Source organism: Streptomyces sp. NBC_01237 (genome assembly GCF_035917275.1).
Lineage (GTDB): Bacteria > Actinomycetota > Actinomycetes > Streptomycetales > Streptomycetaceae > Streptomyces.
The window spans coordinates 2,471,819-2,528,725 of record NZ_CP108508.1 but is presented as its reverse complement, the minus strand read 5'-3'; the positions used below and the strand labels follow the sequence as shown (position 1 = coordinate 2,528,725).

The 56,907-nt window shown below is 72.6% G+C and carries 51 protein-coding genes and 1 other RNA gene (2 of these 52 only partly in view); 29 read left to right on the top strand and 23 right to left on the bottom strand.

Features of this window, described 5'->3' with window-relative positions; translation table 11 throughout:
- The 3 genes from OG251_RS11230 to OG251_RS11220 form a co-directional block, all read right to left on the bottom strand.
- Positions 1–202: the 5' end (the start) of an SCO2322 family protein gene (locus OG251_RS11230; protein WP_326681222.1), read on the bottom strand. The gene continues 446 nt to the left of window position 1, outside the view; 202 of the gene's 648 nt are visible here — the first part of the coding sequence; the start codon lies at positions 200–202; its stop codon lies off the left edge, out of view.
- 134 nt (positions 203–336) lie between these two features.
- Positions 337–1,593: a prenyltransferase/squalene oxidase repeat-containing protein gene (locus tag OG251_RS11225; RefSeq protein ID WP_326677025.1), complete on the bottom strand. Its 1,257-nt coding sequence runs from the start codon at positions 1,591–1,593 to the stop codon at positions 337–339.
- A 276-nt stretch (positions 1,594–1,869) separates the two neighbouring features.
- Positions 1,870–2,907, bottom strand: a complete 1,038-nt coding sequence (locus tag OG251_RS11220; RefSeq protein WP_326677024.1) for an MBL fold metallo-hydrolase — start codon at positions 2,905–2,907, stop codon at positions 1,870–1,872.
- A 213-nt stretch (positions 2,908–3,120) separates the two neighbouring features.
- Between OG251_RS11220 and OG251_RS11215 the strand changes: the two genes are divergently transcribed.
- The 5 genes from OG251_RS11215 to OG251_RS11195 all read left to right on the top strand — a co-directional run bounded on the left by OG251_RS11215 (position 3,121) and on the right by OG251_RS11195 (position 8,696).
- Positions 3,121–4,581 (top strand): aldehyde dehydrogenase, encoded by a 1,461-nt coding sequence (locus tag OG251_RS11215; protein WP_326677023.1) that lies wholly within the window; start codon positions 3,121–3,123, stop codon positions 4,579–4,581.
- Positions 4,581–4,814, top strand: coding sequence for a ferredoxin (locus tag OG251_RS11210; RefSeq protein ID WP_073724853.1), 234 nt, complete (start codon positions 4,581–4,583; stop codon positions 4,812–4,814). The genes OG251_RS11215 and OG251_RS11210 overlap by 1 nt, the downstream gene beginning before the upstream one ends.
- 214 nt (positions 4,815–5,028) lie before the next feature.
- Entirely contained in the window at positions 5,029–5,508 is a 480-nt protein-coding gene (locus OG251_RS11205) for a hypothetical protein (protein ID WP_326677022.1), read from the top strand.
- Between the two features lie 235 nt (positions 5,509–5,743).
- Complete coding sequence (locus tag OG251_RS11200) at positions 5,744–6,538, top strand: 3-hydroxybutyrate dehydrogenase (protein ID WP_326677021.1); 795 nt, start codon at positions 5,744–5,746, stop codon at positions 6,536–6,538.
- A gap of 184 nt (positions 6,539–6,722) precedes the next feature.
- Complete coding sequence (locus tag OG251_RS11195; RefSeq protein ID WP_326677020.1) at positions 6,723–8,696, top strand: helix-turn-helix domain-containing protein; 1,974 nt, start codon at positions 6,723–6,725, stop codon at positions 8,694–8,696.
- A 71-nt stretch (positions 8,697–8,767) separates the two neighbouring features.
- Here the strand turns inward: OG251_RS11195 and OG251_RS11190 are convergent, their stop codons facing one another.
- Complete coding sequence (locus OG251_RS11190) at positions 8,768–9,379, bottom strand: TetR family transcriptional regulator (protein WP_326677019.1); 612 nt, start codon at positions 9,377–9,379, stop codon at positions 8,768–8,770.
- 229 nt (positions 9,380–9,608) lie between these two features.
- Between OG251_RS11190 and OG251_RS11185 the strand changes: the two genes are divergently transcribed.
- The 3 genes from OG251_RS11185 to OG251_RS11175 all read left to right on the top strand — a co-directional run bounded on the left by OG251_RS11185 (position 9,609) and on the right by OG251_RS11175 (position 12,818).
- Positions 9,609–10,922, top strand: a complete 1,314-nt coding sequence (locus tag OG251_RS11185) for a glycosyltransferase family 4 protein (RefSeq protein WP_326677018.1) — start codon at positions 9,609–9,611, stop codon at positions 10,920–10,922.
- Positions 10,923–11,007: 85 nt separating this feature from the next.
- Entirely contained in the window at positions 11,008–11,748 is a 741-nt protein-coding gene (locus OG251_RS11180; RefSeq protein ID WP_073724865.1) for a class I SAM-dependent methyltransferase, read from the top strand.
- Positions 11,745–12,818, top strand: a complete 1,074-nt coding sequence (locus tag OG251_RS11175) for a prenyltransferase (RefSeq protein ID WP_326677017.1) — start codon at positions 11,745–11,747, stop codon at positions 12,816–12,818. The genes OG251_RS11180 and OG251_RS11175 overlap by 4 nt, the downstream gene beginning before the upstream one ends.
- A gap of 13 nt (positions 12,819–12,831) precedes the next feature.
- Here the strand turns inward: OG251_RS11175 and OG251_RS11170 are convergent, their stop codons facing one another.
- Complete coding sequence (locus tag OG251_RS11170; protein WP_326677016.1) at positions 12,832–13,125, bottom strand: hypothetical protein; 294 nt, start codon at positions 13,123–13,125, stop codon at positions 12,832–12,834.
- Positions 13,126–13,264: 139 nt separating this feature from the next.
- On the opposite strand from OG251_RS11170, the gene OG251_RS11165 reads away from it, so the two are divergent.
- The gene (locus OG251_RS11165) at positions 13,265–13,819 is read left to right on the top strand and encodes a hypothetical protein (RefSeq protein WP_326677015.1); all 555 of its coding nucleotides are present in this window, start codon (positions 13,265–13,267) and stop codon (positions 13,817–13,819) included.
- Positions 13,820–13,859: 40 nt separating this feature from the next.
- Positions 13,860–14,642, top strand: a complete 783-nt coding sequence (locus OG251_RS11160) for a maleylpyruvate isomerase family mycothiol-dependent enzyme (protein ID WP_326677014.1) — start codon at positions 13,860–13,862, stop codon at positions 14,640–14,642.
- Positions 14,643–14,657: 15 nt separating this feature from the next.
- Here OG251_RS11160 and OG251_RS11155 read toward each other — a convergent pair whose 3' ends face one another.
- The 7 genes from OG251_RS11155 to OG251_RS11125 all read right to left on the bottom strand — a co-directional run bounded on the left by OG251_RS11155 (position 14,658) and on the right by OG251_RS11125 (position 22,178).
- Positions 14,658–15,668 carry an LLM class F420-dependent oxidoreductase gene (locus OG251_RS11155; protein ID WP_326677013.1) on the bottom strand — a complete coding sequence of 337 codons (1,011 nt, stop codon included), beginning with the start codon at positions 15,666–15,668 and terminating at the stop codon, positions 14,658–14,660.
- Positions 15,669–15,781: 113 nt separating this feature from the next.
- Positions 15,782–16,594, bottom strand: a complete 813-nt coding sequence (locus OG251_RS11150; RefSeq protein ID WP_326677012.1) for a DUF5336 domain-containing protein — start codon at positions 16,592–16,594, stop codon at positions 15,782–15,784.
- A 176-nt stretch (positions 16,595–16,770) separates the two neighbouring features.
- Positions 16,771–17,709: an N-acetylmuramoyl-L-alanine amidase gene (locus OG251_RS11145; RefSeq protein WP_326677011.1), complete on the bottom strand. Its 939-nt coding sequence runs from the start codon at positions 17,707–17,709 to the stop codon at positions 16,771–16,773.
- A 23-nt stretch (positions 17,710–17,732) separates the two neighbouring features.
- Positions 17,733–18,389, bottom strand: coding sequence for a class I SAM-dependent methyltransferase (locus tag OG251_RS11140; protein ID WP_326677010.1), 657 nt, complete (start codon positions 18,387–18,389; stop codon positions 17,733–17,735).
- A 137-nt stretch (positions 18,390–18,526) separates the two neighbouring features.
- Positions 18,527–19,834 carry a M20/M25/M40 family metallo-hydrolase gene (locus OG251_RS11135; protein WP_326677009.1) on the bottom strand — a complete coding sequence of 436 codons (1,308 nt, stop codon included), beginning with the start codon at positions 19,832–19,834 and terminating at the stop codon, positions 18,527–18,529.
- Complete coding sequence (locus OG251_RS11130; RefSeq protein WP_326677008.1) at positions 19,831–21,225, bottom strand: cytosine permease; 1,395 nt, start codon at positions 21,223–21,225, stop codon at positions 19,831–19,833. The genes OG251_RS11135 and OG251_RS11130 overlap by 4 nt, the downstream gene beginning before the upstream one ends.
- Positions 21,225–22,178: a DUF1177 domain-containing protein gene (locus OG251_RS11125; RefSeq protein ID WP_326677007.1), complete on the bottom strand. Its 954-nt coding sequence runs from the start codon at positions 22,176–22,178 to the stop codon at positions 21,225–21,227. The genes OG251_RS11130 and OG251_RS11125 overlap by 1 nt, the downstream gene beginning before the upstream one ends.
- Positions 22,179–22,326: 148 nt before the next feature.
- On the opposite strand from OG251_RS11125, the gene OG251_RS11120 reads away from it, so the two are divergent.
- Together OG251_RS11120 and pepE are read left to right on the top strand one after the other, a co-directional pair.
- On the top strand, positions 22,327–23,154 hold the full coding sequence (locus tag OG251_RS11120) for an IclR family transcriptional regulator (protein ID WP_073724889.1): 828 nt from the start codon (positions 22,327–22,329) through the stop codon (positions 23,152–23,154).
- Positions 23,155–23,189: 35 nt separating this feature from the next.
- Positions 23,190–23,918 (top strand): dipeptidase PepE, encoded by a 729-nt coding sequence (pepE, locus tag OG251_RS11115; protein ID WP_326677006.1) that lies wholly within the window; start codon positions 23,190–23,192, stop codon positions 23,916–23,918.
- Here pepE and OG251_RS11110 read toward each other — a convergent pair.
- Entirely contained in the window at positions 23,881–25,722 is a 1,842-nt protein-coding gene (locus OG251_RS11110; RefSeq protein WP_326677005.1) for an MFS transporter, read from the bottom strand. The genes pepE and OG251_RS11110 overlap by 38 nt on opposite strands.
- A 203-nt stretch (positions 25,723–25,925) precedes the next feature.
- On the opposite strand from OG251_RS11110, the gene OG251_RS11105 reads away from it, so the two are divergent.
- The 3 genes from OG251_RS11105 to OG251_RS11095 all read left to right on the top strand — a co-directional run bounded on the left by OG251_RS11105 (position 25,926) and on the right by OG251_RS11095 (position 31,020).
- Positions 25,926–28,229, top strand: coding sequence for an acyl-CoA dehydrogenase (locus OG251_RS11105; protein ID WP_326677004.1), 2,304 nt, complete (start codon positions 25,926–25,928; stop codon positions 28,227–28,229).
- Between the two features lie 12 nt (positions 28,230–28,241).
- Complete coding sequence (locus tag OG251_RS11100) at positions 28,242–29,438, top strand: lipid-transfer protein (RefSeq protein WP_326681221.1); 1,197 nt, start codon at positions 28,242–28,244, stop codon at positions 29,436–29,438.
- A gap of 133 nt (positions 29,439–29,571) precedes the next feature.
- Entirely contained in the window at positions 29,572–31,020 is a 1,449-nt protein-coding gene (locus OG251_RS11095) for an MFS transporter (RefSeq protein WP_326677003.1), read from the top strand.
- A 76-nt stretch (positions 31,021–31,096) separates the two neighbouring features.
- On the opposite strand, the gene OG251_RS11090 is transcribed toward OG251_RS11095, so the two are convergent.
- The 3 genes from OG251_RS11090 to OG251_RS11080 are packed head-to-tail and all read right to left on the bottom strand — an operon-like array spanning position 31,097 to position 34,079.
- Positions 31,097–32,356: a sensor histidine kinase gene (locus OG251_RS11090; protein WP_326677002.1), complete on the bottom strand. Its 1,260-nt coding sequence runs from the start codon at positions 32,354–32,356 to the stop codon at positions 31,097–31,099.
- 11 nt (positions 32,357–32,367) lie between these two features.
- Positions 32,368–33,090, bottom strand: a complete 723-nt coding sequence (locus OG251_RS11085; RefSeq protein WP_326677001.1) for an ABC transporter permease — start codon at positions 33,088–33,090, stop codon at positions 32,368–32,370.
- Entirely contained in the window at positions 33,090–34,079 is a 990-nt protein-coding gene (locus tag OG251_RS11080; protein ID WP_326677000.1) for an ABC transporter ATP-binding protein, read from the bottom strand. The genes OG251_RS11085 and OG251_RS11080 overlap by 1 nt, the downstream gene beginning before the upstream one ends.
- A 284-nt stretch (positions 34,080–34,363) precedes the next feature.
- Between OG251_RS11080 and OG251_RS11075 the strand changes: the two genes are divergently transcribed.
- The 3 genes from OG251_RS11075 (at position 34,364) to OG251_RS11065 (ending at position 37,358) form a co-directional block, all read left to right on the top strand.
- A complete protein-coding gene (locus OG251_RS11075) occupies positions 34,364–35,218 on the top strand; it encodes a MaoC/PaaZ C-terminal domain-containing protein (protein ID WP_326676999.1) in 855 nt (284 codons plus the stop codon).
- 29 nt (positions 35,219–35,247) lie between these two features.
- Entirely contained in the window at positions 35,248–36,324 is a 1,077-nt protein-coding gene (locus tag OG251_RS11070) for a Zn-dependent alcohol dehydrogenase (protein ID WP_326676998.1), read from the top strand.
- Between the two features lie 92 nt (positions 36,325–36,416).
- Complete coding sequence (locus OG251_RS11065; RefSeq protein WP_326676997.1) at positions 36,417–37,358, top strand: 3-oxoacyl-ACP reductase; 942 nt, start codon at positions 36,417–36,419, stop codon at positions 37,356–37,358.
- Between the two features lie 384 nt (positions 37,359–37,742).
- Here the strand turns inward: OG251_RS11065 and OG251_RS11060 are convergent, their stop codons facing one another.
- Entirely contained in the window at positions 37,743–39,176 is a 1,434-nt protein-coding gene (locus OG251_RS11060; RefSeq protein WP_326676996.1) for a hypothetical protein, read from the bottom strand.
- A 197-nt stretch (positions 39,177–39,373) separates the two neighbouring features.
- Between OG251_RS11060 and OG251_RS11055 the strand changes: the two genes are divergently transcribed.
- The 4 genes from OG251_RS11055 (at position 39,374) to OG251_RS11040 (ending at position 43,449) form a co-directional block, all read left to right on the top strand.
- Positions 39,374–40,417 (top strand): ABC transporter substrate-binding protein, encoded by a 1,044-nt coding sequence (locus OG251_RS11055; protein ID WP_326676995.1) that lies wholly within the window; start codon positions 39,374–39,376, stop codon positions 40,415–40,417.
- Between the two features lie 109 nt (positions 40,418–40,526).
- A complete protein-coding gene (locus OG251_RS11050; protein WP_073724910.1) occupies positions 40,527–41,363 on the top strand; it encodes a Nif3-like dinuclear metal center hexameric protein in 837 nt (278 codons plus the stop codon).
- Positions 41,360–42,103, top strand: a complete 744-nt coding sequence (locus OG251_RS11045) for a zinc ribbon domain-containing protein (protein ID WP_326681220.1) — start codon at positions 41,360–41,362, stop codon at positions 42,101–42,103. The genes OG251_RS11050 and OG251_RS11045 overlap by 4 nt, the downstream gene beginning before the upstream one ends.
- The gene (locus OG251_RS11040) at positions 42,103–43,449 is read left to right on the top strand and encodes a bifunctional RNase H/acid phosphatase (RefSeq protein ID WP_326676994.1); all 1,347 of its coding nucleotides are present in this window, start codon (positions 42,103–42,105) and stop codon (positions 43,447–43,449) included. Before OG251_RS11045 ends, OG251_RS11040 begins: the two co-directional genes overlap by 1 nt.
- 16 nt (positions 43,450–43,465) lie before the next feature.
- On the opposite strand, the gene eda is transcribed toward OG251_RS11040, so the two are convergent.
- Both eda and yaaA read right to left on the bottom strand, forming a co-directional pair.
- On the bottom strand, positions 43,466–44,122 hold the full coding sequence (eda, locus tag OG251_RS11035; RefSeq protein WP_326676993.1) for a bifunctional 4-hydroxy-2-oxoglutarate aldolase/2-dehydro-3-deoxy-phosphogluconate aldolase: 657 nt from the start codon (positions 44,120–44,122) through the stop codon (positions 43,466–43,468).
- 76 nt (positions 44,123–44,198) lie between these two features.
- Complete coding sequence (gene yaaA / locus OG251_RS11030) at positions 44,199–44,999, bottom strand: peroxide stress protein YaaA (RefSeq protein ID WP_326676992.1); 801 nt, start codon at positions 44,997–44,999, stop codon at positions 44,199–44,201.
- Positions 45,000–45,207: 208 nt separating this feature from the next.
- Between yaaA and OG251_RS11025 the strand changes: the two genes are divergently transcribed.
- The 3 genes from OG251_RS11025 (at position 45,208) to rnpB (ending at position 47,885) form a co-directional block, all read left to right on the top strand.
- The gene (locus OG251_RS11025; RefSeq protein ID WP_326676991.1) at positions 45,208–46,650 is read left to right on the top strand and encodes an RNB domain-containing ribonuclease; all 1,443 of its coding nucleotides are present in this window, start codon (positions 45,208–45,210) and stop codon (positions 46,648–46,650) included.
- Positions 46,651–46,873: 223 nt separating this feature from the next.
- Positions 46,874–47,404 (top strand): TetR/AcrR family transcriptional regulator, encoded by a 531-nt coding sequence (locus tag OG251_RS11020; RefSeq protein WP_326676990.1) that lies wholly within the window; start codon positions 46,874–46,876, stop codon positions 47,402–47,404.
- An 80-nt stretch (positions 47,405–47,484) separates the two neighbouring features.
- An RNA gene (gene rnpB, locus OG251_RS11015) (RNase P RNA component class A) lies at positions 47,485–47,885 on the top strand.
- Positions 47,886–48,070: 185 nt separating this feature from the next.
- Here the strand turns inward: rnpB and OG251_RS11010 are convergent.
- On the bottom strand, positions 48,071–48,370 hold the full coding sequence (locus OG251_RS11010; protein ID WP_326676989.1) for a hypothetical protein: 300 nt from the start codon (positions 48,368–48,370) through the stop codon (positions 48,071–48,073).
- 439 nt (positions 48,371–48,809) lie between these two features.
- Here OG251_RS11010 and OG251_RS11005 point away from each other — a divergent pair, with 439 nt between their 5' ends.
- Both OG251_RS11005 and OG251_RS11000 read left to right on the top strand, forming a co-directional pair.
- Positions 48,810–49,268 carry a hypothetical protein gene (locus OG251_RS11005; RefSeq protein WP_326676988.1) on the top strand — a complete coding sequence of 153 codons (459 nt, stop codon included), beginning with the start codon at positions 48,810–48,812 and terminating at the stop codon, positions 49,266–49,268.
- Complete coding sequence (locus OG251_RS11000) at positions 49,265–51,451, top strand: NB-ARC domain-containing protein (RefSeq protein WP_326676987.1); 2,187 nt, start codon at positions 49,265–49,267, stop codon at positions 51,449–51,451. The genes OG251_RS11005 and OG251_RS11000 overlap by 4 nt, the downstream gene beginning before the upstream one ends.
- 25 nt (positions 51,452–51,476) lie before the next feature.
- Here OG251_RS11000 and OG251_RS10995 read toward each other — a convergent pair whose 3' ends face one another.
- Positions 51,477–53,189 carry a hypothetical protein gene (locus tag OG251_RS10995; RefSeq protein WP_326681219.1) on the bottom strand — a complete coding sequence of 571 codons (1,713 nt, stop codon included), beginning with the start codon at positions 53,187–53,189 and terminating at the stop codon, positions 51,477–51,479.
- 362 nt (positions 53,190–53,551) lie between these two features.
- Between OG251_RS10995 and OG251_RS10990 the strand changes: the two genes are divergently transcribed.
- Positions 53,552–54,055 carry a GNAT family N-acetyltransferase gene (locus OG251_RS10990; protein WP_442818321.1) on the top strand — a complete coding sequence of 168 codons (504 nt, stop codon included), beginning with the start codon at positions 53,552–53,554 and terminating at the stop codon, positions 54,053–54,055.
- Here OG251_RS10990 and OG251_RS10985 read toward each other — a convergent pair.
- Together OG251_RS10985 and OG251_RS10980 are read right to left on the bottom strand one after the other, a co-directional pair.
- On the bottom strand, positions 54,048–54,950 hold the full coding sequence (locus tag OG251_RS10985) for a glycosyltransferase family 2 protein (protein ID WP_326676985.1): 903 nt from the start codon (positions 54,948–54,950) through the stop codon (positions 54,048–54,050). The genes OG251_RS10990 and OG251_RS10985 overlap by 8 nt on opposite strands.
- 175 nt (positions 54,951–55,125) lie before the next feature.
- Positions 55,126–56,592 carry an MFS transporter gene (locus tag OG251_RS10980; RefSeq protein WP_326676984.1) on the bottom strand — a complete coding sequence of 489 codons (1,467 nt, stop codon included), beginning with the start codon at positions 56,590–56,592 and terminating at the stop codon, positions 55,126–55,128.
- A gap of 103 nt (positions 56,593–56,695) precedes the next feature.
- On the opposite strand from OG251_RS10980, the gene OG251_RS10975 reads away from it, so the two are divergent.
- Positions 56,696–56,907, top strand: partial view of a TetR/AcrR family transcriptional regulator gene (locus tag OG251_RS10975; RefSeq protein WP_326676983.1) — the 5' portion only. It continues 403 nt past the right edge of the window; the window shows 212 of its 615 coding nt (coding positions 1–212); its start codon is at positions 56,696–56,698; its stop codon lies off the right edge, out of view.

Here is a 56,907-nt window from a genome sequence, read left to right as displayed (position 1 = left end):
CCCCGAAGCCGGGGGCCCGGCGCGGCTGGGCCGCGTCCTGGGAGTCCTGGCTCACGGAGAACCGGAAGCCCTGCACCGTGCCGTCGTCCGGGCGGACCAGGGACGGCCCCTGGGTGGCGTACTCCCAGGACTTCCCGTTGCCCTCCCAGAACGACCAGTAGCGGTATCCGGCCGCGTGCGCCGTCCCGGCACCCAGCAGCATCGACACGGCCGCGGCGACGGCGAGCAGCAGCGCGGCGGTCAGCGCGCCGGTGCGCGTGACAGACGCCGCGCCGGTGCGGGCGACGGCCGGTGGGGTGCTTGGTGTCCGGTGCGGTGATCCGCCCCGCGCGCGCCTCACAGCCGCGGGTTCTTCCCACGCCGGCTGATCAGGAATCCGATGCCGACGCCGACGACGAGGCCGATGCCGACCAGCCACCAGACGCCGAGCGCGCCGTCGTCGCTGCTGGTGTCGCCCTTCGGCCGCTGGGCGCTCGCGGTCGGCGAGGGGACGGCGGTGGCGGCGGGAGCCGGGCCGGTCGCGTTGAGCTGCTTGACGAGGTCGACACCGCCGAAGTCACGGGCGTCCGTGCCGGTCGCGTGCGCGGCGAGGACCAGCTGCGCGGTCGCGGCGGGTCCGCCCTGCCGCGCCCAGCCCTTCGCGTTCTTCTCCAGCCACCGGACCGAGGCCGCCGCCTTGTCCTTGTGACCGGAGGCGGCCAGGGCGACGACCGCGTCCGCGGTGTTGCCGAAGTCGGGCTTCGGCGTGGTGTCGTCGGCGCCCGGCATCGGCGGCAGGTTCAGGTGGGGCGAGGCGCCGAGGGCGCCCGCGAGGTAGTGGGCCCCGTTCTGCGCGGTCTGCTCCGGGGTGAGGCCGGTGCCCTTCGTGCAGACGGGGTCCTTCACCGCGTTGGAGTTCCCGACGGCGAGGCCCTTGCCCATCGAACCGAGCACCCCGGCGGCCGTGGCGTCCGCGTTGGCGGTGAGCTTGCCGTCCTTGCCGGGCTGGTAGGCGAACGCGCCGCCGTCCTTGCCGCCGCACGGGAGGGCGAAGCTCTGGAGCGCGGCGTAGGGGGTGCGGCCGCCGTCGGTGGTGACGTCGCCGAGCAGGAGGCCCGCCCTGGCGAGGGCGCCGATCACGACGGCGGTGGAGTTGGCGTCGCTCGGGCTGCCCGCGTTGTAGCCCCACCCGCCGTCCTCGTTCTGGACCGACTTCAGCCAGCTGACGCCGTTGTCGACGGCCTCGCGGTGCACGGCGAGCTCGACGAGCGCCTGGACGGCGGCGGCGGTGGCGTTGGTGTCCATGACGGTCGACGCGTCGCACGGCCTGCCGGCGTCCCGGTACGCGGGGAAGGCGCCGCTGTCGCACTGCTGGCCCACCAGCCACTCCACCGACTGCGTGGCCGGCGTGACGTACTCGACCTTCTGCGCGAGGAAGGCCAGCGACTGCCGCCAGACCCCGTCGTACGTCGGGTCCCCGGTGCCGTACAGGCCCGGCGGGAGGTCGGCCTTCGCGGACGGCGAAGGGCTCGGTGCGGCGACCGCGGCGGGGGCGGCGGCGGCCAGGAGTACGGCGGTGGTCACGAGCGCGCTGACGCTGCGTCGTACGGTCATGGCTGGCTGGGCCTCTCCTGCGAGGGCCGGGCACGGGCACACCGAGGCACCGGGCTCCGGCCCCGTATACCTCGACGGTGCCGGCCACCGGGGTCCCGGTGGCACGAGCCGGTCACGCGCCGGCAGGGTGGTCCGGCTCACCACCGGTGCGGCGGTTCACGGTTGCGCGGTCAGCGCCGGATTCGCACCGGCTTCCCCCTGTACGGGCATGATGACGACCCGCTCACTCTACCGGGGCGCGCGGGACCTCCCCCGCGGCCGGGCCGGAGGACTCGGTCACACCGCGACGTACGTCACCGGGTCGCCGCCCACCACCGCCTCCGCGCGCCCCAGCTTCACCAGACGCCGCAGATGGGACTCGGCCTCGGAGACGGCGATGGACCGCGAGGTGTGCGGGATCTGCGCCCAGGGCCGGTTCCACTCCATCCGCTCGGCCAGCTGCCACGGGGTGAGCGGCACGGCGAGCAGCGCCAGCAGTCCGGTCAGCCGGTCCTCGTGGTGCTCCAGCAGCTCCCGTACGCGCCCGGCGGCGTCCGTGAACGCGTACTGGTGCGCGGGCAGCACCTCGGCGACCCCGAGCCGGCCGATCCGTTCCAGCGAGTCGAGGTAGTCGCCGAGCGGGTCGGTGACCGTGGTGTCGTCCGGGTCCTCGTACAGCCCGATGTGCGGGCTGATCCCGGGCAGCAGATGATCACCGGAGAACAGCCGCCCCCGGCCGGGCAGACCCGCCGGGTGGTCCTCCTCCAGATGCAGGCAGACATGGCCGGGGGTGTGCCCCGGGGTCCAGATCGCCCGTACCCGGCGCCCCGCGAGGTCCAGGAGCTCACCCGGCACGATCTCCCGGTCCGGCAGTGCGGCGCCCAGGCCGGGCAGTGTGCGCATCCGCCCCCGGTCGCGGGCGGCGCGCAGCGGGGCGAGGTGCTCCTCGGGGGCGCCGACCGCGGCGAGCTTCTCCGTGAGGTACGCCAGCCAGGTGGCGGGCTCCGTCGCACGGGTGCGGCGGACGATCTCGGTGTCCGCCGCGTGCATCGCGATCCAGGCCCCGGACGCCTCGCGGACCTGGCCGGACAGCCCGTGGTGGTCCGGGTGGTGGTGGGTGATGACGACGCCGTGGATGTCCGCGACGGCGACACCGAGCGCGGTGAGCCCCCCGACCAGGGTGTCCCAGGCCTCCGGGTCGTCCCAGCCGGTGTCGACCAGGACCGGGCCCCGGTCGGTGTCGACGAGGTGTACGAGGGTGTGGCCGAGGGGATTGTCCGGGATCGGGACCTTGATGCTGTGGACGCCTCCGCCGTGGTCGGTCACCTGCGTCATGGGCTCCGCCTCTCTGTCCCCGCCGTCCGTCCGGACGTCCGGGATGTCTCCGGACGACGGGGTGATCCCCCGGTGTGCGCCGGACTCACTGTAACGAGAACTTGTTGCAGCCGTGGACTCCTGGAACGGTAACTGGTATCAGTTCTGACACCTAGTCAGATGCGCTGGTCGGATGCGCAGTCAGGTACGTGCCGGTCGCGGGAGGCAGCAGCCATGACGGAGTTCGTGGAACACGGAAAACTGTTCATCGGCGGGGAGTTGACCGATCCGCTCGGCAGCGACGTCATCGAGGTGATCTCGCCGCACACGGAACAGGTCATCGGCCGCGTCCCGCACGCGTGCGAGGCCGATGTGGACCGCGCCGTCGCCGCCGCCCGCCGGGCCTTCGACGAGGGGCCCTGGCCGCGGATGACCGTCGACGGGCGGATCGAGGTGATCGCGCGGATCAAGGACGCCTTCGCCCTGCGCTACGAGGAGTTCGCCCGCGTCATCAGCTCGCAGAACGGCACCCCCTACAGCTCCAGCGTCATGGTGCAGGCGCTCGCCGCGATGATGGTCTGGGACTCGGCGCTCACGGTCGCCCGCTCCTTCCCGTACGAGGAACGGCGCGACGGGGCCCTCGGCCCGCTGCTCGTGCGCCGCGAACCCGTCGGGGTGGTCGCGGCCGTCGTGCCGTGGAACGTCCCCCAGTTCACCGCCGCCGCCAAACTCGCGCCCGCCCTGCTCGCGGGCTGCTCCGCCGTGCTCAAGGTCTCGCCCGAAACGCCGCTGGACGCCTACATCCTGGCCGAGATCGCCGCCGAGGCGGGGCTGCCGGAGGGCGTCCTGTCGATCCTGCCCGCCGACCGCGAGGTCAGCGAGTACCTGGTCGGGCACCCGGGCGTCGACAAGGTCTCCTTCACCGGCTCGGTCGCCGCCGGACGCCGGGTCATGGAGGTCGCCTCCCGCAACCTGACCCGCGTCACCCTGGAACTGGGCGGCAAGTCGGCCGCCGTGATCCTCCCGGACGCGGATCTGGACGCCGCCGTCGCGGGCATCGTCCCCTTCGCCTGGATGATCAACGGCCAGGCGTGCGTGGCCCAGACCCGCATCCTCGCCCCGCGCTCCCGCTACGAGGAGATCGCCGAGGCGTTCGCGGCGGCGGCCGGAGCGCTCAAGGTCGGCGATCCGCTCGACCCGGCGACCGAACTCGGCCCGCTGGTCGCGCGACGCCAGCAGCGGCGCTCCCTCGACTACATCCGCATCGGCCAGGAGGAGGGCGCCAAGATCCTGACCGGCGGCAGCCGCCCGGCCGCCCAGGAACGCGGCTGGTACGTCGAACCGACCCTGTTCGGCGACGTCGACAACTCCATGCGCATCGCCCGCGAGGAGATCTTCGGCCCGGTCATCTGCCTGCTCCCGTACGGGGACGAGGAGGAGGCGGTACGGATCGCCGACGACTCCGAGTACGGGCTGAGCGGCAGCGTATGGACCGCCGACACCGAGCGCGGCATCGACATCGCCCGCCGGATCAGGACCGGCACGTACAGCGTGAACACCTTCAGCCTGGACATGCTCGGCCCGTTCGGCGGCTACAAGAACTCCGGTCTGGGGCGGGAGTTCGGGCCCGAGGGGTACGGCGAGTACTTCGAGCACAAGATGATCCACCTGCCGGCCGGATACCAGGGGGCGTGATGGGAGACCGCTGGCACGTCGAGGTCGACCGGAGCGTCTGCATCGGCTCCGGCATGTGCGTCAACCACGCCCCGGACGGCTTCCGGCTGGACTCCGCCCGGCAGTCCCACCCCGCCGACGCGTCGAGCGACGCCAACGAGAAGGTCCTGGCGGCGGCGGAGGGCTGTCCCGTCGAGGCCATCACGCTGACGCTGCTCGGCTCGGGCGAGGTGGTGTTCCCGCCGGAGGACTGAGGGCGCTCCCGCCGTCCCCGGCGGGCGCCGCGGGGCGGCCCTTTGCCGTGCCGGCCCGGCGGGGACGGCAAGGTACGGGCGGGTAAGGGCTTCCCGCCAGGTCAGGCCGCGTGCGAAACTCCGGAAAAGATCGCACGGGCGCCCGCCCGGGAGCGAACGACCGGGCGGGGAAGCACCTGTGCGTAGGACAAGAGCGGCGGCACCTGCTGCCGTGATGAGCGCGATACTGATCGGCGTCGCGGGCTGCGGCCTCGGGGACCAGGACGCCCGGAGCGCGCCGGAGCCGCCCCCGTCGCCCACCGCGCCGTTCACCAAGGAAGCGGTGGCCAACGAGGTCGGCGCCGCGGCGGACGCCTCGGGGCTGCCGCCCGGCGACGACTCCACGGCCGGAATGCCCGAGGGGGACTGGCAGAAGTGCGTGGCGCCGTGGATGGCCGACGCCCCGGCGGCCGATGCGGCCGACGGCTTCGCCGCGACGGTCAGGACCCTGCGGAAGCAGGGCTGGAAGCTCACCACGAGCCACGCCGAGCGGGACGTCACCTTCCGTACCCTCACCAAGCGGGGGTGGAAGGTGTACGCGCGGCACTACGCGATGGACGGCTTCGGCACCGAACAGCCCGTGTCCCTCACCGCGGTGAAGGACGGCTGCGAGCTGCCCGAGGAGATCAAGGGCGACTTCCAGGACACCCTCTGACGCGCTCGGACGGCCCGGGTGCACCGGCCCGTGCGGTACGTCGGAGAGGCGGCGCTCAGGAGGTACGCGGCCGGCGCCCAGGTGTGTGAGCCCCAGCCCTTGTGCGCCCCCGGGCGTTCGCGCCGTCGCTTCCGCGGCCCGCCCCGCACCATGTGCGCCGCCACCATGTCCATGTACGGGGGTGTGGGTACCGGCCCCGTGTGATGCGCGCTGCGGCGTCCCTACCGTGACGGCCATGCAGACTTCCCCGAGTTCCGACCGGGCCCCCGCCCCGTCCCCCGCCGACCGGTTCCTGGCCGGGCGGACCGCCCTGGTGACCGGCGGGGCGAGCGGCATCGGACGGGCGTGCGCCGAGGCGCTGGCCGCCGCGGGCGCCCGGGTGCACGTGGTGGACAAGGACGCCGAGCCCGCGAGGGCCCTGGCCGAACGGATCGGGGGCACGGCCTGGGTGGTCGACCTCGCGGTGCCCGGGGTGGTGGACACCCTGCCCGCCGACCCGGACATCGTGGTCAACAACGCGGGCCTCCAGCATGTGGCACCGGTGCACGAGTTCCCGCCGGAGCGTTTCGCGCTGATCCACCGCGTGATGGTGGAAGCACCGTTCCGCATCTTGCGCCGCACCCTGCCCGGCATGTACGAACGCGGCTGGGGGCGCGTCGTGAACATCTCCTCCGTCCACGGGCTGCGCGCCAGCCCCTTCAAGTCGGCCTATGTGTCGGCCAAGCACGCACTGGAAGGACTCAGCAAGGTGGTCGCGCTCGAAGCGGCGGAGCACGGGGTGACGAGCAACTGCGTGAGCCCCGGCTACGTACGCACGCCCCTGGTCGAGAACCAGATCGCGTCGCAGGCCCGCACCCACGGCATCACCGAGGAGGAAGTGGTGGGCCGGGTGATGCTGGAGCGCAGCGCGATCAAGCGCCTGATCGAGCCCACCGAGGTCGCCGAGGCCGTGCTGTGGCTGTGCGGACCGCGTACCGGTCACATCACCGGCACCTCGCTCTCGATGGACGGTGGCTGGACCGCCAACTGACGCTCCCGGTATGGCTCGTGAGCCCGATCGCTGTGCCCGTCCCCTCCGCCCGTCCCCTCCGCCCGTCCCCTCCGCCCGTCCCCTCCGCCCGTCCCCTCCGCCCGTCCCCCTCCTGGCCGTCGGCTCCCGTCCGCCGGCCGTCCGCCCCCCACCCTCGCCCCGCCTCCCGAGAACGCTGGCGCCCATGTCTGCACCCTCCCCTTCCTCCTCCGCCGCGCCCTTCCTGCGCCGCCTGCTCGACCTGCTGGCCGACGACGCGCCCGCCGAGGCACTGGGCGCCGTCTCCTCGGAGGCGAGGGCGGCCGGGGTATCGGCGGGCGAACTGGCCGAGGTGGAGAAGGCGGCCTCCACCGCCCTGCGGATCAGGGGCGCCCTGCGTCAGCACCGGCGCCGGGAACTCCAGCTCACCGCCCTCTTCGACACCGCGGGCGACCTGGCCGCCTCCCGGGACCTGGACGAGGTGCTCAAGGCGATCGTGCGACGGGCCAGGATGCTGCTCGGCACCGACACCGCCTACCTCACGCTCCCCGACGAGGAGGCCGGGGACACCTACATGCGGGTGACCGACGGGTCCGTGTCCGTGGTCTTCCAGCGTCTGCGCCTCGAACTCGGCGAAGGGCTGGGTGGCCTGGTGGCCCAGACGGCGAGCCCGTACGCGACCCCCGACTACGGCACCGACGACCGCTTCCGCCACACCCGCGACATCAACGCCGGAGTGCTCGCGGAAGGGCTCGTCGCCATCCTGGGCGTGCCCCTGCTGCTCGGCTCCAGCCGGGGCGGTACGGGAAAGGTCATCGGCGTCCTCTTCGCCGCCGACCGCGCCCCCCGCGTCTTCAGCCCGGACGAGGTCGCCCTGCTGTGCTCGCTGGCCGCGCATGCCGCGATCGCCATCGACACCGCCCGCGCACTCGCCGACACCCGCTCCGCGCTCGACGAACTCGCCGGGGCCAACGCGGAGCTGGCCGCGGCGAACGCGGCGGTACGGGAGCACTCGGCGGCCATGCGGCGGGCCGAGGAGTCCCACGACAGGCTCACGGACCTGGTGCTGCGCGGCCGTGACGTCAAGGAGGTCGCGGCGGCCGTCGCCGGGCTGCTGGACAGCCCGCTGACCATCCACGACCCGGGCGGGCGGCCACTGGCCGCGGTCCGTCCCGACGGTGCGGATTTCGCCGTCGGCAGCATGGACGCCGGCTGGCTGGCCGAGACGGCCGAGGAGTCCCGTGCCGGGGCGCGCGCCGTCCACCGCGACGGGCGGGTGATCTGCGCGGTACTGGCCGGGCAGGAGCTGCTGGCCGGGCTCGTGCTGCACCGGCGGGACCGGCTCGACGACTCCGACCGGCGGCTCTTCGAACGGGCTTCGGTGGTCACGGGTCTGCTTCTGCTGATCAGACGCACCGTGGCCGAGACCGAGAACCGGATCAGGGGCGAGCTGATCGGCGATCTGCTGAGCGGCGCGGAGCGTGACCCGGCCGGTCTGGCCGAACGAGGCCGACGGCTCGGCATCGACCTGGACCGGCCCCATCTGGTGCTGGTCGCCGAGGCCGGGGCCCGCGAGCGGCTCGCCTCCGCCGCCATGCGGTACCTGTTCGGCGGCGACATCCACGGGGTGAGCGCCGAACACGCCGGAACGGTCGTCCTGCTGGTCGCGTACGAGGAGGACGGCACGGGCGCCCGGGAGGCGGCGCGGGCCGCGGCGGCGCAGCTCGGCCGGCTGGTCCAGGCCCCCGTCACCGTCGCCGCCACCGGGCCCGCCCGGGGTCCGCGCGAGCTGGCCGCCGCCTGTCTGGAGGCGGCGCGCTGTCTGCGGGCCATGCGGGCGCTGGGACGTACGGGCGAAGGGGCGTGTGTCGACGAACTCGGCTTCCTGGGCGTGGTGCTGGGTGACGCGCGGGACGTCGACGGCTTCGTCGCCGCCACGCTGGGGCCGCTGCTGCGCTACGACGAGCGGCGCGGGACCCATCTGGTGCGCACGCTCGCCGCGTACTTCGGCGCGGGCGGCAGTCTGATCCGGGCGAAGGACGAACTGCACGTGCACGTCAACACGGTGGTGCAGCGGCTCGACCGCATCCAGATCCTGCTGGGCCGTGACTGGAACGACCCGGACCGGGCGCTGGAGCTGCAACTCGCCCTGCGGCTCCATGCGTTGTCGGGCGGCTGACGGTACGGCGGGGACGCCCCGCGCCGTACGGTCACCGGCCGCCCGGCGCCGTACCGGGGCTGCCGCGCCCCCTACGGCGTAACGGGTTCCGCCGTCAGGTCGATGAGGCGGCAGACCGTCTCGATGTCTATCTTCACCTGGGCGATCGAGGCCCGGCCCGACAGCCAGGTGATCAGCGCCGAGTGCCAGGTGTGCTCGATGACCCGTACCGCGGAGAGCTGTTCCGGCGTCGGGTGCTCCAGCCCCATCGAGTCCAGGATGATCGCCGTCGTGAGCCGCGAGACGGTGTCCACCTCGGGGCTCACGCTGCGGTCCGCGAAGGTCAGCGCCCGTACCATCGCGTCCGCCAGATGGGGTTCGCGCTGGAGGGCGCGGAAGGCGCGCATCAGTGTCTCGGCGACCCGCTGGGCGGCGTCGTTCCCGGCGGGCGGGCGCTTGCGGAGCGTGGTGTGCATGTGCTGGAGCTGATCCTGCATGGTGGCGACCAGCAGATGGACCTTGGAGGGGAAGTAGCGGTAGAGCGTGCCCAGGGCGACCCCGGCGGCCTCGGCCACCTCACGCATCTGCACGGCCTCGAACCCGCCCCGGCTGGCGAGCTGGGCGCTGGCGTGCAGGATGCGGCGGCGGCGGGCCTCCTGGCGTTCGGTCAGCGGAGGCGCTGCCGGTCTGGCTTCCGCGGTCATGACTCCCCATCCATGGCTTTCGTCCGCATCCGAGAGCGGTCGAGCGAGCTTCCGGGCGCGCACAGCATGCCAGGGTGCCTGCCGTGGCGCGAATCACCTGATCCGGCCGTCACGCCATCGCTACCTGCCGGTAGATTCGGTCCTCATTGAACGATCCAGTCTGAAACTTGTTCTAGATTAGCGCGAGCGGTTACGCTCCGGCGAACACGCAGTGAGAAGGGGGCCGAGTGTGACCGCTGAGGCCATAGAGACGGGCCCCCGCACGGGCGTCGGCACGTCCGGCAGTACCGGCGACCGGCCGTTGCGCATCGCACTCCTCACCTACAAGGGCAACCCCTTCTGCGGCGGCCAGGGCGTCTATGTGCGCCACCTCGGCCGTGAGCTGGCACGCCTGGGTCACAGCGTCGAAGTCATAGGCGCCCAGCCCTACCCGGTGCTGGACGAGGGCGTCACGCTCACCGAGCTGCCGAGCCTGGACCTCTACCGGCAGCCCGACCCGTTCCGCACCCCGGCCCGCGGCGAGTACCGCGACTGGATCGACCTCGCCGAGGTCGCCACCATGTGGACCGGCGGCTTCCCCGAACCCCTCACCTTCAGCCTGCGGGCCCGGCGCCATCTCGCCGCCCGCCGGGGCGAGTTCGACGTCATCCACGACAACCAGACCCTCGGCTACGGTCTGCTCGCCGACCTCGGCGCCCCCCTGGTGACCACGATCCACCACCCCATCACCGTGGACCGGCAGCTCGATCTGGACGCCGCCGAGAACCGCCGCCGCCGCGCCTCCGTGCGCCGCTGGTACGGATTCACCCGCATGCAGAAGCGGGTCGCCCGACGGCTGCCCTCCGTGCTCACCGTCTCCGGTTCCTCCCAGCAGGAGATCGTCGACCAGCTGGGCGTACGCGAGGACCGCATCCGGGTGGTGCACATCGGCGCCGACACCGACCTCTGGTCGCCCGACCCCTCGGTCGCCGAGGTGCCCGGCCGGATCGTCACCACCTCCAGCGCCGACGTCCCGCTCAAGGGCCTGGTCCACCTCGTCGAGGCGCTCGCCAAGCTCCGCACCGGGAACCCGCACGCGCACCTCGTGGTCGTCGGCAAGCGGGCCGAGGACGGGCCGGTCGCACAGGCCATCGAGCGGCACGGGCTCCAGGACGCCGTCGAGTTCGTCAAGGGCATCAGCGACGCCGAGCTGGTCGACCTCGTGCGCAGCGCCGAGATCTCCTGTGTGCCCTCGCTGTACGAGGGTTTCTCGCTGCCCGCCGCCGAGGCCATGGCCACCGCCACGCCGCTGGTCGCCACCACGGGGGGCGCCATCCCCGAGGTCACCGGCCGGGACGGGGAGACCTGCCTCGCCGTGCCGCCCGGCGACGCGGACGCGCTGGCCGCGGCGCTGGCCCGGCTGCTGGGCGACCCGGAGCTGCGGGCCCGCCTCGGAGCGGCCGGCCGTGACCGGGTTCTGGCCAACTTCACCTGGGCCAGGGCGGCCGTCGGCACCGCCGAGCTGTACCGTCAGGCGATCGCGGCCAGCGGAGCCCGCAGGTGACCGCCCCCGGCGCCCCCTGACCCTGCGGCGCTCCCCGACCCACCCCCCCCGGAACCCGTACCTCCGACCTCGAAGGCAGGCCCTTGTGCTGACCGTCGACTTCACCCGCTTCCCGCTCGCCGCAGGCGACCGAGTGCTCGATCTGGGCTGCGGTGCCGGCCGGCACGCCTTCGAGTGTTACCGGCGCGGCGCCCAGGTGGTGGCCCTCGACCGCAACGGCGAGGAGATCCGCGAGGTCGCGAAGTGGTTCGCCGCGATGAAGGAGGCGGGGGAGGCCCCCCGGGGCGCCACCGCCACCGCGATGGAGGGCGACGCGCTCAATCTGCCGTTCCCCGACAACTCCTTCGACGTCGTGATCATCTCCGAGGTCATGGAGCACATCCCCGACGACAAGGGCGTGCTCGCCGAGATGGTCCGGGTCCTCAGGCCCGGCGGCCGGATCGCGATCACCGTGCCGCGCTACGGCCCCGAGAAGGTCTGCTGGACCCTCTCCGACGCGTACCACGAGGTCGAGGGCGGCCACATCCGCATCTACAAGGCCGACGAACTGCTCGGCCGCATCCGTGAGGCCGGGCTCAAGCCGTACGGCACCCACTACGCCCATGCGCTGCACAGCCCCTACTGGTGGCTGAAGTGCGCGTTCGGAGTGGGCCGCGACGGCAAGGACGCCGCCCTGCCGGTGCGCGCGTACCACAAGCTGCTGGTCTGGGACATCATGAAGAAGCCCCGGGCCACCCGGGTCGCCGAGCAGCTGCTCAACCCGGTCGTCGGCAAGAGCTTCGTCGCGTACGCCACCAAGCCGCACCTCACCAAGGCCGAGGCGTGAGCACCCCCGAGCAGACCGAACACCTCGTCCTGCCCGGCGTCCTCACCGCCGAGCAGGCCGCCGAGACGGTCGCCGCGCTGGTGGCGGCGCAGTGCGAGGACGGGGCGCTGCCCTGGTTCCGCGGCCACCACCTCGACCCGTGGGACCACACCGAGGCCGCCATGGCGCTGGACGCGTCCGGCGAGCACGCGGCGGCGGAGCGCGCCTACGACTGGCTCGCCCGCAACCAGAACGCCGACGGCTCCTGGTACGCGGCCTACCACGACGGTGATCCCCGGCAGCCGACCGACCGGAGCCGGGAGAGCAACTTCTGCGCCTACGCCGCCGTCGGGGTCTGGCACCACTACCTCGCCACGGGTGACGACGCGTTCGTCGACCGGATGTGGCCGACCGTCTACGCCGCGGTCGAATTCGTCCTGGGGCTCCAGCAGCCGGGCGGTCAGATCGGCTGGAAGCGCGAGGCCGACGGCACCCCGGTCACCGACGCCCTGCTGACCGGCTCCTCCTCCGTGCACCAGGCGCTGCGCTGTGCGCTGGCCCTCGCGGAACGGCGTGAAGAGCCGCAGCCCGACTGGGAGTTGGCGACCGGTGCGCTCGCCCACGCGATCCGCAGCCACCCGGAACGCTTCCTGGACAAGAGCCGTTACTCGATGGACTGGTACTACCCGGTCCTCGGCGGCGCGCTCACCGGAGCCGACGCCACCCGTCGTATCCAGGACGGCTGGGACCGTTTCGTGGTCCCCGGACTCGGGGTCCGCTGTGTGCTGCCCAACCCCTGGGTGACGGGCGGCGAGAGCTGCGAACTCGCCCTGGCGCTCTGGGTGACGGGGGAGTCCGACCGGGCCCTGGAGGTCCTCCAGTCCATCCAGCACCTGCGCGCCGAGGGCGGCCTGTACTGGACCGGATACGTCTTCGAGGGCAACCGGGCCTTCTGGCCCGAGGAGCTCACCACCTGGACCGCCGGGTCCCTGCTGCTCGCGGTGGCCGCGCTCGGTGGAGACGAGGCGACCACCGCGGTCTTCAGCGGTGAACGGCTGCCCTCCGGCCTGGAGCCGGACTGCTGCCGCTGAACGGCCGGGGCGGTCAGGAGCGGCCGACCCGGCCCGCGACGGCGTGGCCCACGGCGAGGTAGACGACGGCCGCCAGACCGTAGCCGGCGACGACCCGCGCCCACGCCTCGTCGAAGGTGAACAGGTCGTACGACCAGCCGGCCAGCCACCTGGCCGAGTCCTGGACGAACTGCACCAGATCGTTGCTCCGGTTGGCGTCGAGCAGATACATCAGGATCCACAGGCCGATGATGAAGGCCATGATGTCGGCCACGACGGCGATGACTCGTGCTGCGGTGACGCTTCCTTTACCGGTTCTGTGAGACATGGACTCCGGGTTGCCGCTCCGCGCCGGGTGAAACCCGGACGGGTGGCACAAGTGGCGGCCCGGGGCCCTGCGGGCCAGCCTGACCAGGAGTGCCGATCTCCGGCACTCGGTGCGAAAGTGCCCGGTCAGGGAGGCCGCCGTGCCCCGTTCCATGCCGCTTCGCCGTCTCCTGGTGGCGCTGCTGATGTCCTGTGCCGTGCTGGTGGGCGGCACCGCGTGCGGTGACAGCGACAGCGGCGACACCACGAGCAGCGCGGCGACGCCCAGCGGCTCGGCCTCCGCGGAGCGGCAGAAGCTCGCCAAGACCCGGTTCGTGGCCAACGCGGGCCTGGCGGCCGGAGCGACGTACCAGTGGATCGTGAAGCCCTATCGCGCGGGCACGTTCAAGAAGGGTGCCGACGGCCGGACCTTCGCCGTCGTCAAGGCGGGGCTGGCGGGCGCCTTCGCGTACAACCGGCTCAAGGCGGCGGCGGACAACGCCAAGGGCGACCCGCTGCTGGCGAAGGCCGTCGCCCCGCTGACGGCCGGTATCGAATCGCTCAGGGGGATGGCCACCAGGCTCCGCAAGGGCGAGGCGGGCGACGGTGACATCGGCGCCTTCGAGAACGTCATCAACGGCATCAAGGACGCCGGGAGGAGCGCGGGCGCCGAGGTGAAGGACAAGGTCCCCTCCACCGCACAGCTGAGCGGATAATGGAGTGGGGCGGTGCGGTGACAGCGCTTAGGGTGCGGCCATGACGCTTCTCCCGTACGACCGTTACTGCGACGAGATCCTCCACCAGACCGACGAACTGAGGGCGGTCCTCAAGGGCGCCGACCTGACGGCGACCGTTCCCAGCTGCCCGGACTGGAACCTTCGGGAACTCGCCGTCCATGTCGGCGGCGCACACCGCCGGGTCGGTGAGATCGTGCGGAGCCGGGCCGGTGAGGACATACCCGACGAAGGGATTCCGGGGTTCGCCGGGCCCGAGGGGGACGATCCGTCCGCCCTCGACACCTGGCTCGCCGTGGGCGCCGCGTCGGCGGTCGCGGCCCTGCGCGAGGCCGGGCCGGGTACGGAGGTCTGGACGTGGGCCTGGGAGCGCCGGACGGACTTCTGGGTGCGGCGCATGACGCACGAGACGGTCGTCCACCGCGCCGACGCCACCCTGGCGGCCGGGACCGGTTTCGAGGTGGCGCCCGAGGTGGCCGCCGACACCATCGACGAATGGCTCCGGATCGTCTCCTTCGTCCAGGACGGCGGTGAGGACCCGGAGGCGGCCGAACTGCGGGGCGCCGGGCGCTCGTTGCATCTGCACGCCACGGACGTGCCGGGCGCCGAGTGGCTGATCGAGTTCGGCGAGGACGGCTTCACCTGGCGGCGGGCCCACGAAAAGGCCACCGTCGCCCTGCGCGGACCGCTCACCGATCTGATGCTCGTCTTCAACCGCAGGCTGGACCCCGGCAGTGACCGGGTCGAGGTGCTCGGCGACGCGGAACTGCTGGACTTCTGGCTGGAGCGCTCGTCCTTCGGATGAGCCGTGCGGGGGCGCTCAGCTGTTGAGTTCGGCCAGCACCCGCAGGGTGGCCGGGTCCGGCGCCGTGACCAGGAGATCGGTGACCGGCCCCTGGCGCCACAACTCCAGCCGCTCCTTGATGCGTTGGCGTGGCCCGACGAGCGAGATCTCATCGGCGAAGGCGTCCGGCACCGCGGCGACCGCCTCCTGCCTGCGGCCCTGGAGGAACAGGCGCTGGATGTGCCGGGCCTCCTCCTCGAAGCCCATCCGGGCCATCAGATCGGCATGGAAGTTGCGCGCCGCGTGCCCCATCCCGCCGATGTAGAAACCGAGCATCGCCTTCACCGGCAGCAGCCCCTCCGCGACGTCGTCGCAGAGCCGCGCCCGCGCCATCGGCGCGATCATGAAGCCGTCGCGGAGCCCGGTCAGCGCGTCCGCGTACACCTCGGTGCGCAGCGGTGACCAGTACAGCGGCAGCCAGCCGTCCGCGATCCGGGTGCTCTGGGCGATGTTCTTCGGCCCCTCCGCGCCGAGCAGTACGGGCAGGGCGGCGCGCAGCGGATGGGTGATCGGCTTCAGCGGTCTGCCGAGTCCGGTGCCGTCCGGGCCGGTGTACGGGTGGGAGTGGAAGCGCCCGTCGAGCTCGACGGGCGCCTCCCGCGCCAGGACCTGGCGGATCACATCGACGTACTCGCGGGTGGCGGTCAGCGGGCTCTTCGGGAACGGGCGGCCGTACCACCCCTCCACCACCTGCGGCCCCGAGAGCCCGAGCCCGAGCATCATCCGGCCGCCCGAGAGATGGTCCAGGGTCAGCGCGTGCATGGCGGTCGCGGTGGGCGTGCGGGCCGCCATCTGCGCGATGGCCGTGCCCAGCCGGATGCGGGAGGTGTGGGCGGCGATCCAGGTCAGCGGGGTGAAGGCGTCCGAACCCCAGGCCTCCGCCGTCCACACCGAGTCGTAGCCGAGATCCTCCGCCTCCCGGGCCAGCGCGAGATGGCCGGGGTCCGGGCCGCGGCCCCAGTATCCGAGAGCGAGTCCGAGCCGCATTCCGGTCCCTCCGACGGTATATGACGATGCGTCAGGTCACTGCCGCGTGAGGGACTGTACGACAACGGCCCCCCGCCCGGAAGGGCGAGGGGCCGCGGGGCCGTGCGTGGACGTCAGCCGCGCTGGATGCCCGTGGTGTCCTGGAGGACGCCACGACGGCCGTCCTGCGTCTGGGCGATCAGGCCCGGACCGCGCTGCTCCACCGCGAGGTACCAGGTGCCCGGAGCCAGTTCGGCGATCGGGTTCGGCGAACCGTCCTCGCCGTACAGCGGACGGGCCACCGGAACGGCGAACCAGAACGGGGTGAAGTCGGCGGCCGGAGCGCCGCCGCCCTGCGGGGCCTGCTGCGCCTGCTGCGCCTGCGCGGCCTGCGGCTGGGCCGCGTCGGGCTGACCGGGCTGCGGCTGCGCACCGTACGGCGACTGCTGGGCGCCGGGGTAGCCGTAGCCCTGGCCGGGCTGGGCGCCGTAGGGCGACTGGACGGCCTGCGCGGGGCGGGGCGCACCGGCGAGCGGCGCCTTGAGCGCGGGGATGAGCGGACCGGCGACCGCACCGGCCGCCAGCACGATCGCCGCCAGCAGGCCGAGGATCATGCCCGCGCCCGCGTCATTGGCGTCGATGGTCGTCCAGAAGGCGGTCCACAGCGCGAAGACGCAGAACGCGGCACCGAACGGGGCCAGATCGAACCCCGCGACCTTGCGGCCGGGAGTGGCGCGACCGACGATCAGCAGCGCCGCACCGATGACACCGGCCAGGAAGATGCTCATCAGGAGCGAGAGCGAGTCCCAGGCGTTCGCGCTGAACTGGGAGCAGTCGACGCCCTGCGGGCAGTCGTAGCCGGAGAGGTCGAGGAAAGAGGCGATGAACAGCACGACCGCTGCTCCGATCACCACGCCGTCGCCTCGAGTGAGGGAGCGGATATTCACGTGAAGGTCCTTAGTCGGTCGTCTCGTCGGGGCGGTCGTCGCTGCCGCCTTTGCGGCGGGTACGGCACGAAGCTCGGGGGCGGCTCCCCATCGTACGGATGAATCTATCGTCTGCCCGGTCGGGTTGTGCCCCGGACCGGAGCCTGGTCGGCTATCCCCCCAAATTCCCCCCAGAACTACCCCTTGAGGTAGCCGGTGATGCCGTCGGCCAATCCCTGGGCGGCCTTCTGGCGCCAACTGCCGCTGGTGAGCAGGGCGGAGTCCTTCGGATCACGCATATTGCCGCATTCGATGAAGACTTTGGGCACGGTCGACAGATTCAGTCCGCCGAGATCCTTACGCGTGTCCAGACCGGTATTGCCGCCGATGTAATTGGAGGGCGCAGTTCCGGTCGCCCGGAGGAAGTTGCCCGCGATCCGGGCACCGAGATCGGCCGACTGTTCGACGATCTTCGAGGTGTCCGCCGCGCCGCTCCGGACAAGGGCCGGAAGAATCACATGGAAGCCGCGATTGCCCACCGCCGACCCGTCGGCGTGCACCGAGACCACCGCGTCGGCCGCGGCCTCGTTGCCGATCCGGGCCCGTTCGTCCACGCACGGGCCGAAGGGGCGGTCGTTGTCGTACGTGAGTTTCACCTTCGCCCCCTGCGCTTCGAGCAGGTCGCGCAGCCGGTGCGACACATCGAGGGTGAACAGGGCTTCCGCGTAACCCCCGTTGGTGGAGGTCCCGGTGGTGTCGCACTCCTTGGTGCCGGTGCCGATGTTCACCTGGCGGCCGATCTCCCGGGTGTGTTCGCGGTTGCGCGGATTGTGCCCCGGGTCGATCACCACGGTCCGGCCGGTGAGCGGCCCCTTCGGCAGGGGTTTCGTGGACGCGGAGGAGGTGGCCGGCTTCGGCTCGGGGCTCTTCGACGCGGACGGTGACACCGGGGCGGACGGGGAGGGCGGTGCGGACGTGCCGGCGCCGGAGCCCGGACGCGGCTGCACGGGGGCCGCCCCGCCGTCACCCCCGCCACCGCCTCCGCATCCGGTGACGGTCAGGCAGAGCGAGGCCAGCGCGGCGGCGAGCAGCGGCCGGGCGCGGCGAGTGGGGGGAACGCTGTTGTCGTGACGCACGCGGGCGATGCTATCGGGGCGGCTCAGATCCCCGTTCCGGTGCGCCGCAGGACACGGAGCGAGTCCGTCACCGACACCTCCGCGAACGCCCCGGAGGCCAGTGCCCGCTGATGGATCCGGTACGGGGCCTGTCCGCCGTCGGCCGGGTCGGGGAACACGTCGTGGATGACGAGCAGCCCACCCGGCGCCACGTGCGGGGCCCAGCCCTCGTAGTCGCCGCTCGCGTGCTCGTCGGTGTGCCCGCCGTCGATGAAGACGAGGCCGAGCTCTCCGCCCCAGACCGCCGCGACCTGCGGGGAGCGCCCCACGAGCGCCACCACGTGCTCCTCCAGACCGGCCCGGTGCAGGGTGCGCCGGAAGGCCGGCAGGGTGTCCATCCGCCCGACCTCCGGGTCCACCACGGTCGGGTCGTGGTACTCCCAGCCGGGCTGCTGCTCCTCGCTGCCGCGGTGGTGGTCGACGGTGAGCGCCGTCACGCCGGCCGCACGGGCGGCGTCGGCGAGCAGGATCGTGGAACGCCCGCAGTACGTCCCCACCTCCAGCAGCGGCAGCCCGAGCGCGGCGGCCTCGGCGGCGGCCGCGTACAGGGCGAGCCCCTCGTGTACCGGCATGAAGCCCTTGGCGGCCTCGAACGCGGCGAGAATCTCCGGCTTGGGCCCGGCTGCGGACTCGGCGGCCACGGGTTCCTCCTGGTGGGGCGGGGGCGGGTGCGGAACGGCGCCCCATCGTGCCGTACGCCCCCGCCGAAGGGATCGGCGGGGGCGTACGTGGGGTGAGCCCGGGTCCGGGCGGCCCCCGGCGGAGCTGTGCGCTCGGGTCAGCAGCTCTGCCAGAGTCGGGTCATGACGCGGACGCCGAAGCGCAGGCCCTCCAGCGGGACGCGCTCGTCCACGCCGTGGAAGAGGCGGCCGTAGTCCAGGTCGTGCGGGAGCTTCAGGCCCTTGAAGCCGAAGCAGCGGATGCCCAGGTGGGTGAACGCCTTGGCGTCGGTGCCACCCGGGTTGCAGTACGGGACGGGGTGGCCGTCCGGGTCCTCGGCGCGGACGGCGTCGCACATCGCGTCGACCAGCGGGCCGTCGAACGTCGTCTCCATCGCGATGTCGTGGTTGACCCACTCACGGCTGACGGAGGGGAGCAGGAGCCTGTCGATCGTGTCGATCAGTTCCTGCTCGTGACCGGGGAGGAAGCGGCCGTCGACGCGAGCGGTGGCCTTCCCGGGGATGACGTTGGTCTGGTAGCCCGCGTTGAACATGGTGGGGTTCGCCGAGTTGCGGAGCACCACCTGTATGAAGTCCGCGACCGGGCCCAGCCCGGCCAGGCTGGACTCGATGTCGTTCTCGTCGAACTCGACGCCGTAGAGCCTGGCGGCCTCCTCCAGCAGGGCGCGGACCGGTTCGATCAGCCGGATCGGGAAGGTCTCGCGGCCGATCCGGGTGAGGGACTCGGCGAGGTCGGTGACCGCGTTCTCGTCGTTGGGCGACGAGCCGTGGCCGGCCCGGCCGTTCGCGGTGAGCTCCATCCAGGCCATGCCGCGCTGGGCGTTCTCGATCGGGTACAGCCGGCGCGTGTCGTCGATGGCGAAGGAGAAGCCGCCGCCCTCGCCGATCGCCTCGGTGACCCCGGAGAAGAGGTCCGGGCGGTGCTCGACCAGCCAGTGGGCGCCGAACTTGCCGCCCGCCTCCTCGTCGGCGAGGAAGGCGAGCACCACGTCGCGGGCCGGCTTCGTGCCGGTGCGGGCGAAGTGCCGGGCGGTGGCGAGCATGACCGCCACCGTGTCCTTCATGTCGATCGCGCCCCGGCCCCAGAGGTAGCCGTCGCGGATCTCGCCCGAGAACGGCGGGACCTGCCACTCGGAGGCATCGGCGGGTACGACGTCCAGGTGGCCGTGGACCAGCAGGGCGCCGCGGGTGGGGTCGTCCCCGGCGATCCGGGCGATGACGCTGGCCCGGCCCGGGGCGGACTCGACCAGTTCGGACGCGATGCCCACCTCGGCGAGGCGGCCCACCACCCAGTCGGCGGCGGCGCGCTCGTCGCTGGTCGGGTTGGAGGTGTCGAACCGGATCAGTTCGGCGCAGAGGTCCACGACCTCGGTCTGGGCCTGCTCGGAGGCGGTGATGAGGGTCATGCTGCTCCTGCCGCGGTGGTCTCACGGGCGGCGGGGGCCGGGCTGCTGCCGTCCTCGTCGTCCAGGGTGGAGGTGCCGTACGGCTTGACCCAGCCCAGCAGGCCGAGGACGCAGTAGAGCAGGAAGGCGGTGGCCAGCGAGTTGAGGGCCGGGATGCCGCCGTCGTAGAACTTGCCGACACAGAAGGCCACGATCCAGATGACCAGGGACATCGGCACCCAGGTGGGCGAGGTGCGGGGCAGGGTCTCGGCCTCGCGGGTGTCGTCCAGCGGCTTGCGCATCCGCTTCACGACCCAGTACTCGGCGACGATGATGCCGCCGATCGGCGGGATCATCACGCCCAGCAGGGAGAGGAACTCCGTGAAGTGGGTCATGATGCCGACCGCGGACAGGAGCGTGCCGGCGACGCCGAGGACGATGGTGACGGCACCGCGGTGCAGCCGCTTGCGGAAGACGACCTGGAAGAAGTTGACGACGCCGAGCGAGGAGCCGTACAGGTTCCAGTCGTTGATCTTCGCGGTGGACATCAGGACCACGATCACACCGAAGGCGCCCGAGGTGGAGAGCACGATGTGCGACACGTCGCTGGACTTCACCAGATGGCCGAGCAGCACACCGACCATGCCCACGATGTACTCGGAGAGGATCATCGAGGAGGCGCTCTGCACGAAGACGTGCGAGCCCTTGCGGTTGTAGCGGGTCATCTCCGGGGAGACGATGGCGCCGGTCATGTAGCCGCCCGCGATGGCGGTGGCGGCGACGGCGAGAGGAATCGTTTCGCCGGGCGGCGGCGAGTTGATCAGGTCGCTGATCGAGTGGTCGTTGAGCGTCGTGATGATCGACCAGGCGACCATCCCGAAGAACAGCGGGGTGACGATCTTGGCGAACAGGGCCATGTACTTGAAGCCGAAGATCACCAGGGCCGTGATGGCGACGCCCGCGATCACGCACCACATCCAGGACGGTCCGCCGACCAGCGCCGAGACGCTGTTGCCGAAGATCGTGTTCTGGACGCCGAACCAGCCGACCAGGCTGACCGCGATGACGAAGCTGACCAGTGCCGAACCGTTGCGGCCGAAGCCCGCCCAACGGGTGAGCATCGGGGTCGCCAGACCCTCGCGCATGCCGGCCAGACCGATCGCGAAGATCACGATCTCCAGGATCACCGCGCCGAGCGTGAAGGCGAGGAAGGCGTCCCCGAAGGTCATGCCGACGCCGATGGTGGCGCCCAGCGTGAACTGGGAGATCGAGCCGGACTGGGCCAGCCACTGCAGAAGCATGGACCAGAAGCCGAAGCGCTTGTCGCGCGGGACCCGCGAGAGCGAGTAGTCGTCGCTGCCGATGCTCTTGGCCTCGGGGGCCGTGGCGCCGGCCAGGGGGGCGGATGCCATCAGGACTCCTGGGGGGTGCGGCCGAGGGTCTGCAGGTGAGCCAGCGACCCGTAGCGGTTGACGAGATTGTCGAACTCCACCGCGTCGTGGAAGTCCAGGTTCCCGGCGCCGAAGCCCTTGGCGACTTCCACGGCGTAGCGGGCGGCGGACGCGATGTCGCTCTCGTGACTCGCGCCCGTCTGGCAGCCCGGTACCGCGGCGGCCGAGGTGACCGCGAGACCGACGACCGGAGCGGCGGTCGCGGTGGCGGGCTGGAGAATCGAATTGATGTGGTGTGCACCGTTACCGTACGGCGTGATGTCCTGCGTGGTCACCGGGTATGTGACCAACGGCTCACCGGTCACCACGGCCAGCAGCTCGCCGAGCTGCTCGCTGACCCGGAGTACCCAGCCCTCCTTGACGGTGGGCGACAGGGCCAGGCCCTTGTGGTTGATGATCCGGTTGCCCTTGGTGGTGTCGATGGAGAGCACGGCCTCCATGTCGGCGGTCACCTCGTGCCGGTTCATCGTGGCGATGTCCACGGGCGAGCCCATGAACGGCACCGGGTCGTGCGGTTCGGTCGGCGCGTTCGGGCAGATGTGGGTGGCGACGATCACGTCACCGGGCAGCACATCGCCGCGACGGCGCATGTCGAGCAGCTTGGCCGCCGTGGCGATGGCGGCGGCCGCGCCGTCGGCGTCGGAGACCAGACCGGTCACCTCGGGCCGGGCGCCGATGCCGCCGAGCCGGCCCACCACACCGAGGGTGCGGGCGCTGCCGCCCGATGTCCGGCCGCGGGAGCCGGGGATGCGGACGAGCACGAAGTCCGTCGAGCCCTGGTCACCCGTGACGGTGGTGACCTGTGCGGACGAGCCCTCGGCCCCCGCTGCGGCGTCGAGGTATTCGACGACCGTCTTGCCATTGACCTGGGGATCGTCCAGAAGCTCGACGATGTCCAGTACGTACTTCAACATGGGGGGCCTTTCTCCTGATCCTGACACCCGCCCGGCGCTCGACGGGGGAGAGCGCGGGGCGGGGTGCTGAGGCAACATTCGGGATCGGATAGCGTTGAACGCAACTGTTTCCCGTTATTTGCAATTCCGGTCTGAATGGTGAGATGCGATGACCGACTACGATCTGGACCGGCGCAAACCCGCCGGGGCGCTGCAAACCGTCGACCGGGCACTCCTGGTGCTGCTCGCCTTCGAGCGCACCAGACCCGACTGGGGCGTCACCGAGGTCGCCGAGGAGTTCGGCTGGGACACCTCGGTCGCCCAGCGGCTGCTCGCCACCCTGGCGGGCCGGGGCTTCCTGGTCTCGGACCCGGTCACCCGCCGCTACCGCATCGGCCCCGCCGTACTGCGGCTCGGCAGACTCTGGGAGCGCTCGGGCTCACTGGAGCTGCTGGCCGGTCCCGTCCTGGAGGAGCTGCGCCGGACCACCGGTGACACCGTCCTGTTCTGCCTTCCGGACAGCTTCCACATGCGCTGCGTGGCCGCCGAGGAGGGCGAGACCGGACCGCTGCGCTACTACCCGCTGGTCGGCGAGCTCTACCCGGCGCACGCGGGGGCGACCAGTAAGTCGTACTACGCCTATCTGCCCGACGAGCAGCGCCACCGGCTCTTCCGGGGCCGTCCCATGGCACGCTTCACGGACCGCACCGTCACCGAACCGGACCTGCTGGAGCGGGAGTTCATGAAGGTCCGGGCCCAGGGCTACGCCTGGACGGTCGGCGAGTACGACACCGGGATCGCCACCGTCGCCGTACCGGTGTTCCTGGGGCGCGAGCCGTACGGGAGTCTCAGTCTCGGTGGCGGGGAGGACCGGTTCCAGGGGGCGCCCGAGGACCGGCTCGACGCGCTGCGCCACGCGGCCCAGCTGCTGGAGCAGCGCCTCACCCACCCGCCGCAGCGGCCGAAGTCCCGCGCCCGGCGGCCCCGCACCACCTGACCGACCCGATGTGCCCGACGTACCCGAGGAACCCCGTGAATCTGCTTCTGCTCTCCAACTCCACCCAGTACGGCTGCGGTTACCTGGAACACGCCCTGGACACCGTCACCGCGTTCCTCCCCGCGAACGCGCGTCTCGCCTTCGTCCCGTACGCGCTCGCCGACTACACCGCGTACACCGCGCGGGTCCGCGAGGCCCTGGAGCCGTCCGGCATCACCGTGCGCGGCGTCCACGAGAACGCCGACCCGGTCGCCGAACTGGCCGCGTCCGACGCCGTGTTCATCGGCGGCGGCAACTCCTTCCGGCTGCTCAGCGCCCTCTACCGCACCGGTCTGCGCGAGGCCGTGCGCGACGCGGTACGGGGCGGGCTGCCGTACATGGGGGCGAGCGCGGGCACCAACATGGCCGCCCCGACCCTGCGCACGTCCAACGACATGCCCATCGTGCAGCCGCCGTCCTTCGAGACGCTGGACCTGGTCCCGTTCCAGATCAACCCGCACTACCTGGACCCGGACCCGGCCAGCACCCACAAGGGCGAGACCCGCGAGGAGCGGCTCACCGAGTTCCTGGAGGAGAACGACGTACCCGTGCTCGGGCTGCGCGAGGGCTCCTGGCTCCGTGTCGACGGGCGTCGGGCCCACGTCCAGGGCGCCCGTCCCGCCCGGCTGTTCACCCGCGCGGCCGAGCCTCAGGAGCTCCTGCCGGGGTCCGACGTGTCCCGGCTGCTCACGACAGCGCCGCGGTTCGACGCTCCGGTGCGCTGACCGCGCTCAGCACGAGATCGGTCTCCGCGGGGCGGCCGGTCGCCGGGGACGCCGCCGGGCAGGCGCGCGGCGCGTACCCGGTGGCCGTGGCCGCCAGCACGTAGCGGCCACCGGGCTCGGCCGCCAGGGCGTACCTGCCCGCGTCGTCCGCGACGGTGAGCCCGGCCTGCCGGCCCCGGGTGTCGATCAGCGTCACATTGGCGCGCGCCACCGGCGCCCCGTCCGTGCTCAGCACCCGCCCGTGGAAGCCTCCCGAACCGGCGACGAGCACCGAGGCCGGGCCGGGGCCCGGAGCAGGTCCGGGGCCCGCGGCCGGTCCGGCTCCGGCCCGGGCGGCCCGCGCGTCGTCCGCACTGCTCGCCAGCAGCACCGGACGCGTCGCCGCCCGCTGCGAGGGCAGGAACGCGGCCAGCACCAGACCGATCAGCACAGCGCCCGTGGCGATCAGGAACGAGATCCGGAAGCCCTCCATGGAGGGGACCTCCGCCGGGCCCATCCGTACCGAGGTGTTCGCCAGCACCATGCCGATCACGGCACTCGACACCGAGGTGCCGATCGAGCGCATCAGGGTGTTCAGACCGTTGGCCGCGCCCGTCTCGGACGGGTCGACGGCCCCGATGATCAGCGCGGGCAGCGAGGAGTAGGCGAGCCCGATCCCGGCCCCGAGCATCACCGAGATCACCACGGTCTGCCAGGCGGCACTCATCAGGCCGAGCCCGGCACCGTAGCCGATCGCGATGATCAGCATGCCGAGCATCAGGGACACCTTGGGGCCGCGGCGGGCGGACAGCCGCGCGTACAGCGGGGCGACGAACATCATCGTCAGACCCAGTGGTGCCACGCACAGCCCGGCGACGACCATCGACTGCCCCAGGCCGTAGCCGGTCGACGCGGGCAGCTGGAGCAGCTGCGGCAGGACGAGCGAGACCGCGTAGAAGGCGACGCCGACCATGATCGAGGCCAGGTTGGTGAGCAGCACCTCGCGCCGTGCGGTGGTCCGCAGATCGACCAGCGGCGCGGGGCTGCGCAGCTCGAACAGGCCCCACAGCACCAGGATCACCAGGGACGCGGCGATCAGTCCGAGCGTGGTGCCCGAGGTCCAGCCCCAGTCGCTGCCCTTGGTGATGGGCAGCAGGAGGCAGACGAGTCCGAGCGAGAGTCCGAGCGCGCCGATGTGGTCGAAGCGCCCGGGGGCGCGCAGCGGGGGCTCGGGCACGAAGCGGACGGTGAGCGCCATGGCGAGCACCCCGAGTCCGGCCGCGCCGAGGAACAGGGCGTGCCAGTCGGCGTGCTGGGCGACGAGCGCGGAGGCCGGCAGCGCGAGTCCGCCGCCCACCCCGACCGAGGAGCTCATCAGCGCCATCGCCGAGCCGAGCCGTTCACGCGGCAGCTCGTCGCGCATGATGCCGATGCCGAGCGGGATGGCGCCCATCGCGAAGCCCTGGAGGGCGCGTCCGGCGATCATCACGACGAGGTCGTCGGTGGAGGCGCATATGAGGGAGCCGATCACCATGGCGGCGAGGCTGACCAGCAGCATCCGGCGCTTGCCGTAGAGGTCGCCGAGCCGGCCCATGATCGGGGTGGAGACGGCGCCCGCGAGGAGCGTCGCCGTCATCACCCAGGTGGCGTTGGACGGGTCGGTGTCCAGCAGGACGGGCAGGTCCTTGATGACCGGGACGAGCAGGGTCTGCATCACCGCGACGGTGATGCCCGCGAACGCGAGTACGGGGACGATGCCGCCCGCACGCTCCTTGACCGGATCGGGGAGTTCCCCGGCGTGCTGTTCGTTCGTCGTCCGTCGCATACGTGTGGCCTCCGGGCAGCATCGACCACCCGGGCTCCCCCCAAGTGTGTGCATGGTGAACGCTTTCGTATGCGCGCGGTATTCCGGTGAACGGGGCACGAACGGGACACGTCTCGAAACGGCCGGTGTTCTGACCTTCCGTCATATTGGAACGTGTTCTACTCTTGCGCCGTTCCAGTGGCTGCGACCGGCGAGGATCCGCAATGGGCATCGGAATCACCGAAGAACATCACGCCTTGGCTCAGGCCGTACGCGGGTGGCTGGCCCGTGCCGTGCCGCCCGGGGAGATCCGTAAGATCCTCGACACGCAAGCCCCTCCGGTCCCCGGCGCACGCCCCGCACACTGGGCGCGTCTCGTCGAACAGGGCCTCCCCGGCGTCCATCTGCCCGAGGAGTACGGGGGCGGGGGAGGCGGGCTCCTCGACCTCGCCGTCGTCCTCGAAGAGGCCGCCCACGGCTCCCTGCCGGGGCCGTACCTGGCGAGCGCGCTGACCTCCGCGGTGCTGTTCGCGGCCGTGCGCGAGCCGGTGCCCGGGTCCAAGGAGCGGACGGGGGAGCGGGTGATGCCCGCAGCGGTGCCCGAGGCGCGGGACGGGGCGGAAGAACGGGCGGGCGAGGAGACCAGCGGTCCGGCGGGGCCGGGACCGGTGCGGGAACTCGTGCGCGCCCTCGCCGCCGGCGACCGCGTCGGCGCGCTCGCCCTCGCCCCCGGCACCCTCACCGCCGTCGCGGACGGGGACGGCCACCTCCTCGACGGCACGGCACCGCCGGTACTCTCCGGCGCCGAGGCCGATCTGCTGCTGCTCCCCGCCACCACCGCCGACGGCATCCGCTGGTTCGCCGTCGACGCCGCCACGGAGGGGCTGACCGTACGCCCGCACCGGGGCGTCGACCCGACCCGCACCACCGCCGGGATCAGGGCCGAGGCCGTACGCGTCCCGGCGCACCGCTCCGTGTCCGCCGACTCCGCGCTCGTCCGCGACCTCGCCGCCGTCCTGTTCGCCGCCGACGCCTGCGGAAGCGCCGCCCGGTCCGTGGCGACGGCCGCCGAACACGCCAAGGTCCGCGAGCAGTTCGGCCGCCCCATCGGGCAGTTCCAGGGGGTCAAGCACCTCTGCGCCGACATGCTCGTCCGCCTCGAACAGGCCCGCGCCCTGACCTGGGACGCCGCCCGCGCCACCGAGGAGAGCCCCGGCGTACGGGGACTGGCCGCCGCCCTCGCCGCGGCCACCGCGCTCGACGCCGCGTACGGCTGCGCCAAGGACTGCATCCAGATCCTCGGCGGCATCGGCTTCACCTGGGAGCACGACGCCCACCTCCAGCTGCGCCGCGCGGTGGTCGCCCGGCAGCTGCTCGGGGCCGGGGACACCCACCGGCTGCGGGCCGTCCGGCTCGCCGAAGGCGGTGCCCGCCGCGAACTCGCCCTGGAACTGCCCCCCGTGGCCGCCCGCCACCGAGCCGAGGCGCGCCCGCACCTCGCAGCCGCCCGGGGCCTCGGCCCCCGTGACGCCCGCCGCGCCCTCGCCCCCACCGGATACGCCGCCCCGCATCTGCCCGCCCCGTACGGCCTGGCCGCCGGCCCCGTACAACAACTCGCCCTGCAACAGGAGCTGAAGGAGCAGGGCATCACGCTCAGCGGCCTCGGCATCGCCACCTGGGTGGTGCCCTCCCTCATCGCGTACGGCACACCGGAGCAGCAGGAGCGCTATCTGCCGCCCACACTGAGCGGCGAACTCCTGTGGTGCCAGCTCTTCTCCGAACCGGACGCCGGGTCCGACCTCGCCGCGCTGCGCACCAGGGCCGTACGGACCGACGAGGGCTGGCGCATCACCGGACAGAAGGTCTGGACGAGCGCCGCCCAGTGGGCCGACCACGGCATCCTGCTGGCCCGGACCGACCCGGACGCCCCCAAGCACCGGGGCCTCACCTACTTCCTGGTGGACATGAAGAACGCCCGGGGCATCGACATCCGGCCGCTGAAGGAGATCACCGGGGACGCCCTGTTCAACGAGGTGTACTTCGACGATGTGCTGCTCCCCGCCGACGCGGTCGTCGGGGAGATCGACGACGGCTGGCGCGTCGCCCGCAACACCCTGGGCAACGAACGCGTCCACATGGCCGACCAGATGACCTTCGACACCGGACTCGAAGCACTGATCGCCCGCTCGGCCGAGCTCGACGGAGCGGGCCGGACCCGCATCGGCGCGCTCGCCGCGGAGGCCCACGCGCTGGCCTGCATCGGTCTGCGCACCACGCTCCAGCAGGTCGCGGGACAGGAACCGGACGCCGGAGCCTCCGTACGCAAACTCGTCCAGACCACCCACCAGCAGAAGGTCGCCGAACTCACCCTCGAACTGCTCGGCCCGGCGGGCGCCACCGCCGAGGACGGCGCGGAACGGGCCGTGCACGGATTCCTCATGTCGCGCTGTCTGACCATCGCGGGCGGCACCACACAGGTCCAGCTCAATGTCGTCGCCGAGCGCATCCTCGGCCTCCCCAAGGACTGAAGGGCACACATGATGAAGGCGTACATCGTCGGCGTCGGGATGACGAAGTTCGAGAAGCCCGAGACCCGCGACTGGCAGTACTGGGACATGGCGAAGGAGGCGGGCACCAAGGCGCTCGACGACGCCGGAATCCGGTACGACCAGGTCGAACAGGTGCCCGTCGGCTACTGCTTCCAGCCCTCCACGGCCGGACAGCGGGCCGTCTACGAACTCGGACTGACCGGCGTCCCCGTCTACAACGTCAACAACAACTGCGCCACGGGCTCGACCGCGCTCATGATGGCCCGGCAGTTCGTCGAGGGCGGGATCAGCGACTGCGTACTCGCCCTCGGCTTCGAGAAGATGGCGCGCGGCTCCCTCGGGGGCGGCGGCGCGGACGGCGGCGCGGCGGACTTCAAGACCTCGCCGGTCGCCCGGCACTACGGGATCATGGCCGCCGGGCACGGCTTCGAGATGTCCCCGCCCACCGCCCAGATCTTCGGCAACGCGGCCCGCGAGCACATGGAGCGGTACGGGACGACGGCGGCGCAGCTCGCGGCGGTCGGCGCCAAGAACCACCGGCACTCGGTGAACAACCCGTACGCCCAGTTCCAGGACCCGTACACGGTCGAGGAGATCCTCGCCGCCCGGACCGTCCACCGGCCGCTGACCAAGCTCCAGTGCTCACCCACCTCCGACGGCTCGGCCGCCGCCGTCGTCGTATCGGAACGCTTCGTCGACCGGCACGGACTCGGCGACCGGGCGGTGGAGATCGCCGCCCAGGCCATGACGACCGACACCGGCGCGTCCTTCGCCTCCGGCACCTGCGTCGACGCCGTCGGAGCGCCCATGACCCGGGCGGCCGCGCAGCAGGTCTACGCGGCCTCGGGGCTCTCGGCCGACGACCTCGACGTGATCGAGCTGCACGACTGCTTCTCCATCAACGAACTCCTCACCTACGAGGCCCTCGGACTGTGCGAGGAGGGCGAGTCCGGAAAGCTCGTGGAGTCAGGTGCCACCACCTACGGCGGCCGCTGGGTCGTCAACCCGTCCGGCGGGCTGATCTCCAAGGGCCACCCCCTGGGCGCCACCGGAATCGCCCAGGCCGCCGAGCTGACCTGGCAGTTGCGGGGCGAGGCCGGGGCCCGCCAGGTACCGGGCGCGCGCACCGGCCTCGCGCACAACATCGGGCTCGGCGGAGCGGCGGTCGTGACCCTGCTGCGCCGCTGACCCCGAGGCGCGTGGAGCTCCGGCGCGCCGGCTCCGGGGCGCCCGGAGCCCGGTGCGCTCCGGTGAGCTGTGGCGCGCCCCGGTGCCCGGACCTGCGGCAACCCGATGTACGGAGCGCCGGGTGCCTGGGACCATGACCTCCATGCCTGACGTCTCCACACCCGTACCCACCCGCACCCCCACCCGAATAAGAACCCGCACCTGGGCCGTCGTGCTCGCGGCCTGCACCGGTCAGTTCCTGGTCATCCTCGACGTGGCGGTCGTCAATGTGGCCCTGCCGTCCATGCGGACCGACCTGGGACTGAGCGCCCCCGCACTCCAGTGGGTCGTCAACGCCTACTCGATCGCGTTCGCCGGATTCATGCTGCTCGGCGGCCGGGCCGCGGACATCTACGGCCGCAAGCGGATGTTCCTGATCGGGCTCGGCCTGTTCACCGCGGCCTCGCTCGCGGGCGGCCTCGCCCAGGAGGGCTGGCAGCTGCTCGCCGCCCGCGCCGCCCAGGGGCTCGGCGCCGCCGTGCTGGCGCCCGCCACCCTCACCATCCTCACCGCGGCCGTCCCCGAAGGACCCGCCCGCACCAAGGCGATCGGGACCTGGATGGCGGTCGGGGCGGGCGGCGGCGCGGCCGGCGGTCTGATCGGCGGGGTGCTGACCGACGCCCTCTCCTGGCGCTGGGTCCTGCTCATCAATGTGCCGATCGGCGCCCTCGTCCTGGTCGGGGCCGCCCTCTGGCTGGCCGAGGGCCGGGCGGGCGACCGGCGCCGCGTCGACCTGCTGGGCGCCGTCCTCGTCACGGCGGGCCTGGCCTCCGTCGCGTACGGGATCGTGCAGACCGAGGAGGAGGGGTGGACGTCCCCGGCCACCCTGGTCCCCCTGCTCGGCGGGCTGTCGCTGCTCGCCGCCTTCGTCCTGGCGGAGGCCCGGGCGGCGGCCCCGCTGATGCCGCTGCGGGTGTTCGGCGTACGGGCGGTGTCCTCGGCGAACGTGGCGATGTTCCTGATCGGGTCCGCCACCTTCGCCATGTGGTACTTCATGACCGTGTACGCGCAGAACGTGCTGGGGTACACGCCCTGGCTGGCCGGGATCGCGCTGCTGCCCACCTCGGTGGCCGTCGTCATCGGTTCGAAGGCCGCCCCCCGCCTCATGGCGCGCATCGGCGCGAAGCGGCTGGCGGTGATCGGTGTGCTGGTCACCGCGGCGGGCTTCGGCTGGCAGTCGACCATGACCGCCGACGGCCCGTACGTCACCGGCATCCTCATCCCCGGCATCCTGATGATGGCCGGATCGGGACTCGCCTCCACGCCGCTGGCCGCCCTCGCCACCTCGGGCGCGGCACCCGGCGACGCGGGACTCGTCTCCGGGCTGGTCAACACCTCCCGCACCATGGGCGGTGCGCTCGGTCTCGCGGTGCTCTCCACGGTCGCCGCCGCCCGCACCGGTGGTGCCACGGGCGCGGCCGAGGTCACGGCCGGATACGCCCTGGCCTTCCGTACGGCCGCGGCGGTGCTGGTCGGCGGGGTCCTGCTGATGCTGCTGTGGCTTCCGGGGCAGCGGACCCGGTCCCGGTCCGCGAAGAGCTGATCCCGGGGCGGCCCCGTACGGACGCCGCGGGCGGCCGGTGGTCCCGGGGCGTCCGTACGGGGCCGGCGCGTCCCGTTCACCGGCCCGGGGCCGGCTCCCGGTCCTCGTCCCCGGCACCCTCTGCCCCCGCGCCCTCGTCGGGCGCCGCCACCGGCAGCTCCGCCCGCACCACGAAGCCGCCCCGCGGCCCCGGACCCGCCTCCAGCCGGCCGCCCGCGACGGCGAGGCGTTCGGTGAGCCCCTTCAGCCCGGTACCGCCGACCGGGCGGACGGCGCCGGCGGCGCGGGCGGCGCCGTCCGGGTCCGGGCCGCGGCCGTCGTCCGTGACGGTCAGCCGGACCCGCTCGGGCGTGGAGTCGACGACGAACTCGCAGCGCGTCGCGCCACTGTGGCGTACGGCATTGGTGACCGCCTCCCGTGCCACCCAGCCCAGCAGCGCCTCCGTTTGCGGCGTGAGCGGCGGCCCGGTGCGGCGTACCACCGGTTCGATCCCGGCGGCCGTCAGCGCGGACCCGGCCCGGTCGAGCTCGGTGGCGAGGCTTCCCTCGCGGTAGCCGGTCACCGCCTCCCGGATCTCGGTCAGCGCCTGCCTGCCCACCGACTCGATGTCGGCGACCTGCGAGAGCGCGGCGTCCAGATCGTGCGGTGCGAGCCGACGGGCCGCCTCCGACTTGACCACGATCACCGACATCGTGTGCCCCAGCAGATCGTGCAGATCGCGGGAGAAGCGCAGCCGTTCCCGCTCCACCGCCCCGCGGGCCAGCTCCTGCCGGGTCGCACGCAGCTCCATCACCGTCTCCGACAGGGTGAGGAGCGCGGCCGTCACCGCGCCGGAGAGGAACGTCCCGTACCCGATGGTCCACGGCTCCGAGGCATGGTCGCCCCGCCACACGGACACCACGACCGCGGCGACGGAGAGGGTGATCAGGCCGATCGCGAGCCGGCGGCCGCGCAGGATCGTGCCGCAGGCCAGCGACAGCAGCGGGAAGAACAGCAGCCAGCTGCCGCCGTAGCCGATCGCCAGCGCGAAGGTGATCGCGGCCATCGCGGCGAGCAGCCGGTAGGAGGTCGCGCTCTCCCGCGTCCGTTCGTCGAAGCCTCTGAACACCACGGAGACGTAAAGGGAGTTGAAGGTCAGCAGGCCCAGGCCGCCGATCCACGGGTTGGGTGTCTCGCCCTGCCAGAGGTTGGAGAACGCGCCGAGCCCCAGCAGCAGCCAGGGCAGCAGCGTGTACGGTCCCGGAGGCCCGGGGCGCCGGCACGCGCGCCGCCTCGCGCGGGCCTCGCGCCATCGCCCGGCTCGGGCCTTCACCGACTCGGTACCGGCCTTGGACATATTCGCTCCCGTCACACGGTTCTCGCGGACCGACGGTACGAGAGAACCGCGTATCCGCCGAAGAGCAGCAGCCATCCGGTGAGCAGCGCGACGGACCCGGCGCCCGGCGCGTGCCCGGCGATCGCCGCCCGGCCGAGCCCGGCGAAGCCGTGGGCCGGGCTGTACTCGCCGATGGAGCGCAGCCACGCCGGGAACTCCGCGAGCGGGAACCACAGTCCGCCGACGACCGCGAAGCCCATCAGACAGGCCACATTGACCACACCGGTGCCCTGCGGGGTCAGCCGGTAGCCGTTTCCGATGCCGAGCAGGGTGAACGGCAGCGCCCCGATCCACAGCAGCAGCACCAGCGCGGTCCACTGCCAGATGGCCAGCCGCACCCCGTTGACCAGGGCGCCGGCCAGCAGGACCGCCACGATCGTCGGCAGTACGGTCACCGAACCGCTGATCGCCCGGCCCGCGACGGCCCGCGAGGGCGGAAGCGGGGTGATCCGCAGCTGCCGGAGCCAGCCCAGGGACTTGTCGGAGGCGATCCCGGTACCGATGGCCATGGCGGAACCGAGTGCTCCGTACGCGGCCATGCCGACCATGGAGGCGGCCTTCCAGTCGCCGTAGTCGGCGCCGCCGCCCAGATTGGTGAAGAGCAGGTACATCATCACCGGCATCCCTGTTCCGAAGATCAGGAAGACGCTGTCGCGCAGGGTCCGCCGGATTTCCAGCACGATGTAGGGCAGCATCACACGGTCTCCTCTGAGCGGGCGGCGGGGTGGGAAGCGGAGTCGGAACCGGCGGTACGGGAAGGGGCGTCGGCGGGCGCGGTCAGCGCCAGGAAGGCGTCCTCCAGAGTGGCCCGTGACACGCTCAGCCCACGGACGGCGCCGATCCGCGCCAGCTCGACGACGGTCGCGTCCGAGTCGTCCGTCCGCAGCAGCGCCCGGTCCCCGCGCACCTCGACACCGATGACACCGGGCAGCAGCTCAAGGCCGTCCGACGGCGCTCCGGCCAGATCGAGGGAGACGAGGCTCCCGCCCGCCGCGCGCCTGATCCGGTCGCCGCTGCCGTCCGCGACGATCCGGCCCCGGTCGATCACGACGATCCGGTCGGCGTTCTCGTCGGCCTCCTCCAGATAGTGGGTGGAGAACAGGACGGTGTTGCCGCGCCCGGCGAAGGACCGCAACGACCGCCAGAACGCGCGCCGCGCCTCCACGTCCAGGGCGGCGGTCGGCTCGTCCAGCACGACCAGTTCCGGATCGCCCGCCAGCGCGACGGCGAAGCGGACGCGCTGGGTCTGGCCGCCGGAGAGCTTGTCGACGCGCCGGTCCGCGTACTCGGTGACACCCGCGAGAGCGAGCGCGTCCCCGACCGGCATCGGGTGCGGATAGGTGGAGGCGACGAAGCGGACCAGTTCGCGGACCGTCACCCGGGGGATGGGCCGCCCGTCCTGGAGCATCGCGCCCACCAGCCCGGCGCGCACCGCCTCTTCGGGCGAGCGGCCCAGCAGCCGTACCGTCCCGGAGTCCGGGTCGTCCAGGCCGAGCAGCAGGCTGATGGTGGTCGACTTGCCCGCCCCGTTGCGGCCCAGCAGCGCCACCGTCTCGCCGCGCCCGATCTCCAGATCGATGCCGTCGACGGCGCGTACCGCCGCCTCCGCCCGGCCGAACGTCCTGACCGCCCCGGTGAAGACCACCGCGGGCCCTCGCTCCGCTGTCCCCGTCGTCTGCTTCATGACCATGACGCTACGGAGCGCAGGGGGGTGTCCGGCAGAGCCCCGTGTACGGACTCCGCGATGACAAATGTCATGGCCCGCACGTGCACCCGGAGCCTTTGCGGCCAAGGTATCTGACATGGCGTCAGCGGTCTTCACAACTCCCGGAGGCTGCGTTATACATGGGCCATCGGCTAGAACGCGTTCTAGAACGGGCGCGCCTGCCGGTCCCGCACGACCTCGGTGCGGCCGACGGTGCGGACGGTCGCGCCGAGGTCTTCCCACCATCAAGGAGCAGCTTCCCCATGCCCATTGATGCCGTAGCGGCCGTCGCCGCCGAACCCCGCCGAGCCGAGATCGGCTGGGACCACAAGGACATCCAGCTCTACCATCTCGGCCTCGGCGCGGGCAGCCCCGCCACCGACCCCGAGGAGCTGCGCTACACCCTGGAGTCCCGGCTCCAGGTACTGCCCAGCTTCGCCACCGTCGCGGGAGCCGGCACCGCCATGACCGGCGGCCTCTCCTCGCCCGGCGTCGATGTGGACCTGGCCGCCGTCCTGCACGGCGGCCAGACCGTACGGGTGCACCGGCCCATCCCGGTGCGCGGACGCGCCGTACAGACCTCGAAGGTCGCCGCCGTGTACGACAAGGGCAAGGCGGCCGTCCTCGTGCTGCGCACCGAGGCATCCGACGACGACGGCCCGCTGTGGACCAACGACTCCCAGATCTTCGTCCGCGGCGAGGGCGGCTTCGGAGGTGAACGCGGGCCCTCCGCCCGGCCGATTCCGCCGGACCGGGCCCCCGACCGCACGGTGGAGCGGGCGGTCCGGGAGGACCAGGCGCTGCTCTACCGGCTCTCCGGGGACTGGAACCCGCTGCACGCCGATCCCGCGTTCGCCAAGCTGGCCGGCTTCGACCGGCCCATCCTGCACGGGCTGTGCACCTACGGCATGACGCTCAAAGCCGTCACCGACACGCTGCTCGACGGCGATGTGACCCGCATCGGCGCGTACAGCACCCGCTTCGCCGGAGTGGTCTTCCCCGGCGAGACCCTCCGCATCCGGATGTGGGCCGGGGACGGCCGCATCCAGGTCGCGGTGAGCGCCGTCGAACGGGACGACGCACCGGTGCTCGTGGACACGGTCATCGAACACTCCTGAAAACGCCATGATTTGAGGGGAGCCGCACCATGCGCGCAGCCGTACTGCACGAGATCGGCCAGGACAAACTGGAAGTCCTCGACGACGTCGAGGCGGTGGGCTTCGGCCCCGGCAAGGTCAAGCTCCGTATCCGGGCCACCGGACTGTGTCACTCCGACGTCTCCGCGATGAGCGGCGTCCTTCCGCAGCCCGCCCCCTTCATCCCCGGCCACGAGGGCGCGGGCGAGGTCATCGACGTGGGCGACGGAGTCACCGGGCTGAGCCAGGGGGACCGGGTCCTGGTCTGCTGGCTGCCCGCCTGCGGCGCCTGCCCGTCGTGCAGGCGCGGTCAGACCCAGCTCTGTCTGGCCGGCTTCATGAACGCGGGCACCCCCAACTTCAGGCGCCCCGGCGGCGATGTCTTCGGCTTCGCCGGCACCGGCACCTTCACCGAGGAGGTCGTCGTCGGCGCGGGCTGTGCGGTGCCGATCCCCGACGACGTGCCCTACGAGATCGCCGCGCTGATCGGCTGCGGGGTCACCACCGGACTCGGCGCCGCCATCAACACCGCCCAGGTGGAGGCCGGTTCCTCGGTCGCCGTCATCGGCTGCGGCGGCGTCGGCATCTCCACGATCCAGGGCGCGCGGGTCCAGGGCGCCGCCCAGATCGTCGCCGTCGACCCGGTCGCCTCCCGGCGCGAGGCCGCGCTGAACTTCGGCGCCACCGAGGCGGTCTCCCCGGACGAACTCGCCGACGCCAAGCAGCGGATCACCGGCGGCGAGGGCTTCGACTACGTCTTCGAGGTCGTGGGCAAGTCCGCCACCGCCCGCACGGCGTACGAGACCACCCGGCGCGGCGGCACCCTCTGCGTCGTCGGCGCCGGAGCGATGGACGACAACTTCCAGGTCAACATGTTCGAGCTGTTCTTCGACGAGAAGCGGATCCTGCCCTCCATGTACGGGGGCGGGGACGTGCTGCGCTCCTACGAGCGGGCCATCGCGCTCTGGCGGGCGGGCCGGATCGACCTCGCCTCGATGATCACTCACCGGGTGCGGCTGGACGGGATCAACGACGCCCTGGACCAGATGAGGACCGGAGAGTCGCTGCGTACCTGCGTCGAACTCTGACGTCCGCCCCCGCACCCACCGATCGAGCCACCCCACGACGTTGAGGGGCCCGCTCCCACGGATCGAGCCACCCCACGACATTGAGGACTGCGATGTCACTACCCCTGGACGGCCTCTCCGCCGTCGTCACCGGCGCGGGCCGGGGCCTCGGACGCGCCGAAGCCCTGGAGCTGGCACGGCTCGGCGCGGCCGTCGTCGTCAACGACTACGGACAGCCGGGCCGCGACGGCTCCGGCGAGGCGTCGGCGGCCCCCGCCGAGGAGGTCGCCGCCGAGATCCGGGCGGCGGGCGGCCGCGCGGTCGCCCACCTCGGCGACGTCTCCGACCACGAACAGGCCCGTGCCCTGGTGGAGCTGGCCGTCTCCACCTACGGGAAGCTCGACGTCCTGGTCAACAACGCGGGCATCCTGCGCGACCGGATGATCTTCTCGATGACCGAGGACGAATGGGACTCCGTCGTCCGGGTCCACCTCAAGGGCCACTTCAACACCACGCACTTCGCCGCCGCCCACTGGCGCACCCGCTCCAAGGAGTCCGGCGGCCCCGTCTACGGGCGGATCGTCAACACCTCGTCGGAGGCGTTCCTCGCGGGCTCGGCCGGGCAGCCGAACTACGCGGCGGCCAAGGGCGGCATCGTCGGCCTGACCACCTCCACGGCACTGGCCCTGGCGAAGTACGGCGTCACCGCCAACGCCATCTGCCCGCGCGCCCGTACGCGGATGACCGAGGACGTCTTCGCGGGCTTCCAGGAACCGGCCGACGGCACGCTCGACGCCCTGGCGCCCGAGCATGTCTCGCCGCTCGTCGGCTATCTGGCCTCCCCGGCGGCCGCCAAGGTCAACGGGCAGCTGCTCGTGGTCCACGGCGGCATGGTCGCGATCGTCGAACGCCCGAAGGTGGCGGCGAAGTTCGACGCGGCGAAGGAGACGTTCACCTTCGACGAACTGGACGGGCTCATCACCCCGTACTACGAGGACCGCCCCCCGAACGAGATGTTCGCGGCGGCCGAAGTCCTGGGCCTCAAGCGGGGATAGGCGCGCCGGGACGACGAACGGGGCCCGCACCGGCCGAACGGCCGGTGCGGGCCCCGCACGTCTCTCGTCGCCGGCGGCTCCCGGCGCAGTGCGGCCTCAGGCCGCTCTGCTCCCCTCCTCGGAGGGACGGCGGTGGCGGCCGTGCGGCTGCGCGGCCGTGTTCTCCATCGACGTACCCCCTCGGTGCTTTCCGGAGCCGCCGGTTTCGTCCCGGTCCGTGTCCGCCCCCGGCGGACGCGTCTGGGTCGTGTCTGTTCGGGCTTCAGACATGTGGGAAGTCACCCCGTTGTGATCGCTTACTTGTTGTCACAAGCCCCGCCCCCGCCACCGACGCGGTCACCGTCGGCACCCGCCCGGTGCGGCTGCGTAGCCCAGGCCGCAAGTTTAGACCGATGCGGTACGCCCCTGGAGAGGCGCCTGCCCCAGGGGAACGGGCCTGCACACCACAGGACCGGCAGTCGGCGCGGATGGTTGCGTTCCGGTCGTGTTCCCGGTTCCTGGCCCCGCCCCGTCGCCGGCCGCCGGGCCCGTCCGCGCACGGCACGGTTCCTCGTCCGCCGGAGCCTCCAGCAGCGCCACGGCGCACCGTGTCCCGGGCTCGGTGCAGGGCAGGTGCAGCACGCCGTCCCGGCTCCAGAACCCAGCCCCGGCCAGCCAGCCCCGCGGTGCGGCGAACTGGTGCAGCCGACGGCCCGCCGGGCGCCAGACCCCCACCCAGCTGCCCGCGGCCCCGTCGATCCGCAGCCCCACTGCGCAGCTCTCCGGCATCAGCATCTGTCCCGGCTGGACGGCGAACGGGGTCACCGCGACATCCGCCGGACGCAGGCACTCCGGGAACCGGACGGGCAGGCAGCTGCCGAGGACGCCCCAGCCGAGCCGGTCGTGCCCCGGCGCGTCGGACCGGAGCAGCAGCAGTCCGCTGTCCGTGTCGGCGAGCAGCAGCCGGTCGTTGCTGTCCGGCGTGATCTGGAGCAGCGGCGTCACCTCACCGCCCCGTCCCAGGTCCAGGGCGACCGCCTTCACCGGCCCGCCGTCCGGCGGCCGGCGGTCCAGGGCGAGCATCCGGCCCGCCCGGTCCAGCCAGACCCCGCCGGAGCAGTGGCCCGGTACATCCGTGATCCTCTCCGGCCCGAAGGCGCCGCCCGCCACCAGCCAGAGGGCGGTGGAGCGCTCACCGGCGGCCAGGGCGTACACGCTCCGGCCGTCCGGCGAGGGCGGCAGCAGGGTGAGATCCGCGCAGGCGACGGCTCCCAGCGGGAGTTCGCCGGTTCTGGGCCCGGTCGGATAGAGCAGCGAGAACGCCTGGAGGTCCGCCACCCGCCGCCGGATCAGCACCCGCCCGTCGGCGAGCGGCACCACCTGGGAGTCCGGCTCCTCGGGCTGGTCGAGCGGCAGGGGCACCGCGTAGGGCTCGGGCCCGTCGAGCGTCCAGCGCTCGGGGTACCAGGCGCGCTCGGCGGGCTGCCCCGGTGCGGCGGTGAGCCGGGCGGCGTACGACGCGTCGGCGGTGAGGACGAGGGCCCCGGACGTACCGAAGGGATCGGGTACGCCGAGAGCCCCGTACGTCCTGTACGCGTCGAGAGCCCCGTACGCGTCGAGTGCGTCCGGCCCGCCCGGCTCGTCGAGCACGGCCGCATCAGCCGTGTCAGCCGCATCAGCCGTGTCATGGGCTTGGTGCGCGGCGTACGCGTCGCGCGTCTCCGGTTCGCCGGGCGCCGCCGGCGCACCGGGTTCTTCCGGATCTCCGGACTCCTCGGGTACGGGTTCCACCGTCGCGGCGGCCCCGGCGGTCCCGCCTTCGATGGCACAGACAGTCATGGGCTGGTCACCTCCGGCAACCGAAGCTAGTTTTCGCACTTCCTGCCGAACAACACCAGACCTCGCACTTCACACATAAGGGTGGTGATGCCCGGATTCGCCTGAGAAGGAGGGGGTGGTTGTGCTTCGAGAGGTGGCCGTGGCTAAGGTTAGGCACCCCTAAGCAGTGCCTGTGTGACCCACAACTGGAGCAAGTGATGTCCCTTCGACGCCGCGGCACCGCCGCAGTCGGCCTGGCGGTGGCCGCCGCCCTCTCCCTCTCCGCCTGCGGGAGCGACGACGCCGGTTCGGGCGACTCGGCCAGGACCGATGCGGGTGGCGACAAGAAGGCGGCCGTCGCCACGGGCGGCAAGGACTTCGGCGACGCGGCGAAGAAGACGGCGGAGTACGGGACGGACGCCAAGGCCGGCGAGTTCCCCCGCACCCTCACCCACGCCATGGGCAGGACCGAGCTCAAGTCCGCCCCGAAGCGCGTCGTCGTCCTGGACGTCGGCGAGTTCGACAACGTGGTCTCGCTCGGTGTGAAGCCGGTCGGCTTCGCCCCCTCCGAGGGCGACGCGGCCATCCCGTCGTACCTGAAGAAGGACGCGGGCAGCCCCAAGAACGTCGGCACGATCAACAACCTCAACCTGGAGGCCATCGCGGGCCTCAAGCCGGACCTGATCCTCGGCAGCCAGCTGCGCGCCGCGGACAAGTACGACGAACTCTCCAAGATCGCGCCGACCGTGTTCTCCATCCGTCCGGGCTTCACCTGGAAGGAGAACTACCTCCTCAACGCCGAGGCACTGGACCGGACCGACCGGGCGAAGACCGAGCTGGCCGCCTACGAGGCGAAGGCCGAGAAGCTCGGTACGGACATCGGCCCGGACAAGCCCACCATCTCCATGGTCCGCTACCTGCCGGACAAGATCCGGCTGTACGCCAAGGCGTCCTTCATCGGCACGATCCTTGAGGACACCGGCCTGCCGCGCCCCGAGAACCAGCAGATCGACGACCTCGCCGCGGAGATCAGCCCGGAGAAGATCGACGAGGCGGACGCGGACTGGATCTTCACCGGCGTGTACGGGGACGTGAAGGCCACCAAGCGCGACACCGCCCAGGCCAACCCGCTGTGGAAGAACCTGAAGGCGGTCAAGGCCGGGCAGGCCAAGGACGTCTCCGACGAGACCTGGTACCTCGGCCTCGGCGTCACCTCGGCGAACCTGGTCCTCGACGACCTGCGCGCCGACCTCGTCAAGTAACCGGCCGCGGGGCCGGGCGACGTAACGATTCGTGTCCGGCCGCCGGTCCCGGTGCACAGGTCCGGCGGCCATGGACGCCGGGGCACGGGGGACAGGTAGCCTTTCCCCCGTGCCCCGTCTGTCTGAAGTCATCGCCGCACTCGACGCCCTCTGGCCTCCCGAGCGGGCCGAGGGATGGGACGCGGTCGGCACGGTCTGCGGCGAGCCCGGGGCGGAGGTCGACCGGGTGCTGTTCGCCGTCGACCCGGTCCAGGAGATCGCCGACGAGGCCCTCGCCCTCGGCGCCCAGCTGATCGTCACCCACCACCCGCTCTATCTGCGGGGTACGACGACGGTCGCCGCCGACACCTTCAAGGGCCGCGTCGTGCACACGCTCATCAAGCACGACATCGCCCTGCACGTCGCGCACACCAACGCCGACACCGCCGACCCCGGGGTCTCCGACGCCCTGGCCGGCGCCCTCGACCTGCGCGTCACGGGCCCCCTCGTACCGGACCCGGCCGATCCCCAGGGCCGTCGCGGCCTCGGCCGGATCTGTGAACTCGACCACCCCGAGACCCTCGGCGCCTTCGCCGCCCGCGCCGCCGCCCGGCTGCCCGCCACCGCGCAGGGCATCCGGCTGGCCGGCGACCCGGAGGCGCTCGTGCGCACCGTCGCGGTCAGCGGAGGCTCCGGCGACAGCCTCTTCGACGCGGTCCGCGCCGCGGGCGTCGACGCCTACCTGACCGCCGACCTGCGCCACCACCCGGCCTCCGAGGCCGTCCAGCACTCGCCGCTCGGCCTGGTCGACGCCGCGCACTGGGCCACCGAGTGGCCCTGGTGCGAGCAGGCCGCCGCGCAGCTCGACGCGATTTCCGACCGCCACGGATGGGACCTGCGGGTCCATGTCTCGAAGCAGGTCACCGACCCCTGGACCACCCACCATTCCTCTGGAGCCCCCAACTGAACGCCGCGCCCGCCGACCAGATCCGACTTCTCGACGTCCAGGCCCTCGACGTACGTCTCTCCCAGCTCGCCCACAAGCGCAGGTCGCTGCCGGAGCACGCCGAGATCGAGTCGCTCAGCAGCGACCTCGCCCAGCTGCGTGACCTGCTCGTCGCCTCCCAGACCGAGGAGAGCGACACCACCCGCGAGCAGACCAAGGCGGAGCAGGACGTGGACCAGGTGCGCCAGCGCGCCGTCCGCGACCAGCAGCGGCTGGACTCCGGCGCGGTGTCCTCGCCCAAGGACCTGGAGAGCCTCCAGCGGGAGCTCACCTCGCTGGCCAAGCGCCAGGGCGACCTGGAGGACGTCGTCCTCGAAATCATGGAGCGCCGCGAGTCCGCCCAGGAGCGGGTCACCGAGCTGACGGCGCGGGTCTCGGCCGTCCAGGCCAAGGTCGACGACGCGACCGCCCGCCGTGACGCCGCGACGAAGGAGCTGGACGACGAGGCGGCCGGTATCGCCAAGGACCGCGAGGTCGTCGCCGAGATCATCCCCGCCGACCTGCTGAAGCTGTACGACAAGCTCCGCGCCCAGCAGGGCGGGGTCGGCGCCGCCCGGCTCTACCAGCGCCGCTGCGAGGGCTGCCGTCTGGAGCTGAACATCACCGAGGTCAACGACGTGAAGGCCGCGTCGCCCGACACGGTGCTGCGCTGCGAGAACTGCCACCGCATCCTGGTGCGCACCTCGGAGTCGGGCCTGTAATGACCGCTGTCCGCCGGCTTGTCATGGAGGCCGACGGCGGATCCCGGGGCAACCCGGGGCCCGCCGGTTACGGTGCCGTCGTCATCGACCCGGTGACCGGCGAGACGCTCGCCGAGGCCGCCGAGTACATCGGCGTCGCGACGAACAACGTCGCCGAGTACCGGGGGCTGATCGCCGGTCTGGAGGCCGCGAAGGCGCTGTTCCCGGACGCGCCGGACGGCTCCGTCCAGGTGGCGGTCCGGATGGACTCCAAGCTGGTGGTCGAGCAGATGTCGGGGCGCTGGAAGATCAAGCACCCCGACATGAAGCCGCTCGCGGCGCGGGCCGCCAAGATCCTTCCGGCCGCCTCCGTCACCTACGAGTGGATCCCGCGCGCGCAGAACAAGCACGCGGACCGGCTCGCCAACGAGGCGATGGACGCGGGCGGACGGGGTGAGCGGTGGGAGCCGTCGTCCTCGACGGCGGACCTGGACACCCCCCGTACCCGTGGCCCGGTCGACCCGCCCGAGGCGTCGGGCCCGCCCGGCGACGCGGCGGCCGGTGCGGCGAAGGCCCGAGCGGCCCTGGCCGGGGCCCGCGCACAGGCCCCGGCCGGCACCGCCCGCACCCCGGCCGGCTCCGCCCGCACCCCGGCAGCGCAACCCCCGGCAGCAACCGCCCGGACCGCCGCACGGCCCACCCGGGCCACGCCGCAGGTCGGCTGGGGGGTGGCTCCCGACCTGGGCGAGCCCGCCACGTTCGTCCTGCTGCGGCACGGCGAGACCGCCCTCACCCCCGAGAAGCGGTTCTCCGGCAGCGGCGGGACCGACCCCGAGCTCTCCGCCACCGGCCGGGACCAGGCCGCCCGTGCCGCGGAGCACTTCGCCGCACGGAGCACCGTCCAGGAGATCGTCAGCTCACCCCTGCGCCGCTGCCGCGAGACCGCCGCGGCGGTCGCCGCCCGCCTCGGCCTGGAGGTCCGCGTCGAGGACGGTCTGCGCGAGACGGACTTCGGTGCCTGGGAGGGGCTGACGTTCGCCGAGGTGCGGGAGCGCCACGGCGAGGACCTCACCACCTGGCTGTCCTCCCCGGAAGCGGCCCCGACCGGCGGCGGCGAGAGCTTCATCGAGGTCGCCGACCGGGTCGCGGCCGCGCGTGACGGCCTGATCGCCCGCCACGCGGGCCGTACCGTGCTCGTCGTCACCCATGTCACCCCGATCAAGACGCTGATCAGGCTGGCCCTGGAGGCCCCGCCGCAGTCCATGTTCCGCATGGAGCTCTCGGCGGCGTCGATCTCGACCGTCGCCTACTACGGGGACGGCAACGCGTCCGTACGCCTGCTCAACGACACCTCGCACCTGGGCTGAGAGCGGCCTGCGGCGCTCAGTCGCGCAGCGCCGCCGCCTCGGCGGCCAGCCGCTCCACCCGGGCCCAGTCCTTCGCTGCCACCGCGTCGCCGGGAACCATCCAACTGCCTCCCACGCAGCCGACGTTGGGCAGGGCCAGATAGGTGGGGGCGGAGGCGAGGGAGATGCCGCCGGTGGGGCAGAAACGGGCCTGGGGGAGCGGCGCGGACAGGGCCTTCAGATAGGCCGTGCCGCCCGCCGCCTCGGCCGGGAAGAACTTCATCTCCGTGACCCCGCGCTCCAACAGCGCGACGACTTCGGAGGTCGTGGAGACGCCCGGCAGGAACGGCAGCCCCGATGCCTTCATCGCGTCCAGCAGCGCGTCCGTCCACCCCGGGCTGACCAGGAAGCGGGCCCCGGCGGCGACCGTGTCGGTCACGTTGCGCGCGGAGATCACCGTGCCCGCGCCCACGACGGCACCCGGGACCTCCGCGGCGATGGCCCGGATCGCGTCGAGCGCGGCGGCCGTCCGCAGCGTCACCTCGATGGCCGGGAGCCCGCCCGCGACCAGGGCCCGCGCCAGCGGCACCGCGTCGGCGGCGTCATCGAGGACGACGACGGGGACGACGGGTGCGAGGTCCAGCACGGAGGCGGACGGGGCGGCGGGGGCGGCGGAGGGCGCGGAGGAGGTCATGGGGTCATCCTGCGCGCACCCAGCGTTCTATGCAACGAGCGTTGCGCATGATGCAATGACATGGCCCCGGAGGCGGTCAGTGGATCTCCGTCACCACCACGTCGAGCGCCCACGCCTGCCCCGCCCGGGAGGGGGCCGCCGCCTCGACGACGTACCCGAGGTCCCGCAACACCTCCACCAGCTGCGCCGGGTCCTTCGGCCGCGCGCCCGCCACGAGCAGGTCGCGGACGATGCGGCCCTTGGTCGCCTTGTTGAAGTGGCTCACCACGGACCGCTTCTCGACCCCGTTCACCATCTGGGAGTGCAGCACCCGCACGCTCGCCGTGCGCGCGGCGACCTCGCCCTGCGGCTTCCACGCCGCGGTGTACGCGGACGACCGCAGATCCAGGACGAGCCCGTCCCCGGCCGCCTCCGGCATGACCGCGTCCATCGGGGCGCGCCAGAACCCGCCGAGAGCGCCGAGACCCGGCAGCTTCACCCCCATCGAGCAGCGGTACGAGGGAATCCGGTCGCCCACCCGCACCGCGCCCCACAGTCCGGAGAAGACCAGCAGTGACTTTCCGGCGCGACGCCGGGCCGCCGCGTCCAGCGATGCCAGATCCAGCGCGTCGTACAGCACGCCCGTGTAGACCTGCCCGGCCGGACGGGTCCCGGCCGTGCGCAGCTCCACGTTCTTCGCGATCTCACCCCGCAGGCCCTCGCTCAGCCCGAGGACCTCGCGGGCCTTCTCCTCGTCCGCCAGGCACAGCTCCACCAGCTCGTCCAGGACCGCAGCCCGTGCGCCGGCCAGGCCCGGCAGCGACAGGGACTCCGGCTTCAGGGGTGCTCCGCGCCCCGAGGCGGCCTTTCCTTCGGAGGGCGGCAACAGCACGAGCACGGCGGTTCTCCTTCGTACGCAAGCAGGGGACCCCGGCCTGCGCGCAGGGCCCTCGGCAAGGGTACGGGGCGCGGCCGCGCCCACGGGGACACGGGACGACGGCCGCCGCCGCAGGGGCCTCCGCGCCGTACGGCCCTGCGGACACGGGAGCGGCCGGGTCCCCGGACTCCGGGATGCCGGTTGCCCCGCCCCGCCATACGCTCGGTCCATGCCCCGCCGCCATCTCCATATGACCGGAGCGGCCGACACCACGCTGGGGACCGCGCTGCGTGCCCTGCGCACCGGGCTCGGCATCCCCGGCGAGTTCCCCGCCGATGTGCTGGCCGAGGCCGGGCGGGCGGCGAAGGACCCGGATGTGTCGGCGCACGAGGACGCGACGGACCTGCCGTTCCTCACGATCGACCCGCCCACGTCCACCGATCTCGACCAGGCGATGTACCTGGAACGCCGCAAGCACGGCTTCCGGGTGCACTACGCCATCGCGGACGTCGCCGCGTTCGTCCGGCCCGGTGGCGCGCTGGATGCCGAGGCCCACCGCCGGGTGACGACGCTCTACTTCCCCGACGGCAAGGTGCCGTTGCACCCCACCCTGCTCTCGGAGGGCGCCGCGAGCCTCCTGCCGGGGGAGACGCGCCCCGCCGTGCTCTGGCGGATCGACCTCGACCCGGAGGGCCGCACCGTCACCACGGAGGTGCGCCGGGCCCTCGTACGCAGCCGGGTCAAGCTCGACTACGAGGAGGCCCAGCGGCAGATCGACCGGGGCACGGCCGAGGGACCCCTCGCCCTGCTCCGGGACATCGGGCGGCTGCGGGAGGAGCGGGAGATCGCACGCGGCGGCATCTCGCTCAATGTGCCCGAGCAGGAGATCGTCGAGCACGCGGGCAGCTACGGCCTCGCATACCGAGTTCCGCTGCCGGCCGACGGCTGGAACGCCCAGATCTCCCTGCTCACCGGCATGGCCGCCGCCCGGCTGATGACCGAGGCGGGCACCGGCATCCTCCGCACCCTGCCGGTCGCCCCGGACGGTGCCGTCGCCCGGCTGCGGCTGTCCGCCCGCGCCCTGCGCATCGACTGGCCGCACCACGTCCCGTACGCAGAGGTCGTCCGCTCCCTCGACCCGAGGAAGGGCAGCCACGCCGCGTTCCTCCAGGAGTGCACCACGCTGCTGCGGGGCGCCGGATACACGGTCTTCGACCACGGTGAACTGCCCACACCCGCCGTCCACGCCGCCGTCGCCGAGCTCTACACCCACTGCACCGCACCCCTGCGCCGGCTCGTCGACCGGTACGCGGCCGAACTCTGCCTGGCGGCCGTCGCGGGGGACGAACCGCCGGACTGGGTACGGGAGGCACTCCCCGCCCTCCCGAAGGAGATGGCCGACGGCACCCGCCGCGCCAACACCGTGGAACGCGGCTGTGTCGACCTGGTCGAGGCGGCACTGCTCAAGGACCGCGTCGGCCAGGTCTTCGAGTCGTACGTCATCGACGTGAAGGACCACGAACCGGCCGTCGGCACCGTCCACATCGACGACCCGGCGATCGTGGCCCGCGTCGAGGGCGGCACCGTCCGCCTCCCGCTGGGGGAACGCCTGCGCGTCCGGCTCACCCAGGCGGACCCGGGCTCGGCGAAGGTCCTGTTCGCCCCCGCGTGAGGGCGGCGACCGCGGCGGGACCGCGGGGCTCTCCGGCCGCACCGGCCCCGGTCGCGCCCGCGCCGCTGGTTCCCCGGCCCCGGTCGCGCCCGCGCCGCTGGTGACGTACGCCTTCGCGCCGCTGATCCGGGCGCCGATTCCGGCGGCCCCGTGCGGCCGGCCCGCTCACATCTCGTACGATCGCGCCTTCGGCTACGGACCGCGTACCAAGGAAGGCCCCCGCGTGACTGACCCCGCCACCGGACCCGCGATCGGCCGGCCCCGGCAGATCATCGCCGCCGCCCGCGCCCTCCTGGAGGAGGAGGGCCCCGAAGCCCTCACGATGCGGCGGCTGGCCGACCGGGTGGGCATCAAGGCGCCGTCCCTGTACAAGCACTTCCCCGACAAGTCCTGTGTGGTGACCGCCCTGGCGGGCGAGATGCTCCAGGAGACCGCCGATGTCCTGGAGGCCGCGGAGAAGGCGACGCCCGGCTCCTTCCCGGCGCTCGCCGACGCGTACCGGACCTACGCCCTGGCCCATCCCCACCTCTATCTCCTCGCCACCGGCGGCCGACCGGACCGCGCCGCCCTCGCCACGGGGGCGGAGGACACCGCGGCGGCCCCGCTCCTGCGGGCCGTCGGCGGTGACGAGAGCCGGGCGAGGGCGGCCTGGGCCTTCGCGCACGGCATGGTCGTCCTGGAACTCCACGGCCGTTTCCCGCCGGGCGCCGACCTCACGGCCGCCTGGGACACCGGCGTCGCGGCCTTCGCCTGAGCGGCGGCCCCCGTGCCCGCCGCCTCCACGCCGCCGTCCGACCCGCCCGTCCGGCCCGGTAGCATGGTCACCACGGCAGACGAGCCGGGCGGACGGCCGCGTGGGGATCTTCGGATTCTCCCGAGGAACGTCCGGGCTCCACAGGGCAGGGTGGTGGCTAACGGCCACCCGGGGTGACCCGCGGGACAGTGCCACAGAAAACAGACCGCCCGGGACCTCGGTCCCGGGTAAGGGTGAAACGGTGGTGTAAGAGACCACCAGCGCCTGAGGTGACTCAGGCGGCTAGGTAAACCCCACCCGGAGCAAGGTCAAGAGGGGCCGTCGCAGGACGGCCTGCGCGAACGTTCGAGGGCTGCTCGCCCGAGTTCGCGGGTAGACCGCACGAGACCGGCAGCAATGCCGGTCCTAGATGGATGGCCGTCTCCCCGGCCGCCGCGAGGCGACCGGGTGACAGAACCCGGCGTACAGCCCGACTCGTCTGCCCGCCCCCTCTTCTGGGGGAGCGAACCCCCTATGACCTGCATTTTTCGCGGGTCGGAGGGGGCTCTCGATTCGGGGTCGGGCCGCTCGAAGGCCGTGACGAGCAATGCCGTTACCGCAGGTCGTTCCGCTCCGGGCATCAGCGGGATGCCCGGAGCGGAACGCCTGTGCAGTGAGGGCGACCGTTCAGACGAGCTCGATGTCGCCCTGGGAAAGGCCGACGAACTCCCAGACATTGCCGTTGTACACGGTGAAGTTCACGTCGTACTTGACGTTCGGGGGGAGCTCGCGGGAGACGGTATCGCGGACGGTCTCCGTTGCACCCCCGCCCAGCGGTTCCTCGTGCGTGGTCCCGGTCGGCACCTCCACCGAGGTCGTAGCCGTGGTCCAGACGTTCTTGATCACACCTTCGTAGCCCTTGTCGATGGTGTGGTTGTTCTGGGTGATTTCACGGGTCGTCTTGATCTTTGATCCCTCAAGGCTCATGTTGCCGCATGGTCCTCTCGTCGACGATCGTGCAACCGGTCGAGGCCGGGAGCGGAATCGCTCCCGGCACGGCCGGAACGGATTCAATGGCGATACTCACCGGTGGCAATTGTCATGGTCAGCACCGGAGCCCACCGGCCGCTCGACCCCGCTCACTCGTTCGGGTGAACGGAGTGGCGTGATTGGGTCGGCAGCTCGGCCGAAACGGTCGGGCGGGTGCTGAAATGATCGGCCGGGCCGCCGGTGGCCCGGACGTTCCTCCGCCCCGTACGTCACCGCCGCGATGCTCGCGGGAACCGTCCGCACCGCCCCCACGGCCCGCTCTTCGCCGCGCCGCGCCCCCGATTGCGCTTCCGCAGGGCCCGTCCGCTCTCTACCGTGGCCGGAGAAGCAACTTCACACCCGCGCGGGCAGCGCGACGGGGATACAAGGGGGGACCGTGGAAGCCGAGTTGGCGACGCTGGCGGCGACGGGTGCGACGACCTTGGTGGGGCTCATGGTCTCGGACGTCTGGACGACGACGCGGGAGCGCGTGGCACGATTCCTCGCCCGGGGCGAGGACACCGGTGCCGTGGACGACGAACTCGAAACGTCCCGGGAGGAACTCATCGCGGCCCGCGACGGCGCTGATCCGGACGTCGCCGCGGATGTCGAGGAGGAGTGGCGGCTCAGGCTGCGCCGGGCGCTGCGGGCGGACCCGGCGGCCGCGCAGGAGCTGCGGGCACTGATCGATGACCTCGTTCCCCCTACCGCGGGTGTGCCGACCGTCATCCTCAACAACAACGTCAGCGGGGGCACCCAGCACGCCCCGTTCGTCCAGGGCCAGCACTTCTCCGGCGGCATGACCCTCTACGGTTCGGGCACGACTCCGCCCGCGCAGGGACCGGGGACGGCGTGACGAGCGACGAGCCCGGTTCCCGCGCGGAATCCACGTACATCAGGAACGACCTGTCCGGGCAGGTGTACGGGCCGAGCGTCCAGGCCCAGCGGATCCATGGCGGAATCACCTTCAACGTCCAGGCGCAGCCCCCGGTGGGGACGGATGTGAGGCCGGACGAGCTTCCCCCGCTGACCTTCGGGTTCGTCAACCGTACGAAGAGCCTCGCGGTGCTCGACGGCTGGCTGGGAGCGGGCCGCTCGGGGGCGGTGAAGGTCGGGTTCGGAGCCCTGTACGGGATGTCCGGTGTCGGCAAGACCGCGCTGGTGTCGCACTGGGCGGAGCGGGAGCGGGAACTGTTCCCCGACGGTCAGATCTACGTCGACTTCGCCGCGCTGCGGGAGGAGGAGGGCGGGGACGTCTCGGAGGCCGTCCGACGGTGCCTCAGATCGCTGGGAGTCGACGAGTCGTGCATCCCCGCCTCGCTCGCCGACCGTACCCGGCTGTTCCGGTCACGCTCGTCCGACCGGCGGCTCCTGGTGGTCCTGGACAATGTGAGCCAGCCCGCCCAGGCGGCCTCGCTGATCCCCAAGGGGGAAGGCAGCGCCCTGCTGGTCACCAGCGGCGGGCTGCTCGGTGAACTGGCGCTGGACGGCGCGCGGATGATGCCGGTGGAACCCCTGGACCCGGGCAGCGGGCTGGAGTTGCTGGCCGAACGGTGCGGTACGGAAGCCGTCGCCGCGGATCAGGGGGCGGCCGAACGGCTGGTGGAGCTGTGCGGCGGCCTGCCGGTGGCGTTGCACATCGTGGCGGCCCGGCTCCTGACCGACCCGCGGCTCACGATGGCCCGGCTGGTGGGAGAACTGGCCGAAGAGTCCGGCCGGCTGGCCGGGATGTCCCTCGGAGGGGAGCGGTCGGTGTCCGCTGTGCTCGATCTCGGCTACCGGGAGCTCGACCCGGAGACGGCCCGGCTGTACCGGTTCCTTGGCCTGGTGCCGGGCAGCACGTTCGACGCGGGCGTCGCCGCGGTGGCCGCCGCCCGCGACACCTCGCGTACCGAGGCCATGCTGCGGACGCTGGAATCGGCGAGCCTTCTCGATGCGGCCGGGGACGACCGCTACCGCTTCCACGCTCTGGTGCGCCTGCATGCCGGGGAACGCGCGGCCGAGGAGGAACCGGAGGGTGAGCGGCTCGCGGTGCTGCGGCGGGTGACGACGCACTATCTCGCGCTCACCGCGCTCGCGGACCGTTCGATCAGGCAGGACCGGCTGCGCATCGCCGATCTCACGGCCCTGCTGGGCGAGGCGCCCGACCCCTTCGCGGCCGAGGGCGGTCCGGCGGCCCTGGACTGGCTGGAGGCGGAACACCGCAACATCCTCGCCGTGCTGCGGGCCGCCGCTCGCGAGGAGGCACTCTCCACCGAGGTGTGGCAGCTGTCCGAGGCGTTCACCGTGTTGTTCTTCCACCACCGGCATCTCGGCGACTGGCGGGAGTCGCTCGAACTGGGAGCGGCTGCCGCGGCCGCCGCCCTGGAACCGGCCGCCGAAGCCCGGCTGCGCAGCCTCCTGTCCCGCCCCCTGATGGACCTGGGCGAGTACGACGCGGCGCGACGGGAACTGGATACCGCCGTCGCCTGTGCCGAGGTGTCGGGACACCTCGTGGTGCGCGCCTCCGTGCAGGAGTTCGCGGGCCGCTACTGGGAACGTGTCGATCTCTCCCGCGCCATGGACGCCTACCGGAGCGCCCTCGAACTCAGCACCGAGGCGAACGAGGGACGCGGCGCGGCCATCGCCGCCTACTTCCTCGGCTGCGCGCAGGACGCCGACGGCGACCACCGAGGGGCTCTGGCCACCCTGCGCGGGGCGCACGACGATCTGACCGCGCGGAACGATCCGCGGATGGCCGCACGGGTCCTGGCCGCCATGGGCCTCGCCCATGAGCACCTCGGGGAGAGCGACGCGGCGATCCGCACGCTGAGCGAGGCCGCGCGGGCCCTGCGCGAGCAGCGGGCGACGCACTACGAGGCCCAGGCCCTGGAAGCCCTGGCCGGACTCAAGGAGCGCTCGGCCGCCGGCCCCGCAGAGGTACGGGCCCATCTGACACGCGCCCTGGAGATCCATGAGGCCGGCGGCAGTCCGCGGGCCGACGTACTCCGGCGGCGGATCGCAGCGCTGGACGACAGCGACAGCGATGGTGACGGGTGACGCGGCGGGCGGGCCGGGAACGTCCTCAGCAGGCCGGACCGGTTGACGGGCGGCGCGGGCGCAGCCGGAGGGAGACGTCCTCGTCGCGTACGCCTGCGATGCGCAACGTCACCATGACATCGTCCAGCGGTGCTCCCGTACGCAGGAGGGTGTAGACGGTCGCGGCCACCAGGCCGGGATCGGCCGTCGGGCCCGTGACGGACGCCTCGACCACGCGCCCGTCGCGCAGCCCCACCAGGAAGCCGCCCCCGGCCGGAGCGACCGCCGCGAGACGGCAGCCGGGAAACCGGTCGAGGGTCTCCTCCACCCAGCGGAGCGCCGCGGTGGTCGTCGGGAGGGCACCGCGGCGGACCAGCACCGACGCGCTCTCGACCAGGCGCCGGTCCCGTTCCGCCTCGTCACAGGCCAGGTGGGTGAACGTCTCCGCGGTCTCCCGGTCCGCCCCGGACACGGCCGCGGGGCGGCGCCGTACGGTGACGGCCGGCTGTCCGTGGTGACGGGAGGCGGCGGTGGCCACGGTCCAGGCGGAGACGGGCGTCACCGCCTCCGTCGGCGCGGGCAGCGTCAGACCGGGCGGGGGGTCGGGAGCCGGCTCGGGCAGACCCATCAGGCGGTACAGGGCGGTACGCAGGTGGGGGAGCGCCTGCCCCGGCTCGGCGAACGCCTGCTCCGCGATCGCGCGGTAGCGCTCCGGCGTGTGCTCGCCGACAGCCGCCGTGATCTGTCCGAAAACGTCGCCCAGCGGATCGAGCCGGGGCGCGGCCCGTCCGAGACTGTCCGCGGCCGTACCCGGCACGGCATCGCTCCCGAACGCGGCGAGGAGCACCGGTTTGCCCAGCGCCGCGCCGTACAGCGTCACCGAACCGTGGTCGCCGACGACCACGTCCGCCGCGACCAGTGCCGGCCTCCAGGCGTGAACGGGGGGAACCAGGATCAGCCCCGCGTCCAGCGCGGCTGCCAGAGTGGTGCGGATCTGCCAGGAGCCGTGCCCCGACCAGACATTGGGATGGATGATCGCGGCGACCCGGAACCCGTCGTACGGCAGCGCCGCCAGCACGCGGGCCGGAAGGCCGGGATCCTGCCCGAGCAGGGACGTGGGGCCCCAGGTGGAACTGAGCACCACGAGGCGCTGCCCCTCGGGGACGCCCAACGCGGCCCGGTACGCCCCGGCCCGATCCGCGCTGAGGAGCATCTCGTCGAAGCACGGGTCGCCGATGAGCAGAGTGCGCCCGGCCACTTTCGGGTGGGTGGTGAGCAGTTGCTCTTCCTGGTCCGGGTGGGAAAGGGCGAGCCAGGCCCGGCCGGACTCCAGGAGGCGGTCCGGCACGACGCCGGACAGGCGGCTGCGCGGCGCCCGCGAATCCGGCACGTGCTTCTGGAAGCCGATGCCGTGGGGCAGCACCAGGACGGGACAGTCCCCTTCCGGTACGTCGATGTTCTCACTGGCGGAGACGATGAGATCGGGAGCGGCGGCGGCCACATCCCCCCACGGGATCACCCGGCAACCCTCGTCATGCAGCAGATCGAGCACACCGTCGCTGAACGCGGACGTGGGGTCATGGGCGAAGACGACGGCCACCCGGCCGTCGCCGCGCAGCAGTGCGGGCAGGCATTCGAGGACCCGTGCGGTCGACGTGACGGTGCGGGCCGCTACGACCAGTGTCTTCTCACCGCGAAAGGTGCTCCAGCGCAGGGCTTCCCGCCCGAGGGGAACGCGAAGGGGCTGCCTAGCGTGCATGGCCACCCCAGGAAGCTACGCCGAGTCTGACGGCACGCGGCACGCGGCACGCGGCACGCGGCACGCGGCACATGTTCGAACTATCGCATCTCAAGCGGTGGAACAACCCTTCTGGAGGGCCATATGACAGGAACGGACATCCCTACCGTATCCAACGGGGAGGAGGGCCGGGCCGGTCCCGCCGACCGGCCGGCACATACACTCGGCCCCGCCGGATGGGCAGGAACTCCGGCACTCCGGTGGGGACTCCGGTACGAACCGCGGTGACATCAGCGGCATCCGACGAGCCGCGGGTCACCGAAGAATGCGACGAGCGACGGCACGGGGCGCGGAGCCCCGGCCGGGAACGTGGGGCGATGGACATGGCCGAGAACGAATCAGGCGCCGACCGCCGGGGCGCGATACGGCTGCGCAGGGCCGCCGTCGAGGACGCGGAGGCCGTCACCCGGGTGTTCCTGGCCTCGCGGGCCGCGGCCATGCCCTATCTGCCCCGCGTCCACAGCGACGAGGACACCCTCGCGTGGATCACCCACGTCGTGCTGCCCGACAGCACCGTCTGGGTCGCGGAGAGCGGGGACGACGGCACCGGCGCGGTGGAGCTGCTGGGCTTCGCCTCCCTGGACGGGGCCGAGCTCGACCACCTCTACCTGCGCCCCGACGCGCTGCGCCGCGGGATCGGCACGAGGCTGCTGGAGCAGGTCAAGGAGGCGTCTCCCGAGCAGTTGACCCTCTACACGTTCCAGCGCAACACCGGCGCACGGGCCTTCTACGAGCGGCACGGCTTCACCGCGGTCGCGTTCGACGACGGCAGCCGCAACGAGGAGAAGGAGCCGGACGTGCTGTACCGCTGGGCGCCCGTCAGATGACCGGCGGCCGGCCCAGCCGCGTCATCCGCCACACCGTGGACCAGCGCATCGGGCGCCGGTCGCCGCACGGGGTGCGTACCCCTTCGGCGAAGCCGCCCGCCCAGGCGCGCAGGCCCTTCGCCGAGCGGGTACGGGCCACGGTCAGCAGGGTCCAGGTGCCCAGGTAGGCCGGGATCAGGGGGAGCGGAAGGTTGCGGCGGGCGAGCCAGACCCGGTTGCGGGCCGTCATCCGGTAGTAGACCGCGTGCCGGGCCGGGGAGGTCTTGGGGTGCTGGAGCAGCAGATCGGGTTCGTACAGGATCTTCCAGCCCGCGTCGAGCGCCCGCCAGGACAGGTCCGTCTCCTCGTGGGTGAAGAAGAACTCCGCGGGCCAGTGGCCGGTTTTGGCCAGCATCTCCATGGAGAGGGCGTGGCCGCCGCCGAGGAACGCGGTGACCGGTCCGCGCCGCATCGGGTCGCCCGCCCGCAGCCGCGGGATGTGACGGCGCTGGGTCTCGCCGAGCTCGTCGGCGATCCGGAAGCCGACGATGCCCAGGCGCGGGTCCGCGGCGAACAGCTCCTGGACCTTGCGGAACACTCCCTTGTCGACCAGCAGCCCGTCGTCGTCCAGCTCGATGACGACATCCACGTCACCGAGTTCGGCGAGCCGGTGCAGGCCGACATTGCGGCCGCCGGGGCAGCCGAGGTTCTCGTCCAGCTCGATGGCGGTCACCCCGCCCGCCAGGCCGGTCAGGCCCGGGAAGGAGCTGTAGTCCGGGAGCGCCGTGCCGTTGCCGATGATCACGAGCCGGGTGGGGCGGACGTCCTGCATGGCCACCGACGCCAGCAGCGCCTCGACCGCCTGCGGACGGTCTCCCATGGTCACGATGGATACGCCGATGCGTGGTGCGGACAAGATCGGTACTCCTGGGCTCGACTGCGGCTCGGCTGCGGCACGACTGCGGCGCGGGCAGCGCCTCGGCCGCGGTGCCCGTGATCGTAACCTCTCGTTGTTCAGCCCATGGACGGTGACCGGTCACCTGTGCGCCGTGCCGTGTCCTGTCGTGCTTCACCCCGCCACGCCGGCCGGCTCATCCGGCGGCCGGGCGCGCACCGCGCCGTGCGAGGAAGGCGCCGGCCAGCAGGGCACCGGCCAGGACGAGCGCGGAGTTGACCAGGATCGCGACCGTGACCCCGGACAGGACGGCGTCCGGCCCCGTGGCCGCTCCCATCCGGGCGGTGACGACGGCGCTCATGACCGGGATGCCCAGGGCGATGCCGACCTGCTGGGTCATCGTCGCCAGACCGGTGGCCAGGCCCTGCTCCTCGTCCGGCAGGCCCGAGGTGGCGGTGACCATGAAGCCCACGATCATCAGCATGTTGCCGACACCGCCGATGAACGTGGCGGCCAGCAGCAGCCAGATCCAGGCCCCGGACGTGCCCAGTGCCACCAGGGAGAGCGTGGCCGCCGCCTGCACGATGCCGCCGGACACGATGGTGCGCCGGCTGCCGAACCGGCCCACCGCACGGCCCCCGAGGGTGCCGCCGAGGACGGTGCCGATGCCCAGGACCCCGAAGGCGAGACCGGTGGCGAGCGGGGAGTGGCCGAGGACCTCCTGGAGATAGAGGGTGAGCAGGAAGACCAGTGAGGTCTCGGTGACGAAGGCGATCAGCCCGGCGGTGTTGCCCCAGATGACACTGCGCCGCTTCAGGATGTGTACGGGGACCAGCGGCGCGGCGGCCCGCTGTTCGACGAGGACGAACGCGACGAGCAGAACGGCTCCGGCGAGCAGGGCGGCCAGCGTGGTGGGCGTGGTCCAGCCGGATTCACCGGCCTGGGTGAGGCCGAACACCAGGAGCAGCAGCCCACCGGTGACGGTCATCGCGCCGGGCAGGTCGAGCTTCGGGCGTCCGGCGGGCCGGGAGTCGGCGATCACGGACGGGGCGAGGACGACGACGAGCGCGGCGACGGGGACGTTGATGAAGAAGGCCCAGCGCCAGGAGAGCAGGTCGGTCAGCAGGCCGCCGAGGATGGCCCCGGCGGTGAACCCGGCGGACATCAGCGCGCCGTTGAGGCCGAGGGCGCGTTCGCGCAGCGGGCCCTCCTTGAACGCGGTGGTGAGCAGGGCGAGACCGGCCGGGGTGACGGCGGCGGTGGCCAGACCCTGTAGCACCCGTGCGGTGAGCAGGACTTCGGGCGAGTGGGCGAGTCCGCCGAGTGCGGAGGAGAGGCCGAGGAGGACCATGCCGCCGATGAACAGGCGCTTGCGGCCGAGGAGATCGGCGATGCGGCCGAACAGGAGGGTGAACCCGGCCGCGGTGAGCGCGAAGGAGGTGGCGATCCACTGGAGGTGGGAGAGCGGGAAGCCGAGCCCCTCGCCGACGACCGGCAGGGCGACGTTCAGGATCGAGAAGTCCACGGCGATCATGAACTGTGCGCCGAGAAGGAGGGTGAGCACGAGCTTCTGGCGGCCCGTCATGCGCGGACGGGACGGCGGCGCCCCGGTGGGAGTCGCGTGCGGGGCGGGGGCGAGGGGTGTCGTACGGGACGCGGACATGGCGTGCCCTTCCTGAGGCCGACCGCTTTAATGGTTCTGCGGTTCCGTTAAGGTGGGGTCACCGTAACAGGGGAAGGGCTACTAATGGAACTGGAGACCCGTTATGAATGTTGAGGATGGGGAGCCGGGCACCGTCCGGCCCGGCGGCCGTACCGCCCGGGTGCGGGAATCGGTCCTGCGGGCCGCGGGGGACGCGCTGGCGGAGCACGGCTTCGACCGGCTCGACCTGGCCGAGGTCGCCCGCCGCGCGGAGGTCGGCAAGACGACCGTCTACCGGCGCTGGTCCACCCCCGCCGGACTGGTCGCCGACCTCCT

Bases quoted from the DNA above. Each gene is read 5' to 3' on its own strand.
- OG251_RS11225 (WP_326677025.1), bottom strand. From the start codon at position 1,593: ATGACCGTACGACGCAGCGTCAGCGCGCTCGTGACCACCGCCGTACTC.
- OG251_RS11220 (WP_326677024.1), bottom strand. From the start codon at position 2,907: ATGACGCAGGTGACCGACCACGGCGGAGGCGTCCACAGCATCAAGGTC.
- OG251_RS11215 (WP_326677023.1), top strand. From the start codon at position 3,121: ATGACGGAGTTCGTGGAACACGGAAAACTGTTCATCGGCGGGGAGTTG.
- OG251_RS11210 (WP_073724853.1), top strand. From the start codon at position 4,581: ATGGGAGACCGCTGGCACGTCGAGGTCGACCGGAGCGTCTGCATCGGC.
- OG251_RS11205 (WP_326677022.1), top strand. From the start codon at position 5,029: ATGAGCGCGATACTGATCGGCGTCGCGGGCTGCGGCCTCGGGGACCAG.
- OG251_RS11200 (WP_326677021.1), top strand. From the start codon at position 5,744: ATGCAGACTTCCCCGAGTTCCGACCGGGCCCCCGCCCCGTCCCCCGCC.
- OG251_RS11195 (WP_326677020.1), top strand. From the start codon at position 6,723: ATGTCTGCACCCTCCCCTTCCTCCTCCGCCGCGCCCTTCCTGCGCCGC.
- OG251_RS11190 (WP_326677019.1), bottom strand. From the start codon at position 9,379: ATGACCGCGGAAGCCAGACCGGCAGCGCCTCCGCTGACCGAACGCCAG.
- OG251_RS11170 (WP_326677016.1), bottom strand. From the start codon at position 13,125: ATGTCTCACAGAACCGGTAAAGGAAGCGTCACCGCAGCACGAGTCATC.
- OG251_RS11160 (WP_326677014.1), top strand. From the start codon at position 13,860: ATGACGCTTCTCCCGTACGACCGTTACTGCGACGAGATCCTCCACCAG.
- OG251_RS11155 (WP_326677013.1), bottom strand. From the start codon at position 15,668: ATGCGGCTCGGACTCGCTCTCGGATACTGGGGCCGCGGCCCGGACCCC.
- OG251_RS11135 (WP_326677009.1), bottom strand. From the start codon at position 19,834: ATGACCCTCATCACCGCCTCCGAGCAGGCCCAGACCGAGGTCGTGGAC.
- OG251_RS11130 (WP_326677008.1), bottom strand. From the start codon at position 21,225: ATGGCATCCGCCCCCCTGGCCGGCGCCACGGCCCCCGAGGCCAAGAGC.
- OG251_RS11125 (WP_326677007.1), bottom strand. From the start codon at position 22,178: ATGTTGAAGTACGTACTGGACATCGTCGAGCTTCTGGACGATCCCCAG.
- OG251_RS11120 (WP_073724889.1), top strand. From the start codon at position 22,327: ATGACCGACTACGATCTGGACCGGCGCAAACCCGCCGGGGCGCTGCAA.
- OG251_RS11110 (WP_326677005.1), bottom strand. From the start codon at position 25,722: ATGCGACGGACGACGAACGAACAGCACGCCGGGGAACTCCCCGATCCG.
- OG251_RS11105 (WP_326677004.1), top strand. From the start codon at position 25,926: ATGGGCATCGGAATCACCGAAGAACATCACGCCTTGGCTCAGGCCGTA.
- OG251_RS11100 (WP_326681221.1), top strand. From the start codon at position 28,242: ATGAAGGCGTACATCGTCGGCGTCGGGATGACGAAGTTCGAGAAGCCC.
- OG251_RS11095 (WP_326677003.1), top strand. From the start codon at position 29,572: ATGACCTCCATGCCTGACGTCTCCACACCCGTACCCACCCGCACCCCC.
- OG251_RS11090 (WP_326677002.1), bottom strand. From the start codon at position 32,356: ATGTCCAAGGCCGGTACCGAGTCGGTGAAGGCCCGAGCCGGGCGATGG.
- OG251_RS11085 (WP_326677001.1), bottom strand. From the start codon at position 33,090: ATGCTGCCCTACATCGTGCTGGAAATCCGGCGGACCCTGCGCGACAGC.
- OG251_RS11080 (WP_326677000.1), bottom strand. From the start codon at position 34,079: ATGAAGCAGACGACGGGGACAGCGGAGCGAGGGCCCGCGGTGGTCTTC.
- OG251_RS11075 (WP_326676999.1), top strand. From the start codon at position 34,364: ATGCCCATTGATGCCGTAGCGGCCGTCGCCGCCGAACCCCGCCGAGCC.
- OG251_RS11070 (WP_326676998.1), top strand. From the start codon at position 35,248: ATGCGCGCAGCCGTACTGCACGAGATCGGCCAGGACAAACTGGAAGTC.
- OG251_RS11065 (WP_326676997.1), top strand. From the start codon at position 36,417: ATGTCACTACCCCTGGACGGCCTCTCCGCCGTCGTCACCGGCGCGGGC.
- OG251_RS11060 (WP_326676996.1), bottom strand. From the start codon at position 39,176: ATGACTGTCTGTGCCATCGAAGGCGGGACCGCCGGGGCCGCCGCGACG.
- OG251_RS11055 (WP_326676995.1), top strand. From the start codon at position 39,374: ATGTCCCTTCGACGCCGCGGCACCGCCGCAGTCGGCCTGGCGGTGGCC.
- OG251_RS11040 (WP_326676994.1), top strand. From the start codon at position 42,103: ATGACCGCTGTCCGCCGGCTTGTCATGGAGGCCGACGGCGGATCCCGG.
- eda (WP_326676993.1), bottom strand. From the start codon at position 44,122: ATGACCTCCTCCGCGCCCTCCGCCGCCCCCGCCGCCCCGTCCGCCTCC.
- OG251_RS11025 (WP_326676991.1), top strand. From the start codon at position 45,208: ATGCCCCGCCGCCATCTCCATATGACCGGAGCGGCCGACACCACGCTG.
- OG251_RS11010 (WP_326676989.1), bottom strand. From the start codon at position 48,370: ATGAGCCTTGAGGGATCAAAGATCAAGACGACCCGTGAAATCACCCAG.
- OG251_RS10995 (WP_326681219.1), bottom strand. From the start codon at position 53,189: ATGCACGCTAGGCAGCCCCTTCGCGTTCCCCTCGGGCGGGAAGCCCTG.
- OG251_RS10990 (WP_442818321.1), top strand. From the start codon at position 53,552: ATGGCCGAGAACGAATCAGGCGCCGACCGCCGGGGCGCGATACGGCTG.
- OG251_RS10980 (WP_326676984.1), bottom strand. From the start codon at position 56,592: ATGTCCGCGTCCCGTACGACACCCCTCGCCCCCGCCCCGCACGCGACT.